The organism is Acinetobacter sp. WC-141, assembly GCF_000313935.1.
Taxonomy (GTDB): domain Bacteria; phylum Pseudomonadota; class Gammaproteobacteria; order Pseudomonadales; family Moraxellaceae; genus Acinetobacter.
Window position 1 is genome coordinate 1 of the sequence record NZ_AMSS01000045.1, and the last position, 57,671, is coordinate 57,671.

Genomic DNA, 57,671 nt, shown 5'->3' on the forward strand with positions numbered 1-57,671 from the left:
CTTCTAGCTCTTTCAGTCGGGCCATTAATGATGTATCCATACCACCATATTTGGCACGCCATTTATAAAAGGTAGCATTACTCATGCCGTGTTCACGGCAAAGGGTCGCTACAGGTGTGCCAGATTCTGCCTGTTTCAAGATGGACATGATCTGACTGTCAGTAAATTTAGATGTTTTCATGCAGAATCTCCTGCTCGTATCTTAAGAGAAAATTCTACTTTTAGATCCTTTTATTTTTAGGGGGGATTACCTCATGATTTCGTAATTCTTCACGAGTATTCACGAATTTATAATTGTGAGCCTGATTTAATTCGACTTCTGAATGTTGAATCAACATTTCAACGACTTCTGAATTTAACTCCATATGGCATTGTAATCCATAAACTAATTTTGAATATTCGATGATTTGTCTTGGGCAACCTGCGCTAAAAGCAATGATTTTTGCGTCGCAAGTTAAACCCGGCATATCATTATGCCAATGTCCAACTTCGGTCATTTTTCCTAAGTGTGAAAACTTAGAATGGGTTATCCCATATTCGGTAAGCATAATTGGAAATTTACCAATTTCTCTTTCAGGGCTATGCTCAAATTTGGCACCTAAAGCTTCACCTATTAATTGAGAACCTAGACATACCCCGATAACGATTTTATTTGCTTCAATCGCTTTTTTAATAATTGCTTGTTCAGCGAATGAATCAAAGTGAGGGCACATGTCCACGGTCGTATCCGGATCTTGAGGACTACCCATTACAATTAAAAAATCTATATCTTCAACAGAAGAGGGCAAGGCTTCATTTAAATATACTCTTGAATATGTAATTTTGAAGTTATTATTTTTGCCCCATGTTTCATACGCACCAGGTGCTTCAAAATCTTCATGAACAATAAAATGTAGCCGCATGACAGTCCTCAAAATTTAAAAGTTAATTGATAGGTCAATCGTTATAAATTGAGAATAGATTAAAAGCAGGGTGGCGTATTTAATACATCCAGTTTCTAAAAGTTATATGGTCCAGATGAGCTTTTACTATTGATGTTATTAGAAAATACTTGCTCATTTTCTTTTTAAAAAAGACTACTTATAAATTAATTGTTAAGTATGACTAAATAGTTCTGGTGTGACAATAGCTGTCCAATTTGTTAAGTTGTATGGTTTTTATAATAGTGGGCGAAATTTATGAAGACATTTTTAGTTATATCTTTATTGGGTTTTGGGCTGATGGGTTGTGCCTCATCTCCATATAATTCTCAAGAAAATTATTTAAATAACGCTCCAACTACTCCTGTGAATAAAGCATTTAATAGTTTTAAATCACCTGAACACGGAATTTTTACTGATCAAGATATTTATAATATGCCAGAGAGTTCAAATATGAATTTTCGCTACGAAGTCCCTTTTTAAAGAAAAATAAAGTATTCAGTTAAACAAAGGTGGAATAAGGGTGGTTCACCACCTTTTTTGACTAGAGATAATTAATGATTAATACCCCCTTCGGGTGGTTTTTTAAATTTTAAACTGTTAAATTTTAATTATTGAAAAAAGGTACTTTAAATGAAAAATTTCACAATTATTGCTTCTTTATTTTTATTAGTTGGGTGTGCTACGGGTCATAAACAAGTCACTCCTGTTCAAGTGACTGATAATAAAATTACTTCAGAGGCCGAAAAATATAAAAAGCAATATCAAAAGAAAATTTATAAAATATGGGATATTCCAAAGTCTTCTGCCGGTATGAGTGCAAGTGTTAAAGTATTTCTAAGCGACAGTGGAGAAATTGAGCAAATCATCTTTTTAGATAAAGAAGAACAAAAATTTAAAACAAGTATTGAAAAAGCGATCTGGCGTGCAAGTCCATTTGCTTTGCCGTCTGATCCAGAAGTTAGAAAGCAAGCCAGAAAATTCAATATGAAATTTTTGGCGAAATAAATGAATTCTTCTTAAACATGAGAGGGCAAATTTAGATTTGTTAAGGTAGATTAAATTTGCTCTCTCTTTACCTGATGTATTGAAAATATTAGGTTTCATTAGAAAAAAGAATTTCTTTACGAGGTAAATTTCGCTTCAAAAAATAAGAAGAAAATGCAATATTTCATTTTAAAGAGCAAATAAGTCAGTTTATTTATAGGCAAAAAAAATATAAAAATTGGTTACATTGCTATCAAAACCTAACATAAACAAAACTTTAAAAAGTGATTAAATTATTATAAAAAATAAGTGAATCCTTAAATATAAAGACATAGCATGAGTGAAGTAAAGAAACTTCATAGTGAAAGTAAGGCAACTTCGGTTGTTGCGTGGTGCGTCATTTTCTTTGGTATTGTTTTGGGCATTGCCTTTATTTTGTCGTATGGGCAAGTCGAAACAAGAAATGATAATTTAGACATTATTCAGGTATGGTCTAAAGAGATGGTGACAGTGGGCCTTTTTATTACATTTAATGGGCTATTGCTTGGTTACTTACTTTTAAAAATTAGTAGTATTTTGAACCATCTTGAAAATAACAAAAGCTAAAATGTATCTGAAAGTGTTAGTTACACAAATGATGTTTGTTTGGTGTTGAATGTATCTGTGAATTATTTAAGCATGGAATGACACCAGTTAAGGAAAGGATAAATCTTATGATAGATGAAGAAAAACCCTTAAATTTTGACGATGATGAAGATCCTCTCGATTTTGCTGATGAAGAATTTATCGATGATAAAAAAGAAGATGAATTATATAACAGCATTACAAAAGATGGCTCGAGTGTAGATCCCGCAGATGATGGGGAGCGTCACATACGCCCTGAAGATGGGGATCCCATCGAAATCGAAGAATAATTTAAAGCCCAATTCAATATTGGGCATTTTATATTTTGGACTCTTTGATTTGTATGGCGTATTAAAACTATTATCGAAAACTACTAGTCGAGTGCACCATAAGAGAAAAAATAAGATGACAGGGCATTAGATGCAAAAAATATTGGACTATCTCCGTAAGCTTTTTATTGCCAAACCTCAAAATAGAGTAACGGATCACCGCATTGCTACGGCAACTGATAATGGCGACGAATTAATAGGTATCGCTGTTGACGAGATGTCTCTTAGTGTGGAAGGTGTAAACCTAATCTGTAATTTTGAAGGGTTAAAACTCAGCGCCTATGATGATGGTACTGGTGTATGGACTATTGGTTATGGAACGACACGATATCCTAATGGTAAGCGTGTAAGTGAAGGAGACCAATGTACGCTTGAACAAGCTAAAACTTATATGCAGCATGATTTAAAGATATTTGAGCGTGCAGTGAATAGTTCTGTAAATGTTCCTTTAAAACAAAATCAATTCGATGCATTAGTCTCTCTAGCCTATAACATTGGGGTAAGTGCCTTTAAAAACTCGACCTTACTCAAAAAGTTAAATTTGGGTGATTATAAAGAGGCTGCAAACCAGTTTGATGTATGGGTCAATGCTGGAGGTAAGCGTTTGCAGGGGTTGGTTAATCGCCGTGTAATCGAAAAGAAATTATTTTTATCGTCATAATAGTGCTTTCAATTTTTATTAAACTTTGTCAAAAACTTATAAAAAAGCCTAACCATTCGAGGCTTTTTCATATAGAAGTTGAATAGACTAACTTTTGTCACCTAGGGTGATTCTGAGCCTATTTAATGCTCCCATGAGTGAAATGCTAGTCGTCAACTCTACAATCTCTCTTTCACTAAAATATTCAGCTAAATGAGCTTTCACAGGTTCAATTTTTTCAGATAGAAAAGTGACTGCCTCTGCCAGTTCAAGTGCAAGAAGCTGCTTCTTTGAAAAGGCATTTGAATGTTTATAGCCCGGAATTTTATCAATCACTTCTTGGCTTACTCCCATGTCTCTTAATTCCTGAGCATGAAAAGCGCAGCAGTAGGCACAGCCGTTAATTTGTGACACATACAACTCAGCTAAAGCCACTATTTGAGGATCAATGCCTGAGGTGCGAATAGATGCATGTGCTGAGTACAAATGATTAATCGTTTTTTTAGCAACTTCTTTATATTCCATAATATGAGCCAGTCTGTTGATAGAAAAAATCATTATTGACTACTAGGTATAGATTGTAAATTAGGCACTATTTTGTTATATAGGTATATTTTTTATACTTAACTAATCAATGAAAGATAATATTTCTGGCTGTTCCGTAGAAGAGGCAATGACCGTATTAGGTGGTCGCTGGAGAATGTTAATTATTTCTTTTCTCATCGAAAGACCGATGCGTTTTAATGAGCTAAGACGGGCAATACCTAATATTTCTCAAAGAATGTTAACTTTAGAATTACGTTTTCTTGAAGAGGAAGGGTTTATTAACAGAGAGGTTTTTGCGGAAGTCCCTGTTAAAGTTGAGTACTCTTTAACGGAAGATGGTAAGAAATTAAACTGTTTAATAGACGTGCTAAAAGAAGTGGGCTCTTGGCTAAAAACAAGATAACAGAGTTTATTTTATAGTCTGATTTACTGTGTTTTAGATCATGCTGACATCGTATCTCATTATTTTGATAAGACCATTTATACGAATTTTAGGCATAAAAAAAGCCTGATGCTACGAATCAGGCTTCAGTATTCATCGACAATAGGAGTTGATGAACACCACCAATCTAACAGACCTGCTCTATAAAGGCAAACCCATGGTCGACCGAACGGTTCAGATAAGTATAAGTTTTCTCAAATTATAGGCATTAAAAAAGCCCCTGCTCGAAAGCGAAGGGCTTAGTCGTTCATTGATCTAGCAATGAACTATATAAGGCTCATCTCATACTAAGTTCAGTATATCTGAAATTGAGGCAACAGAGAAGAAAACCTTCTAAATATCTTCCTCATTCTATTTAGATTCAATTTATTTAGTCCTATAACAAGTTACATCTTTGATAAATCAATACACAAAATTTGCACTTTGCATTTTTGAGGGTGTGGTATTTGTTTGTAGGTTCATGGCTGGATTGTCTTAGGACATCGAAGGATAGCTATTTAGAAAATCTTCAAGAAAGAAGTTCAAATAAATATATCAATGCATCAAGGTGTTAGTGTTTAGCAAGGAAGTAAAGATGAATTTGATTAGATTAAAAGAACTTTCACTAATGAGTAATGCTGTTTTAACCCCCCAATTAAACAATTGGCCTTATGTCCCATCTGGAAATACGGGAGGTGCGTCCTGTAACAAGCAGAGAGACAACTTTTCGGAACAATCTGATAAGAAATTTTATAAAGAATGGCTGAAACAACAAAAGAAAATACTTAAAAGTATTCCGAGTAATGCCGTTTTAGTCAGCATGAAAGACGCTACTTAGACTAAAAATGAGATGAGTTTATAAAGATATAGATTACAAGGATGGGCTTTTAGCTAAATAACTTTACGTAGGTATACTTGTTAGACATAACTTGTTCTGGAGATACTGAAAATATCAATAAATAGCAAATCGAATAAGGTGAAACGGGCTAATACACAATAATAAAAAAGCATGTCTGTAGAGGTAAATTTTTATGGCTAATCTTCATCAAAAAACACTTTTTGATATCTTGACTCAACATCAGGCTTATCTTTATCGAGCATCATCAAGAGCGGTTAATGAACTTCTCAATTTATTTAATTCTGAAACCGTTAATATGCTTGCGAAGTTAAGTAACTTGTTAGATGAGCTAAATGAAAAGGAAAAAGCTGCATTAGCTGGGGGAGTTTATTCAACAGCCAATTTAAGAGAGATACGTACACTTATTTCTCAGTGGTTTAATTTGATTAATGAAGCTCTCACTGACACTTTTACAATATCTGCTGTGGCATTGGCTCTATATGAAGCCCGATATATGTCAAAAATTTTTGGTGGTAGACATAAAGAGTTAAACGGCGAACAGCTCTATAAAGCTGCTAAACGGGTTCCTTTAGCAGGAGGGGCATTAGTGGATGAGTTGTTATCTAAAATTGCTGAGGTAGCTCGTCAAAGAGTTGAATATGCAATTCGGGATGGTCTTAACAATGGCGCAACAACATCGCAAATTGTTCAGCGTATCCATGGAACTAAACGACTTAAATATGAAGATGGACTACTAAATAGTACTAAAACGGATATTGAACGAACTGTACGTACAATTCGGAGTCATATATCAAATCAAGCCTATTTAAATAGCTATAAACAATTAAAGTTTGAATATGTCAGATTTGTAAGTGTTCTTGATGGAAGAACATCAAAAACATGCGCTTCACTTGATGGTACGGTATGGTACCTTAATGACCCAACAAAAAAAGTTCCTCCTTTACATCCTCATTGCCGCAGTATCTTAGTTCCGACTCTTGAAAATGGTCAGCTTATTGGAAGTCGAGCATTCATAATGGATGAAAGAAAATTTAAGAATATTCCTAAAGATGAGCGCGAACAATTAACTGGTCAGCTAGATGCAAATACTTCTTTTAAAGAGTTTTTTAAACTCACAGATGATTTTTTTCAAAAAGAATGGCTAGGTCCTAAAAGATATCAATTATATAAAGAGGGACAATTCGACTTTGATAAGTTTTTTGACCCAGAAGGGCGGTTATATACGCTTGAGGAGCTTAATGAACTTGATGAGCGTGCTTTTAAAGTGTTGGGATTATGAGCTCAGGTAACTACATTTTGAAATACGATTTATATTTTTAATAAAGTTTAGTTTTAACTCAATATACACACTTAAACAATTAGTTGAAAAAAATTTCCATCATCGAATCAAATAGCATGTTAAGTTTTTCTCAATCATAAAAAATTTAGAAAGGATTAAAACATGAAATTTTCCTACCAAGATCTAGCCGGAAATAGTATTGAAGTGGAGTGTGAAAGTTATATTCATATACCCTCAGGAACAGCAACAAAATCTACAGAGGCTGGTAATTATCACCCTACTGAAAACTTCAGTTTTTTTAAGAAAACTGAAGCTGATTCTATACCCATCTATCGATTTGCTATTGACCGAAATTTTAATGTTTTTAATAGTGATGAATTGCCTGCATTAGCTCAAATTGGTACTGACTGGAAACAATTAAGCTAAGTTCTTACTCAAAAATAGAACCCTCGATTGAGGGTTTTAAACTAAAAATTTTAACAACTATTTCTTTTTAAACACGAGCATTAAGCCGAGCAAAATTGCAATCATTCCTATTAAACCTGCCAGCGGTAACTTATTTTTTAAAATTAGAAAATCTAAAAGTGCAGTAACGATAGGAACCAGATAGAACAGGCTTGTCACATTGACAATATTACCCTGATTTAAAAGCCGATAAAGTAAAAGCTGAGCAACTACAGAAATTAAAATTCCAAGAAATAAGACTGAAATAATCAGTTGTAAATTCCATGTTATTTCAAAATGTTCAAAAGGAACTATAAATAAGCAGACTACCAGACTGATTACATATTGTAGGGGTAAGACATCTGTAGGAGCTTGTTGAATGTTCTTTTGCATTATGGCCCCAAAGGTTATACAGATGAGGGCAGTCAAGGCAAATAGTATACCGATTGGAGCAATAAACGACATGGTTAGGCTTTTCCACACTAAAAGAATGAGCCCTGCTAAAGCAATTAATAAACCGAATAGCCTTTCTTTTTGTAAATTCTTTTCTAGAAGGCAAAGCGTTAAAATGGGTTGGATTCCCATAGTTGTGGCCATTAAACCAGGAGTAACTCCGTAAGCCATCGCTTTAAAATAGCAAATTGAGTATCCTGCAATAATCAGCAGCCCTGTAAGCAGAACTTGTTTTCGAGTTCCAGATTTGGGTAAAAGTCTTTTTCTAAAAAGAGCAAGTAATAAAAGCACAAGCAAAGCAGTTGAAAAGCGCAGAATTAATAAGGCTATGGGTGAGGCATTATCAAGTCCCCATCGAGTAAAGATAGCGGCACTACCCCAGAGCAAAACAAAAATGGATGTTGCACTTTGTGAAGCAAGCATCTGTTTATTTAGGCGCATAAAACCTCCTCCTAGTGCGTAATACCTAAGAAATAGCAAGTGATGAAATTGTTAGTAAGTGCAGCTATTAACGTGTTGTTCACTCATTAAACAATTCACGGATAGCTTCTTTAAGAAAAATGAATTGTTTTAACTTTTTCTAAATTCAGTATGGAAGAGAGAATGGATAAAGAAAAGCGCATAATTCTTTTATATACTATTTGAAAATCGAATAGATAAATTGAAAATGAATATAAAAAACTTACAGATTGATTGGCTGAAGTGTTTTGTTACAGTGGTAGATACAGGTTCATTATCGAATGCAGCGCCTGAGTTATATCGTTCCCAATCAGCTGTTAGCATGCAATTGAAAAAACTAGAAGAAGCTTTACATTGCCAACTCTTAATCAGAACTCACCGACAAATTGAATTAACCTCTCAAGGACAATTACTTTTAGGTTATGCACGCCGTATTCTCGATTTACATGCAGAAGCACAAATGGCATTTCATGGAGATGAACTGAAGGGACGTATACGACTTGGAGTGCCTGATGATTATGCTGCTAAATATTTAACGCCCGTACTCAAGCGGTTTGCGCCACGTTATGGAGGGGTGGAAATTGAATTGATCTGTGAGCAGTCGACTTCTTTAATTCCACAAGTAGAAAGTGGTGATATAGATCTGGCATTAATTTCGAGAGATAACGCCCGTCAAGGAACACTCTTATTTCATGAACCTATGGTATGGGTAGGCTCTCCTCAGTTTGAACTCTGGCGAGAAGACCCGCTTCCGATTGCAGTTTACGAAAGTACAAGTCAAGCGAAAAAGAGTGCTATCAATTCTTTAGCGTTACAAGGGCGGCGTTACCGTGTTGTATACAACAGTTCAAGTTTAGCAGGACAAATTGCAGCCGTTGAAAGCGGTTTAGCAATTGCCGTGTTTACTCAGTGTAGTGCACCACAGCATTTAACAATATTAGGTGCTGATCATGGTCTTGGTCCTTTGGAGCCTATGGAAACAGCAGTTTATCGGAGTAGGGCATCTTTAGAGTCGAAAGCTGTTGACCACTTATATGAGCTTTTAATCAAAACACTTAGACATTCAGTTAATGTTTAATGACCAAATTTTAAGTTGATATTTAGAGGTGAAAATAAAGAGATTTACACTTCTTTATTAAATCTACAAAAAAGCCTAGAAACCTATGCTGATCGTAAAACGAATAAAAAGTATTTATTAACTCATCAATCTAAACAATTTATGAGGTGAAATATGAAAAAAATTATGACTACTTTAGGTTTAGCTGCCATTATTTCTTTAAGTGTGAGCGCTTGCCAAGGTGAAAACGATACAAAACAGCAAGATAAAACCACAACCCCTCATTCAATGGATAAAGATTCATAATTTTAGATAAATGAATGCTCAGGCCCATCGTAAGATGGGTTTTTTTATATCTTTTTATTCTATCTTAAAGTGTGATTTGTAACTCAAAATATTTATTTTTAATGGCGCTGTTCAAAATATGTTGACTAGTATACTAGGTTTTAAATATATTTAAATTCAACACGGATCATTTTAAATATAACTCTATATTTAAAATAAATGGTTCAAATGCCATCAGATCAGAAATTTAACCTTTAAATTTGATTATAAAAATATTAATTAATCAAGGAGGTGGGTATGGACGCTAAATTTCATTCTGAAAATGAATATGGTTTTATTCTAGATATTTTGAACACTTACATGGTGGTCAAGAAAACACAAAAAGATGACTATTATCCTTATGATTCATTTGGTTATCTTCTAGCTCTTTATCAACCGCTAAAAGTTTATATACCTCAACTTCCTCATCCAAAAATTTATATTGAGATTGGTGGAATTTCATATGACAGAATGATTGTGGGGCAAACACAAAATGAAGCCGAAGCCATAAATATTTTATTGGATTTAGGACAACTTGTTGTTTGAGCTTTAAGTACAGAATTTAATTTACTTAAGAAAAAGCTTTCTTAAGTAAATTAATTATAAATGTCATGGGCTATAAAGATGGAGGTCAAAAGAGAAAACTCCAAGAAGATAATTGATAGTTTTATTCCTCAATATTAAACAAAGTCTCTAATAAGATACAAAAAATCACAAAAGCTAAATCTATAACTTTAAAAGAATTTGTTTATATAACTAAGAACATTAAAAGTAGGTCATCGTAATGAAAAAAATATTCTTGGCAACCCTAACTGGGTTAGCTTTATTGGGTAGTAATGCGGTATTTGCTAAACCAGATGCTACCTTAATAAAAGAAGCGACAAAAAATGTAGTTACAGTATCTAAAGTAAAAACTTTGGCTGATGAAACTGGTGTAACTTTAACCGGTACAATCGTGAAGCATATTGCTGGTGATCATTTTGAGTTTAAAGATGCTACGGGTTCAATTGTAATTGATGTAGATGATGACTTGTGGAAACCTCTACAGTTAAAAGCGGGCGATAAAGTACGTGTTATGGGAGAGGTAGATACTCATAGAGTTAAGCCTACCGATATTGAAGTTTTTCAAATCGAGCGTGTTAAATAAAAACAGATCATTTATATAAATATCGCTCAGAGCAAACAAAAAAGAAAACTCCTATTTTTAGGAGTTTTCTTTTGAAAGCGGATAATTTTTTATCAATGCGTTGCATTAAATGCTTCAAGACAGCTAGTCAAAATAGAACTAATCTTTTTTAAGTATTTTACCGATCGTTAAATTATAATTTTATATATTCCTGCCATTCATCTGAAAATAATGATAACTATTTCATATAATTACTATTGTAAATGTGATGGAGTTATCCAAATTAATATCGTTTAAAAAATATACTGATTGATAAAAAAGGCAACTCGGCTATATTCCATAAATATATTGCAAAATTGGCAATATATTTCTAGGATGGAATAAAAATGAAAAAAAGAGTAATAAAAATAGCAATAGTGAGTGCATTATCGGTATTAACAAGCATGAGTTATGCGCAGGAATTTAAAAAATTCTCTGTGTCTGCTGGTTGGTTACATGTAATTTTAATATTAATACTGCTGTTAAAAATGGAACCACAGCTAAAGTCGGTACAATTTCAACAACAAGCTTTTTAAACTCAATTGATCCCAATGCTACTATGACTGATATGGGAGGAGGGGTTTGGAATTTAAAAGAATCCCTTACAGAGTTTTTAGCTCAACCCGAAATCCAAGATAAACTTACAGACGGTAATGGGAATATTCTAGCTGATGTTGCTGGTACAGCCCGAATTGAGGGATTGGAAAGCTGGCAGCAGCAAGATGCGGGACTAGAAGTTGATGATGTAGACACATTAGGTTTAACATTTAACTATTATCTGAATGATAATGTGTCTTTACAATTTATTGGCGGTATCCCACCTAAAGTTGATGTAAAAGGTAAAGGAGAAATCCTAGCACCGTTAAGTGGAATAGCAATGTCTCCTAATGACTTGGTGAAATATCTTTTTCCGAATGGGATTACCTTAGGTCAAGCAATCCCAATTACCAACTTAGGAAACAAATCTAAAGCTGCATCTATTCGAGCGTGGACGCCAACCATAGAAGCACAATATCAGTTTGGTAAAAGTGGGGTAAATAAGTTTAGACCTTATATTGGTGCGGGCTTAATGTATGCACATTTTAATGATATTAAACTTAATGATGGAATTCACTCTGATCTAGTCTCTGCAGGTCATATGATTCAAAATGTACTAGATGGTAAAGCAGGCGCTGCTTTAGACCGAAAAGAGTCGAGTGGAAAAATGGTGGTTAATGTCGATACAGATGACGCAATAGCTCCTATTTTTACTGCTGGTTTTACCTATGATTTTAATGACTCATGGTACACGGTTGCTTCTGTATCTTATGCAAAACTAAACAACAAAGCACAAATTGATGTAGTCAATCAAAATACGGGAACTCGCTTAATCCATGCTACAACAAAAGTTGATATCGATCCCCTTATTACCTATTTAGGGGTAGGGTATAGATTCTAATATTTTTATTTTTTAAAAAGGATATCTCAGAGTTACTTAATATTTGAAACTTTGAGATACTTTATTTGTTACTAGTTATAAAAAATAACTACTACTCATCAAACTCATACATAAAGTAAAATTTTATAAAAAATATTTTTAATATAATAATTTAAAATAATTTTGAGGATAGGAAATTGAAAAAAATCATTAAAACTTTATTATTATCTACACTCATTTCAACTATATCTTTCTCTGTTTTAGCTAAAAATACTGAACAAAAAATTAATTTATTACAAGGTTCACCTCATACTACTTTAACTGGAAAATTTCAGGGTTATGAAGATGTGAGATATAGAGTTTATGCAAAGAATGGACAAATATTGAAATTTAATATCAATAGTCTTGGTAATTTAGCCTATGTCAATATTTTTGCACCGGGTAAAAAACCGGGTAAAGATAATGCATTATTGATTGGCTCAACTGTAGGATCGACAGGAGAACTCACTTTACCAGTTGATGGTGATTATATTGTTCAAGTTTATCAAATGCGTAATAGTGCTCGTAAAAATAAAACTGTGAAATATAATTTAGACATCGAATTATTAAATAAATTAAAGAGATAATAGCTAATTAAATTTACTAGCTTTCACATGAGAGCTAGTAAATTTGAAAAAAGATATAAATAATAATTATCCGGCTAAAGAAATTGACTCATGAATAGCGCAACTTTCAACAAAGATTTGATCATGTGAAATGAGTAGGACAGCACCTTCATAGCTTTGAATAGCGGTAGCTAATAATTCTCTAGATTCAATATCTAAATGATTTTCTGGTTCATCCAATAGCAGAAGTTCGGGTGTAGGGTGGATCTGACTTAGCGCCAATAACGCTACTTTTAGTTTTTCCCCACCACTTAGCTGAGACAGAAGATAAGCACCTTTATCACCACGGATTCGAAGTTGACCTAATAAATTTCTCCACTCTAATTCTGAAAGGTCTTTATTCATGTGAGTTAAATTCTCAATAACAGACATCTCATCACGTAAAAAGCTAAAGTTTTGATCGAGATAAAAACACTCTACTAATAAGTGAATGCTGTCAGAGGGCTGATTTTTCTGTCCATTGATTGCTTTAAGCAGTGTTGATTTTCCACTACCATTTTGACCTGTTATGTGAATTTTCTGGCCTGCCTTTACCGCTAAATCTATGGGCGTTTGAGTGCCATATTTCAGTTTGAGTTTTTTAATTCGAAGAATTTCTCCGGATTTTTTATGAAAAGAAGGGAAGACAAATTGTTGTGGTTTGACTGTTTCAAGACGCATTTTTTTGTCTTTTAAATCATTTTGACTATTTGAAATTTGTCGTTGTTGTTGAGACTGTATCGCCGCAATACTTTGGCCCGCTTGTTCCTTTTTAAAGTCGAGCAAAATTTTAGCTTGAGAATTTGATTCGCGTATTTTATTCCCAGCACGTTCACGTTTTTGAGCTTTCATTAATACGTCATGTTGTTTTTGCTTCATCTGCTTAACGTCGCGTTGAGTTTGTTGAACAGAGTGTTCTAAAGCCGCCACATGACATTGATATTGCTCATAGAATTTCTCATAATTTCCGGTTATGTGATGCAAGCCATGCTCATTTAAATGATAAATATGGTTTACTTCATTTAATAACGTTCGATCATGGCTAATGATAAGTGCACCTGATTGGTGTTTCTTCAAATGATCAATTAACCATTTTCTAGATTCCTGATCTAGGTGATTACTGGGTTCATCAAGTAGTAAATAATGATCTGATTTTAAAAATAAACAGCTTAAAGCCAATTTGGTCTTTTGACCTTCGCTTAATTTTTCAACTGGAAATTCTAAATCAGTGGGCAAATGAGCAGACTCTAATAGGTTATTCCATAAGGTGGGCAAATCCCAGTTGCCTTCTAATAAATCATAATCATTGAAGCTAGCAACACCTTGCTCAACTCTCTTAAAAGCTTGATAAAGATCTAAAATATCTAAAGCTTCAGCTATGGTCCGACCTGTTAACCGATGCAATTGAGGTAAATAAGCATGTTTTATATGCCAAGCTATTTGCCCCGATGTAAGAATTGAATCAGATTTAAACGTCTGGTTTAACATTTGCATCAGCAAAGATTTGCCTTGACCATTACGGCCAATTAAAGCAGATACCTGATTTGATTCAAGACTAAAATTTAGTTGTTTAAACATGACTTTAGAGGGGAATTCTAAAGTGAGTTCTGATATTACACATGCCTGCTGAGTCATAAAAAACCTCATAAATACAGGATGTACAAAATAGTAAAAGTAGTTTTAAGCAGAGACGTTAAATCACAAAAAATAGTCTATTTTGCACATCAAAAAAAGAAAAAAATGATGAGAAAAAAGACTTACTTCATTGGCGTGACTCACGAAATTGAAAAGAATAATAAACTATTCTAGCTAGAATTTTGGCTAGTGTAAAATTTATACGTTTGTTTTATTAAAAAACCCAATCTAAAGATTGGGTTTTATGCCTCTAAATAAGGTTTATTCTTTTACAACCAATACCTGAATTTTAGTGCTGTTTAAAACATCTTGAGCAAAACTACCTAAAATAAGCTTTTGGAAGCCTTTACGACCATGAGAACCAATCACAATCAAATCGGAACCTAAGCCCTCTACAGCTTTAAGAATGCCATCTGAAGAAATTTCACCTTGGATAATTTGAGTTTCAGCATCAATACCTTCTTCGGCGCATAAAGTTTTTACTTTTGCGAGGGTTTTTTCTGCATTGGCGCGTGCTTCAACAAAATAATCTTTTACAACAGGTGAGATGTAATAAAAATCTACGCCACTAAAAGGATCTACCGCAACTAAGCTAATAGCGGTCAATTTACTTCCAAATGCCTTTGCAATATGTGCGGCTTGTCTTGCTGCTGCAAAAGAAATTTCAGAACCGTCGACTGGTACAATAATATGTTGGTAATTCATAATGTTATTCCTCTTATTTACAGTTGTTATATGTATGAAGCATTTATTAATTAAAGATTAACATATTTCATTCTTGGTAGACATCTATTCGATCAATGTAACTGAAAATTAAATAAATTTATTTAAAATCAATCGTTTGTTTTGGTTTTTTATTGGCGTTGATTGAGTTTAAGCGTTATTGCTAAACAATCGATAATATTTACATGAAAATTACAAAAAATTACTGTTCATATTTCTGTCATATAGAAAACGTATAACAAAATAGTAAATGAAGGGGGAGAAGAAGATGGCTGATTTAACAGCAAAGAAAGTGAATAAGCTTTTAGAGGAATTCCGTCAAACAGGTAAAGAACCGGAAAAGTTAGTCATTGGTTATAAAACTTATGCCAGATTGATGGCAGAAGATAAATTTGCAGAAAAAGTTGTTCCTTCTCTTGAAGATTCAAAAGAACGATTATATAAAAATTTAAAAATTAAACTTGTGACTGAAAAGCATTACTTTGAAATTAAATAAAAGTTATGTGAAATTCATCACAGCATATTAAACTAAAGTAACACTAAATAGGTTTAATAACATGTTCATTGTATAAAGATACAAATTAATAGTGTAATCAACATTTGAAAACAGCAATCGTTTATAAACTCGATAGAATAAATTGCTTTTATTTTAAGTAGTGGAATAAATTGAAATGCCAACACTCAGTGTAATTATATTTTATGTTTTAGCTATATTAGGCAGTGTAGCGATTATTTGTGGATTAGTCAGTTTAAGTGTTTTTTTAATTTTTATAGGATTAGCATTATTATTTGCAGCATTACTATTAAAGAAAGAGTTTAAATTAGATATTTTATTTTGGAAATAAATATAATATGAATTTGTATTTTTGATTGTCTATAGAATTATTTTAATAGAACTGAAAAGAAAATTTCAGTTCTAAAAAAATTGAATTATTTTTATGATAAGTTTTAGTTTAATAACATTTTTTTAATCAAAATTATTTCAATAAAATATAAAAGAAGAAAATTTAAAATTTAATTAAGTGTTTAAAAATAAAAAAGTTTCATTTAGGATAAAAGTAAAATTGTAAAAGCATTTTTTAGCGATTAAACAATAACAAAGCGAGGTGAGCATGACTTATAAGTATGAGTATGCAGGGTTCTGGTTAAGATTTGGTGCAATGATTATTGATACTCTTATTCTTTTTTTAGCAATTATTCCTGCCGCATGGATTTTTTATCAAGGGGATTATGATTTAGTCTTTGCTACTGGTTTAAGTACGAAGCCACAAAATTATTGGTTTGATTTAATAGTGAACTATGCCTTTCCTTTGTTGTATTCAGTTTTATGTTGGCTGTATTTTGCAGGAACGCCAGGCAAGCGATTGATGCGACTAAAGGTTTTAGATGAAAAAACCGGCGATAAGCTTACACTCATGCAGAGTATTATTCGATATATTGGCTATATACCGTCAATTATAGTATTTGGTATTGGTCTTTTTTGGGTCGCATTTGATGCTAAAAAACAAGGCTGGCATGACAAAATGGCAAAATCAGTGGTAGTAAGAGAGCTATAAAAATAAGATTAAAAAGCGTTCATAGCATTGAAAAAGGGGCTATGAACGCTTTTTTTATTAACTTTTTTTGACTTTAAATTTAAGTACTACAAATACAATAAGACCGACAATGAGTCCCCAAAAGGCTGAACCGATACCAAAAAATTGAATGCCTGAAGCGCTGCATAAAAAGGTAAATAATGCAGCTTCGCGGTCTTCAACCTGAGTAAATGCGATGGCTATGTTGTGGCTGATCGTACCAAATAAAGCAATGCCAGCTAAAGCTACAATAAAGATATGTGGAAAAGACATCAGTAAGCTTGTCAGCGTTGCAGCAAACAAACCCATTAAGATATAGAAAAAGCCACAGCTCATGCCAGCAATATAGCGTTTACTTGGGTCTGGGTGGACTTGATCATCTAAGCTTACCGCAGCACTAATTGCAGCAATATTGACGCTATAACAGCCAAAAGGTGCAAGCACAACTTGGGTTAAACCTGTCCAGCCAATCAGTTGATTAACATGTGGTTTATAGCCATAACTTTTGATCATGGCAATTCCGGGTAAATATTGAGACGCCATGCTAATCACAAAAAGTGGAAGAGCTAATCCTAAAAGTGCTGACCAGCTAAATTCAGGACTAATCCAAACTGGTTTCGCCAAAGACCACTGAAGAGTCGGCATATGAAACTCTAAAAAGACAGGACATAGAGCAATACCTGCAAGAGCAGTAAATACAATGCTATAACGCGGCCATAATTTTTTTGTAATGATATAAATGACAAGTAAGGATAAAACGAATTCCCAATCATTTTGTAAACTGGCGAACAGGGAAATACCAAATTTGAGTAAAACACCTGCAAGCATAGCACTGGTTAAGCTTTGAGGAATATATGAAAGTGCTTTTTGAAATATACCTGAAAAGCCTAAAATAGCAGTCAGTAAACCCCCTATTAAAAAAGCTCCAATGGCTTCATTTAAGCTATAGCCACTGCCTGTTGCCATAATTAAAGCGAGGCCTGCGGTTGACCATGCAGTTGCTACAGGGTATTTAAATTTCCAAGAAAGGATAAGTCCTGATAGACCAATACCTAAGCCTAAGGCCCAAAACCAAGAGGTGATTTGCTCGGGTGAAGCTCCTAAAGCTTGAGCAGCCTGAATGACTAAAACGGCCGAAACACTAATACCTATTAAAAAAGTAATAAAGCCGGCAAATACTGCTGGAATTGAAAAATCTTGAAGAATCTTTTGCATAATAAGTGTTTTAAATCCAAGAAAAGTGAATAGGCTTCTGCCATGGCTTCTAATTGAGGTGAATTTAGCAATTTTTTTAAAGAAGGTGCTTTCTATTTTTAACTTAAATTGGAAATAATATTTTCAAATTATTGAATAATGCTATTATTTATTCCATAGGGAATACTAAATTTGGGATATTATTTTATGGAAGAACAGGCTGAAAATTTGACAGTACTTGAACTCAAAATTATGCGTGCTTTACAAGAGAATGGACGTTTAAGTAATGCTGAGCTGGCCAAACTTGTAGGAATCAGTACTTCATCTTGTTGGAATCACACTCAACGTCTTTTTAAAATTGGGGCAATCTTAGATGTGCGCGCTCGGATCAATCCAAGCATGGTGCAGCGTGATACGGTGGTGCTCGTTGGTGTGGTTTTGGACCGTTCAACTCCAGACAGCTTTCAGGCATTTGAACAGGCCGCAGGTGATTTGGAGAATGTGCTGGAGTGTTATCTGGTTGCTGGGGAAGTCGATTATTTTCTAAAAATCCGAGTCAAAGATTTAGCCGCTTTTAACCGATTCCATAGTGAAAAAATTATTGCTTTACCCGGCGTAAGACAGGTTCGAACGTTTTTTGTTCTAAATGAAGTTAAAACAGATGGTATGTTGGCATTTTAGGAGCTCATCATGTTTTAAATTTATAATGCAAAACGTATAGGTAAAGATGATTAGATCGTTGAAGTTGCTAGTTTTAAACCGAATCCGAAAAATAGAATTCCGACTAAAAAAACACTACTTGCTGCAATTTTATGGTTTTCTTTAAAAAATGCTGAAAGTTTAATTCCAGAGAAGATTAATGCCGTTAAATAGCTAAAACTAATCACCTGTAAAATAACCGCTAAAATTAAAAAGCTTAGAGCGGGGTAGGCATAGTCGGGTTCAACAAATTGAACAAAGAAAGATAGGAAAAATAAAATCGCTTTGGGGTTAAGTAAACTAATACTGAGTGCTGTTTTATAAGGATGAACTTTATCTAAAGCGGGTAAATCAGCCATTTCTGGTTGTGGTTGATTACGTTGTTTCCAACGTTGAATACTGCCTTGTAAGAGTTTAAAGCCTAAATAAGATAGGTAAAGTGCACCTGTTAATTTAAGAATAACAAATACCCATGGAAATGCTTTGAGTAAAGAAGCAGCACCAAGAACTGTACACAGCATTAAAATAAGGTCACCAGTGAAAATACCGAATGCGCCCATATAACCAGTTTTAATGCCGTAACGTGAAGCAATTGACATCACATAAAGAGAATTGGGTCCCGGCAATAACACAATTAGGAATGTACCAATAATATATGTTGTTAAATCTGTTATGCCGAACACGAGAAACCCAATAAAAAAACCGATTTTTGCCATGATAACAAAAATCGGTGATTTTGTATGAAAAGTGCAGTTTTTAAGGTTTAATTTCCCCATCAATTCCAAAGGATTGACGTAATAAAAAACTTAACTGGTCACGAGCTTTAATAAAGCCATCAACACCACCTTGTAAAAGTTGGAATGCCATTAAGTCATGATTAAGTTCGTCTTTAAAACTTTGTTCATCTTGAGCTGGTCTAACAATCGCATCTGCTTGCTTTGACTTGGTCGCATCAAGAGCTGCCTCAACTGTACGTGTATCTTGCTCAAGTTGGGTAAGTAGACCAGGAGAGATTGTTAGTAGATCGCAACCCGCAAGCCCAAGTACTTGATCAATGCTACGGAAGCTCGCACCCATCACTTGAGTTGGAATATTTTGCTGTTTGTAGTAAGTGTAGATTTTTTTAACTGAAACTACGCCTGGGTCTTTTTCGATTGGGTAAGAATCTACACCTTCAGCTTTTTTGTACCAGTCTAAAATACGGCCTACAAATGGTGAAATTAAAGTGACTTTTGCATCTGCACAAGCTTGTGCTTGATGTAAACCGAAAAGGAGGGTGAGGTTACACGCAATTCCTTCCGCTTCAAGTACTTTAGCAGCTTGAATACCTTCCCAAGTTGACGCGATTTTAATCAGAATACGTGACTGGTCAATACCATAACCTTTGTAAAGTTCACATAATTCATGTGCTTTTTGAATGGTTGCTTCGGTGTTGTATGAAAGGGCAGCATCAACTTCTGTAGAAACACGGCCTTCAATGAGTTTTAAAATTTCTACGCCAAATTTTACAGTCAAAATATCAATGGTTCTTTCGATTAACTCATCGTTACTATAGCCTTCTTCTTTGGCTTGATAATAAGCATCTTCAATCAGCTCTTTACTTTCAGGTTGTTCTGCTGCTGCCGTAATTAATGAAGGGTTAGTCGTCGCGTCTAATGGACGGAACTTACGAATTGCATCAAGGTCGCTACTGTCGGCAACAACGGTCGTTAATGTTTTTAATTGGTCAAGTGCTGTATGAGTCATTGATATTCAACATCTTCAGTAATAAATCTTATGTTTTCTTTATAGCACAAAGTCTATTCCTGCTGTCGATATATCAATTGTTATATTTCAAAGAAAAACGTTTAGGTTCTGCATCTAAATTGAAATAATTTTAAGGCGCCTGTTGCATTCGTTGCTTGCGGATATATTCAATCAGAAATCTGGCTGCAGCCCCAAGCTCACTTTCACGACTCCAAACTAAATCGACGTAATATTCGAATCTGGGTGTGAAATCTAGTAAATCCAATACTTTAAGCTTATTTTTTAATTCTGGGTTTTCTTTAAACATTTCTTGAGGAAGAACCCCCCAACCCAAATTACGCAAAATCATTAAGCAAGCAGAGTGATGGTTGTCTGTACGCCAATAATGTTTCGAAAAAAGCAATTCTGGCTTTAAAGTTTCATCTCGGCTTGCAACTACAATTTGTCGTGTAGTAAGGATTTGTTCATAAGAAACCTGATTTTGGCTTGCTAGGGGATGGTTATTTGAAATAACAGGAATTAAAGCCTCACGTTTAAGCTCTACAAATTGTTCTCTGTTATCTAGGTGCTCGCGTTCAAACATCAGTGCTAGTTGGGCAGAGCCGTCTAATAACATTTGAAGAGCATCTTCTTGAGGCGCAGACACAATATTAATTTGTAAGTCAGGGAAACGACTTTCTAAAAGACAAATATAGTCAGTCCAATTGGTGTGTAAAAGTTCAGAGACAATCACAATGGTTAAGTTTGCTTCTAAACCTGTACTTAACGCGTGAGCATGTTGTTTCCATTGGTTCATCTCAATTAAAAGCTGAGATGTCTTTTCGTATAACACCCGTGCTTCATCAGTAGGGACGGGTTCACGGCCTTTACGGTCAAATAAAGTTAAGTCCAGATCAATTTCTAGGTTGGCAATAGACATGCTTACAGCCGAAGGAACTTTGCCAAGTTTACGTGCTGCTGCTGAAAAAGAGCCGGTTTCAATCACGGCCTGAAACATGAGTAGTTGTTCTTGATTAATATTCATCTGTCAAAAAAACTGAAAGAACCTGATTGGATTAATCAATATTATAAAAATAAAATGCACATTATCCAAGTTATTATTGAGTATTTGAAAATGTTGATTTCCAAGAGAAGGCTCATTCATGCAATCAGTTATGAAGGAATTTTATTGGTCATCATTGCGATTGCATTAAGTTTTATTTTTGATATGCCAATGGACGTAACGGGTACACTCGGTGTGTTTATGGCAGTCGTTTCAGTTTTCTGGAATATGATTTTTAACCATTATTTCGAAAAAGTAGAGCATAAATATAATTGGGAAAGAACGATCCCTGTACGGATTTTACACGCGATTGGTTTTGAGGGTGGTTTGCTGATTGCAACAGTACCGATGATTGCATATATGCTTCAGATGAGTGTTATTGATGCACTTATTTTAGATATCGGTTTAACCTTGTGTATTTTGGTTTATACCTTTGTTTTCCAGTGGTGTTATGACCATATCGAAGATAAATTTTTCCCAGATGCTAAAGCTGCATCACTTCATTAATTCACTATATATTGAAATGAAATAAGCACCCAGATGGGTGCTTATTTTGTTAGGTCGATATAGAAATTATTTTTCTACAATTGCAACCACACCTTCACCACCTGCCGTACAGATAGAGATTAATGCGCGGCCTGAACCTTTTTGATTAATCAATTTAGCAGCAGTAGCTAAGATACGACCACCAGTTGCAGCAAATGGATGGCCTGCACCTAAAGATGAACCATTTACGTTCAGTTTAGAGCGATCGATTGAACCCAAAGGTGCATCTAAACCAAGACGTTCTTTACAGAATTTTTCATCTTCCCAAGCTTTCAAAGTAGACAATACTTGAGATGCAAATGCTTCATGAATTTCGTAGAAATCAAAATCTTGAAGTTTAAGGTTAGCGCGCTTAAGCATACGAGGTACTGCATAAGCAGGAGCCATCAATAAGCCTTCTTTAGGGCCATTTTTACCAATGAAGTCAACAGTTGCTGTTTCAGAGAAAGAAAGGTAAGCTAAAACTTCATGACCGTTTTCTTTTGCCCATTCTTCAGAAGCAAGCAATACAACAGATGCACCATCAGTTAACGGAGTTGAGTTACCTGCTGTCATTGTTGCAGTTTCGCCTTTACCGAAAACTGGTTTCAATTTAGCAAGTTTTTCAACTGTGCTGTCTGCACGTAAGTTGTTGTCACGGTTAAGACCTAAGAATGGCGTGATTAAGTCATCAAAGAAACCACGTTCATAAGCAGCAGCAAGTTTTTGATGGCTGCTTGCCGCTAACTCATCTTGTGCTTCGCGAGTGATACCCCATTCTAAAGCAGTGATTGCTTGGTGCTCACCCATTGAAAGGCCAGTACGTGGTTCACCGTTACTTGGTGCATCAAGAAGCTTTTTAAAATCAATTTTTGTTAAAGCTTTCAGGCGGTCTTTACCAGTTTTAGCTACATTGAGCTCAAGTAAAACTTTACGTAAACCATCGCCTACAGCGATCGGAGCATCAGAAGTCGTGTCTACGCCACCTGCAATACCTACGTCGATTTGACCAAGTGCAATTTTATTTGCAACAACAAAAGCTGCTTGTAAACCTGTACCACAAGCAATTTGAATGTCATAAGCAGGAGTTTCAGGAGCAAGATCTGTGCTTAATACAACTTCACGAGTCATGTTGAAGTCACGGCTGTGTTTTAAAACAGCACCCGCAACGACTTCACCAATACGCTTACCTTGTAAATTAAAGCGCTCAACCAAACCGTTTAATGCTGCTGTCAGCATGTCAGAATTAGACGCTTTAAAATAAGCAGTATTTGAACGTGCAAATGGAATACGGTTGCCACCAATAATTGCAACGCGGCGAACAGTGTTTTGGCTCATGGTTTTATCCTGTTGAACAGAAGTTTTGGTTTTTGTTGCTTTTGGTGCTGCAGCTACATTATTAGAAGATGTAGATGGGGGTGCTGTAGCGGCGCTTTTAGTACGAGGGCTACGGGCAGGTGCAGTCGTTGAACGAGTACGTGTCGTTTTTGGAGTATTAGTTGCTGCTTTAGGCGTTGTGCTGTTACGCTTAGTCGTGTTAGAAGCCGACTTTGATGTATTTGACACGGTTTCCTGAGCAGAATTTTCGACTGCTGGATTTTCTTGAGTTGGTTTGCTCATAAGGCTTTTCCAAGCATATTAACGATATTCTTATAAGCTACCTTAACACAATTCAAATAGACCTGTATTGACTAGAATGACATGGTAGATAGCATTCAGGTCAAGACATCAAAAGATGAACTCAAGTATGATTTGGGATGACTCTAATGAACGACTGATTTCATATTGTTCCTCTCCATTTCATAACATAATGAAGCCTGTCGTAGAAAATCATTTTTTTGAGAGATAATAATCATGACTGATCAATACCAAGCATTTACACAATCTCCTATTGGTAAATTCGTTGTTAAAAATTTGGGTTTACCATCGCCTGTTGTATTAGAGCGTTTTGAAAGTGCTCAGCCAGTAGTGAATGGTGCAGTATTGGTTGGCGCAGCGCCGTCAAGTGTATTGTCAGGTGCGATTGCACAAGTACTTAGCAATATTCATGCAGACAGCTATGTAGGCAATAATGTTGCATTACAACAAGAAGCTGCAAAAGTTGGTTTAAATTTACGTCCATTTAATGCAGGCGACAAAGAATCAAAATTTAAAGCAGTAGTATTTGATGCTTCTGGTATTCAAAACTCGGAACAGTTAAACGAACTTTATAAATTCTTTAACCCGATTGCACGTCAAGTTGCAACTTCTGGTCGAGTGATTGTTATTGGTACAACACCTGAAACTGCAAAAACTGTGAAACAAGCGATTGCTCAGCGTGCACTTGAAGGTTTTATCAAATCTGTAGGTAAAGAATTTAAAAAGGGTATTACCGCTCAAGTTGTTTATGTAGACGAAGGTGCTGCTGCAAACCTTGAATCAACATTACGTTTCTTGCTTTCTCCACGTTCAGCTTATGTATCTGGTCAAGTAATTCGTGTATCTAAAGCAGATGTGGTTGATGTTGATTGGGCAAAACCGCTTGCTGGTAAAACTGCATTAGTAACTGGTGCGAGCCGTGGTATTGGTGAGGCAATTGCACATGTGTTGGCACGTGATGGTGCTCATGTTATTTGTCTAGATGTACCACAACAACAAGCTGACCTTGACCGTGTAGCTGCTGACATTGGTGGTTCTACATTGGCAATTGATATTACTGCTGCTGATGCAGGCGAAAAAATTAAAACTGCTGCTGCAAAACAAGGCGGTTTAGATATTATTGTTCATAACGCAGGTATTACTCGTGACAAAACTTTGGCAAACATGAAGCCAGAGCTTTGGGACTTGGTAATTAACATTAACTTGTCTGCTGCTGAACGCGTAAATGACTACTTGTTAGAAAACGATGGTCTAAATGCAAATGGCCGTATTGTTTGCGTATCATCAATTAGCGGTATTGCTGGTAACCTTGGTCAAACGAACTATGCTGCGTCGAAAGCAGGTGTGATTGGTCTAGTGAAATTTACTGCACCTATCTTAAAAAATGGTATTACCATTAACGCAGTTGCACCTGGCTTTATCGAGACTCAAATGACTGCTGCGATTCCATTTGCAATTCGTGAAGCTGGTCGCCGTATGAACTCAATGCAACAAGGTGGTTTACCTGTTGATGTAGCAGAAACGATTGCATGGTTTGCATCAACTGCTTCTACGGGGGTAAATGGCAACGTGGTACGTGTGTGTGGTCAAAGCTTGTTGGGCGCTTAAGCACTCTTCGCTAAAAAGGGGTGCTTGTGCATCCCTTTTTTATTAAAGAATCTATAAATTATAAAAGGTTAGGTATGAATACTCGTCATTTTAGCCAGCTACCAAAAGCGGCCTTGGCTTACCCAAAAGTGGTGCAAGGTTTAATTTTTAAAAAGCCTAAAGGTCCAAAAATCTTGCCACAAATTGAATATGTGGTCGATAGTCTTGAGGTTGATCAAAGTCATCTCAAAGCTTATAACGAAGTATGTGGCTTTAAAAATAATGGTTTTGTTCCCGCAATTTATTTGGCTGTGCTTTCTCAAAGTTTGCAAATGCACATGATGACGGCAGAAGCTTTTCCATTTCCGATTTTAGGTTTAGTGCATATCCGTAACCAGATTAAACAAACTAGACCGATTGGTGTAACTGAAAAACTCACTCTTTCATGTAAATTTGGGGAACTAAAACCGCATGATAAAGGTGTTCAGTTTGACTTTATTACCACGGCAAAAGTTGGCAATGAAGTGGTCATGGAAGGCTTAACGACTTATTTATCTCGCCAAAAAGTCGAGAAAAGAGTGGGTGAGAAAGCCAAAGAAGAACAAGCACCAGCTTATGTTCCAAAGGCAGAGTGGAATATTTTAGAAAACACAGGCCGCCGTTATGCGAAAGTGTCTGGAGATTTTAACTTAATTCACATTCATGCTATTACAGCAAAAGCATTTGGTTTTAAGCAAGCAATTGCGCATGGCATGTGGAGCAAAGCTAAAGCACTAGCGAACCTCGAATTACCAAATGCTTATGAAGCAGATGTGTGGTTTAAGCTACCAATGTTCTTACCGTCAAAAGTTGAATTTTTAACTGCCAATGCAGATAAAAAGACTGATTTCTTGATTCGTAATGCAAAATCACAAAAACCGCATGTTGCAGGAACTGTAAAAGCATTATAAAAATATCAGCAGCCTGAACAGATGTTTGGGCTGCTTTTGAGCAAAATAACAAAAAATGCAAGGAACTTCATGTGATTAAAGAAATTTTACTGGCCGATACCCATAACTATCACGGTATTTTAGATGAACGTTTTATTGATTTAGCCCACCAATTTAGCCGTCTGCAAGATGCAAGAACGGGACAAGGTGGAGCTGCATTAGCGGTTTATTTTAGAGGCCAGAAAGTTGTAGATATCTACACAGGTCTAAAATCACAAAGTGAAGCATGGCAACCTGAAACTTTGGCAGTTTGCTACTCTACAGGTAAAGGTGTGCTTGCAACTTTAGCGCATATTTTAGTAAGTGAAGGTTTTTTAGAATACGACAAACCGATTGCGACTTATTGGCCTGAGTTTGCTCAAAATGGTAAAGAGCAAATGACTTTACGTCATGTGCTAAGTCATCAAAGCGGTATGTTTGATGTTCGAAATATTATCGAAAGTGCAAGAGAAATGCTCGACTGGTCACACATGTTAGATGTAGTCGCGGCGACTAAGCCTAGATTCCTTGCAGGAGAGGGCAATGCTTATCAAGCTTTAACATTTGGCTGGCTTGTCGGTGGAGTACTTGAAAAAGCAACTGGTCAATCTTTAGATCAGCTCATGCAAAAATATCTCGTTGAGCCTTTGCAGTTAGACGGCGCTTATTTTGGTACGCCTGCAAGTGAGCTAGACCGTGTAGCACGTTTAATTATTCAACCCAAACCTGAAAAACCAGCGGCTCCCGAAGTTGAAAAACCTAAAAAGCCTCAAGCACGCAAGAGTTCACTCTCTGAAAAAATGATTACGTGGACGGGGCAAGATCCGCAAGATTTTCAGGATGCCATGATTCCAAAAGGAATGAAGCATTTTAGTTTCTTTAGTGATGAAGGGTTACAAGCAGTCATTCCAGCGGCGAACGGCACGTTTACTGCAAATAGTCTTGCTAAAATTTATGCGATGCTGGCAAATCACGGTGAATGGGATGGACAGCAACTTATTCGCCCAGAAGTATTTAAAGAACTCAGTACCATTCAAAGTTATGCACGTGATCGAGTCATGCCAATTCCGATGAATTGGCGTTTAGGATATCACCGCATTATTACCATGGGTAAACGTGCTAAAAATGGCTTTGGACATATTGGTTACAATGGTTCAGGGGCGTGGTGCGATCCTGAGCGCGACCTGAGTTTTGCCTATACCCATAACTTTCAAATTGGTTCAATCACGGGTGATTACCGTTTGTGGGGACTGACTCAAGAAGCCTTACGTTGCACTGACCAAATTTTAAAAGGCCGTAAAGGCTGGTTCTGATTTTAATGTTTTAAAGCTGGTATTTTAATTAATGCCAGCTTCTATATTTATAATAATTCTAGACGAAGAATAGCCTCGGTATGACGCTTAAAGTCTTCTTCAGCTAAACCGTGTAAACCAAGTTGATAAATACCTTCTAATCCGCACACAAAAGCAATGAGTCGCCAAGCTATGTCTGTTGAATTAGATATATTTTTAAATTCACCTTCTTTTTTACCAGATTCAATGGCTTGCACAATTGTTTGATGCCAATTCTGCATGGCAAGGTTATAAGCCTTTCGTATTTCAACATCTTGTTCAATTAAGAGTTCAGCCTCATTCCATAAGCGTAAGTAGGGCTGAAGTCTATCTATATTTTCTGCGCCTAATAAGATGAATAGCCTTTGAAATTGGCTAGTCGTTTTTAGGGTTTGTTCAATTTCATCAAGCTGTTCCATGAGCTTTAAAAAAGCTTCAGCTTTTAAATGAGATGCCGAAGAAAAGTGGTGGTGAACTTGTCCGGTTGATGTTTGTGCTTCTGTTGCGATTCGGCGTACCGTCATGGCTGTAAAACCTTCAGCCAAAGCAACTTGCATGGCTGCTTGCAGAATCATTTCTCTGCGTTGATCGCGATTAAGATAGGCCATGTTTCTTTCACCTGACTGAATTCGACACAAATTACATTAAAACTAAAAGTTGGACAAGTGTCCAATTGTGTATATAATAACCATGATTTGAACACATGTCCAAGTTTTGGATATTGAAGAGCGTTATGCAAAAAAAATGGTTAATCCTGACAATTATCGTCCTTATTTATTTACCAGTTACGATTGATGCAACGGTGATGCATGTTGCAACACCATCTTTAAGTGCAGCATTGAATTTAACAGCCAATCAGCTTTTATGGGTCATTGATATTTATTCACTGATTATGGCGGGTTTGATTTTGCCGATGGGTGCACTTGGTGATCGTATTGGCTTTAAAAAATTATTATTTATTGGAACTGCAATTTTTGGAGTCGGTTCCTTAGCTGCAGCTTTTTCTCCAACAGCTTATGCCTTAATTGCTTCCCGTGCTGTTTTAGGTCTAGGGGCAGCGATGCTTATTCCGGCCACTTTATCAGGCATCCGTAATGCTTTTACCGAAGAAAAGCAGAGGAATTTTGCACTTGGTCTTTGGTCTACAGTGGGTGGTGGCGGAGCAGCTTTTGGTCCATTGGTTGGTGGATTTGTATTAGAACACTTCCATTGGGGAGCTGTTTTCCTTATTAACATTCCGATTATTTTAGTGGTTCTGGTCATGATCGCGATGATCATTCCTAAACAACAAGAGAAAACTGATCAGCCAATTAACTTAGGGCAAGCTTTAATTTTGGTTGTAGCCATTTTAAGCCTCATCTATTCAATCAAATCGGCGATGTACAACTTCTCGGTACTTACAGTTGTGATGTTTGTGATTGGGGTAAGTACTTTAATTCACTTCATTCGAAGCCAAAAAAGAACGACCACGCCAATGATTGATCTGGAATTGTTTAAACATCCAGTGATTTCTACCAGCATTGTCATGGCTGTGGTTTCTATGATTGCTCTGGTTGGTTTCGAATTACTCTTGTCTCAAGAGTTGCAGTTTGTGCATGGTTTTTCTCCCTTACAGGCAGCCATGTTTATTATTCCTTTCATGATCGCAATTAGTTTAGGTGGCCCATTAGCAGGTATTTGCTTAAATAAATGGGGGCTTAGACTTGTATCTACTGTTGGTATTTTAATAAGTGGATTTAGTCTATGGGGACTTGCTCAGCTTAACTTCTCGACCGATCACTTTTTAGCATGGACGTGTATGGTCTTTTTAGGCTTTAGTATTGAGATTGCTTTGCTGGCCTCAACTGCTGCCATTATGTCATCTGTACCGCCTCAAAAAGCGAGTGCAGCAGGTGCTATTGAAGGTATGGCCTATGAACTTGGCGCTGGTTTGGGTGTTGCTATTTTCGGGTTAATGTTGTCCTGGTTTTATAGTCGTTCAATTATTTTGCCCGAAGGACTTCCGACAAGCTTAATTGAAAAAGCGAGTATTTCGATCGGTGAAACCATGCAATTAGCATCTAGTCTTGAAAATCCTTTAGGAGGACAGTTGGTTGCAGTTGCTCAGCAAGCTTTTAGCTATGCCCATAGTTGGGTGCTTACAATCTCAGCTATTTGTTTTTTCCTTTTAACTGTATTTGTCTGGTTTAGTTTTCCTAAGAAAGTGAATTAAAACGATTTAGGGTATTTAAAGCTTCGGTCAAAATGTTCTTTATCCGAAGCTTTAAAATAACTGATAGTGCAGACAAATGGGGCAGTTCGCAGTTTATCTGTACGGATATGAGCTTTATACGTTCACACTCTTTTAAAAACAAAGTATGCTTATGCCTGTAAAAAGGAGCATACATGTATCAAGTACTTGCTAGAAAATACCGTCCACGTAATTTCAATGAGTTAGTGGGACAAAACCACGTTTCTCGTGCATTAAGTAGTGCATTGGAACGCGGTCGTCTACACCATGCTTATTTATTTACAGGAACGCGTGGTGTGGGTAAAACCACAATTGCACGTATTTTAGCCAAGTGTTTAAACTGCGAAACAGGTGTGACTTCTACGCCATGTGAAGTCTGCGCAACGTGTAAAGCGGTAAATGAAGGTCGTTTTATTGACCTGATTGAAATTGATGCTGCTTCAAGAACAAAAGTAGAAGATACGCGTGAACTTTTAGACAACGTTCCTTATGCGCCAACGCAAGGCCGTTTTAAAGTTTACCTGATTGACGAAGTACATATGTTATCTACGCATTCCTTTAATGCGTTATTAAAAACATTAGAAGAACCACCCGAACATGTTAAGTTTCTGTTTGCAACGACTGACCCACAAAAGTTACCGATTACGGTAATTTCACGTTGTTTGCAATTTACCTTACGACCTCTTGCTGTAGATGAAATTACAAAGCATCTTGGTGCGATTCTTGAAAAAGAACAGATCGTTTCTGATCAAGATGCGATTTGGCAAATTGCCGAATCTGCACAAGGATCATTACGTGATGCATTATCTTTAACCGATCAGGCAATTGCTTATGGTCAAGGTTCGGTACATCACCAAGATGTTAAAGAAATGCTCGGTCTAATTGACCGTACGATTATTTATGATTTGATTTTAGCGATTCATCAAAACCAACGTGAAAAGGTGAGTCAGCTTTTATTACAATTTAGACATCAAGCACTAGATGTTTCGCTTGTACTTGATCAGTTGATTTCGACATTGCATGAATTGGCAATTTTGCAATATCTGCCTGATTTAAGTTTGAAATATAGCGATGAAATTAATCGCAAAATCATGCAGCTGTCTAAGCTAATTTCTGCTCAAGATTTGCAGCTTTATTATCAGATCGCATGTAAAGGACGTTCAGACTTACAACTTGCTGTAACGCAAGAACAAGGTTTTGAAATGTGCGTTTTACGCTTATTGGCATTCCGTCCTTTAGCGCCAAATGAAATTGTAGTGTCAGAGCCAGTTCAGCAAAATGAGCAAGCGGTGGTAGCTTTGAGTCAACAGACTCAACCCACAGCTCAGGAGATTACTCCAGTAAATACTGTTCAGCCTGTTGAAGTGATTAGCCAACCCGCTATGATTGAACCTGAACCTGAACCTGAACCTGAACCTGAACCTGAACCTGAACCTGAACCTGAACCTGAACCTGAACCTGAACCTGAACCTGAACCTGAACCTGAACCTGAACCTGAACCTAGGTCTAATCAGGATTTAATGGTATTTGATCCAAATCATCATGAGCTGATTGGACTTGAGTCATCAGTTGTTCAAGAGACCGTTAGTGTTCTGGAAGAAGATTTCATTCCAGTACCAGAACAAAAGTTAGTACAAGTTCAGGCAGAAACCCAAGCCAAACAAATTGAATCTGAACCAGCTTTCACTGCTGAACCTATGGGTTTATTTGAAACGCCTAACGCTGAATTTTCACTTGCCCAAGATACGCCTGATCTTGCTTCTGAACCTGTTATTGAACAACAGTCATTTGTGCAAGCTGAAGAGGTCGTAGAAACGGTTGTTGTTGAAAAGCAATCGAGTACAAATAATGCTGGGCAGCTTATGCCTCAGGATATTTTAAAGCTCACTACACAAACCTTAGAAGGCGAGTGGACACTTGAAAAATGGGAGTATTGGTTTAGAAATAGTCAGCTTTCTCCAGCTGTTCAAGAACTTGCTCAGCATGGGGTGATGACTGGAGAAATTGGTGGCAATACTGTTTTCCATATTCCTCAAGAATATGAAAATATGCTGACCCAATTACAGCAAGGTCTTATTGATGCATTAAATGAGCAATGGCCAAATACTCAATTTACAGTTGAATATGGGGTATTAAATACATCTACACCCTATACCATTCAAAGTGCACGTAAAGAAAAAGCCTTTCAAAGAGCAGCCGAGCTGTTACAGCAACAGCCAGTTATTAAGAGCCTCATAGAGACTTTTGATGGCGAATTACAAAATATTCAATTAAAGCCTTAACTTTTTTAGTCCTGTGAAGAGCTTGGAAATTATAAAATTCCACGCTTTTTCACGGGATTGAAACATTCAAGTCACGTCACTGTCATTGTACTTTTCTATGTTAGCCATTTTAGATTTTAAATGGATTGTACATAGCGATGAAAAGGCAATACACAGGAATAACTTCTTTTAAATATTCCTATTTTTTATTGATTGGCGCGATTCTGCTGAGTGGTTGTAACGACTCATCAAATGATAATTCAAATGCCCCAGACACAGGTAAAAAGCCTGTAATGCGCTGTGCTCCATAACTTAAATAATAAAAAGAACCTGATCATGATTACACGCCGTAAATTTTTAAATTATTCTTTAAATATGGGCTTTGGTGCTGCGGCATTGGCAACTTTCCCATCTAGTATCCAAAAAGCTTTAGCTATTCCTGCAAACAATAAAACTGGCACTATTCAAGATGTCGAACACGTTATTATTTTAATGCAGGAAAACCGATCCTTTGACCATTACTTTGGAACACTAAAAGGTGTTCGAGGTTTTGCTGATCGTTTTACGATTCCTCTGCCAAGTGGCCGACGTGTTTGGGAGCAACTTAGAAGTAATGGGCAAGTTCTAACGCCTTTTCATTTAGATGGTACAGCCAATAATGCACAGCGTGCAGATGGTACGCCACATACATGGAATGACAGTCAGCTGGCTTGGGACAATGGACGGATGGCGAATTGGCCAGCACACAAAACTGATATATCCATGGGTTATTTTAAAGAAAAAGAAATTCCATATCAGTTTGCCCTTGCGAATGCCTTTACGATCTGTGATGCCTACCATTGTTCTATGCACACGGGAACAGATGCAAACCGATCTTTTCATTTAACGGGGACAAATGGTGCAACACCGATTAAGCGCTCATTTGTAAACAATGAGTGGGACTGGATTGATGGTAACCCCGCTACGGCAGATCGTGGTTATACATGGAAGACTTATGCCGAACGTTTGGAAGAAGCAGGGGTAAACTGGATTTGTTATCAAAATATGCCCGATGAATGGGGCGATAACATGCTTGGTGCATTCCGTTCTTTTAGAAAGGCGAACATTGCATCTGGTTATCCAGTTTCAAGCGGTGGCGAACCGAATAAACCGTATGCCGATACGGGTCAAAAGCTACCGTATAAAGCCTATGATGCTACGACTGATAATGCTAAAAATCCATTATATAAAGGCATTGCAAATACGCTGCCGGGCAATAAGCCAGAAGAGTATCTCGATGCTTTTAAACGAGACATTCGTGAAGGTAAATTACCTCAAGTGTCTTGGATTAATGCGCCATCGATTTACTGCGAACATCCAGATCCTTCAAGCCCTGTTCAAGGTGCATGGTTTATTCAAGAAATTATTGATGCATTAACTGCTGTACCAGAGGTTTGGAGCAAAACAGCACTGATTATCAATTTCGATGAAAATGATGGCTATTTTGATCACGTACCATCACCATCTGCGCCATCTCGTCTCAAAAATGGCCAGTACGCAGGTAAATCGACATTAAGTAGTGCCGATATGCAGTATGAATATTTTGACCATGCTGCGCCTGAAGGAAGCCATTCTCAGCCTACACCTGATGGACGAGTTTATGGTCCAGGTCCACGTGTTCCGTTATATGTGATTTCCCCATGGAGCCGTGGTGGTTGGGTGAACTCACAAGTTTTTGACCATACTTCTGTGCTCATGTTTTTAGAAAAGCGTTTTGGTGTAAAAGAGCCAAATATCAGCCCATACCGCCGTGCAGTATGTGGTGATTTAACCAGTGCATTTAACTTTAAAACACCAAATGCAGATGTTTTACCGCAGCTGAATGGTAGACAAACACGTGTGCAGGCAGATGAGTTAAGAGAAAATCAAGAATCTTTGCCAGCTGTTCCTGTACCCACGGATATTAAATTGCCGATTCAGCAAAGTGGCATACGCTTGTCACGTGCATTGCCTTACGAGTTGCACACCAGCGCGCGCTGTAAAGTGGATGGAAAATTGCAATTAATATTTTCTAACACAGGCAAACAGGCTGCGGTTTTCCATGTTTATGACAAGCTCAACTTAGACCGAATTCCTAAGCGTTATATTGTCGAGCCGAATAAAACCTTAGACGATGAATGGAACGCTTTAAAAGATAATCTAGGCCGTTATGACTTATGGGTACTTGGTCCAAATGGCTACCATCGTCATTTCAAAGGGGATACTCAACGTATTACCGATAGTGGCGTTAAACCTGAAATTCGAGTGTGCTATGACATCGCGAATGGTGATGTTTATGTCGAACTTATGAATGAAGGAACCAAGGATACTATATTGACGGTAAAACCTTGTGCATACCGACAAGATGGGCCGTTACAACTGACCGTAAAAGCAGGACAAGTGGTTAAGCAACATTGGGCTTTGGCTGATGTCGGGCATTGGTATGATTTTGAAGTTACGAGTCAGAGTGATCCATATTATTACCGACGTTTTGCTGGTCGAGTTGAAACGGGTGAAGACTCCTTTAGTGATCCTGCTATGATGTAAGTTTGAACGAGGCAAAAAGAATAAATCATTTTCTTTTTGCCTCATTTTCTATAATAAATAACTTTTTAAAGCTTCACGAACTGACTCAGAAATTGGCACAGTCTTACGCGTTTCACGATCTACAAACACATGCACAAAATGTCCCTGAGCAGAGGCTTGCTCTTGGTCTTGTTTAAAGATTGCCAATTCATAACGTAGTGAAGTCGTACCGATTTTTCCAATCGCAACACCTACTTGAATAATTTCGGGAAATGACAACTCTTGGAAAAAACTACACGCAGAATCTACCACTAATCCAATGGATGGTGCTTTATGAATATCAAAACCTGTTTTTTGAATGAGCAAAGCATTGGCTGCTGTATCGAAGTAGCTATAGTAAGTCACATTATTCACATGACCATAAATATCGTTATCTGCCCAGCGAGTTTGAATATCTAAAAAAAACTTAAATTGATCTCGGGTTTTTAAAGCGGGTTTAGTCATTAATGAATCGCCTGATAAATTGCCAAAGCAGCGGCTTCTGTCATGTCACGTGGATTATTTTGTAGTAAGCGAGTTTGCAACATGGCATCTTGAGCAAGTCTAGGTAGACTAGACTCTTCAATACCCAAATCTCTAAGTTTTAAAGTCAAACCACTACGATCTAAATGGTTTTGCATATGATCAATAAACAGATCACACAAACCATCGGTGCTGCCATTACTATATGGATCTAGCCATTGCATAAGTTCTGCATAATATTGTTTAGCATTTGGTGTATTAAATTTTAATACTTCAACTAACACTAGCGCATTGGTATGTCCATGCGACAAATGAAAATGTCCGCCAAGTGGATAAGCTAGAGCATGTACCGCAGCAACGGGCGAGTTTGCAAATGCTTGACCTGCGAGCATCGAACCGAACAACATATTTTGTCGTGCTTCTAAGTCATTTCCATTTTTAAGAACTTTCGGCAGGTTATGGTTTAGCAACTTCAATGCATGTTTGGCTAAAATATCGGTATAAATATTCTTTTTATGTTTGGAGGTATATGCCTCAATCGCATGCACCATCGCATCAATACCAGTTGCAGCAGTAATATGTGCTGGAAGGTTTTGAGTAAAAGTAGCATCAAGAATTGCTGTATCTGCATAGAGTACGGGAGAGACAATCCCCATTTTTGTTGTCTCGCCTGTGGTCACAATTGAAATAGGCGTTACTTCTGAACCAGTACCAGCCGTAGTAGGAATTAAAATAAGTGGTAGGCGAGCTGTGGTGACTTGGTTTACACCATACATGTCTTGAAGACTTTGTGTTTGGTTAGGGTGTGCGAGTAAGGCAATTACTTTCGCAACATCTAAAGAACTACCGCCACCAAAACCAATAATGGCATCTACATTTTGCTGTTTTGCATAATTGGCTGCATCTAATACCACTTGTTCTGGCGGATCGGCCTGCACATCAGCATAAATGACATATTCAAGATTAAGCGTATTTAAAATTTGAAGAATGGGAAGATGTAAGTGATTTTTGATCATGCCTGCATCGGTCACCAGTAACAACTTACGGTAAGCTTTTGATGACAAAACATTCTGTAATTCTTGTATAGAGCCTAAGCCTGAGATGATATTGGGAACAGTTTGAAATTGAAAATGGCTCATATACGTTATTTCCTTATTTTTGAAAATTATTGCTGAACAGTTCTATAAAATTCAATCTTCAAATAACTTAGCATAAGAAACTTTAAAATAAAGTAGTTCTGAGGCGATTATGTTGAGTGTTGGATGAGCTAACTGACATTTTTACGTCGTTAGAGGAGAATGCTAGAGATAGAGGTTATGCAAGTTATTCAAGCCTATTGAAAGGTGGGCTTTTTGTTATTTGTATGGCTCTATAGATTTTCCAAAAAGCGACTAATTCATATAATGTTCTAACAATTTATAATTTTATTCGGTTCTTAAAAATGAAAATTTCTAAAAATTTACTAAGCCTCATTGGATGCACCTGTTTAATGCTGAGCTCCACAGCAATGGCGAAAACCAGCTCTAGCGTCTATTCACCTAAAAAGGGCGTAATTTGTGACAAATATATTTGTGCTGACAAGAAAGGCGTATCTAAAAAACTTACAGCTAAATACTTAGGAACTTACAAAGCGAACAAAGCATTCTCTCAAGGTGATTTTGATACCTCAGCATTTACGCTCTCAAATGGTGTGTTCTGTGATACCAAGACGAAATTATGTCATGTCGATCGATACTTTGAGAATGGGCATCGTAGCAAAATTGATAGAAAAATGACGGATAAACTTTTTAAATAAATGATTTTTTCTAGACTTAGCTAAAAGCCCAAAATAGTTGGGCTTTTTTTACAGCTAAATAAAAAGTTATTCCTTATTTCTGCGATGAGTGAGTTTCAGCTCTAAGTTTTTGAAATCTATAACTTGATTAGATGAGTCAACAAGTTTTAATCTAAGTTCGTCGTCTGTATTCTTATTAAAAACTTTCACAACATCTTTACCAGCTTCAATAAAATTACCTCCAGACTCAAGCATGGCAAGTAAAACAATATTTAGACTTTTGCCTTTTTTAGTGAGTAAGTATTCTTTACGTTCTCGAACTCCAACTTCTTTATAAATTGATAGTTCAAATATTTCTAATTGGATGAGGTGCTTTAGACGATTAGATAAAATTTGCTTTGAGATACCGGTATTTTCTAGAAAATCATTAAATTTTGTTACGCCATAAAAAGCTTCCCTCAACAATAGGATCGTCCAATTATCATTTAATATTTCAGCAATTTTGAAAATTCCACATACATCTACTGAAAATTTATGATCTGGCGTAATGAGTTTTGACATTAGAGGCAGCTCCAATTAATATGAGTCTTTAATTTAGACCTAGACTTAATTCAGGTAGCATTATGCCATTTATAAATATACAAACCATAGAAGGTTTACTAGATAAAGATAGTAAAGCTGAGCTTTTCAAACGGATAACGGATTTATTTATAGAAATAGAAGGAAAGGGAAATCCAGCTTTTCAAGAGCATGTCTGGATAAGAATTGATGAATATCCACCTGAACAGTGGCAATTAGGCAGCTTAAGGCCAACGAAAGAAATGATTGAGTTAATGACTACAGCTAAGTGACGATTTCAGTTATTTCATATTCCTTGGATAACTGTATAAGTTACAAGTTAAGTGTTACACCAACCTGTTTTTAGAATATCCAGCTCATATGATTCATAATGTGAGCATAGGTATTGATGTGAAAGCTCTCTGAGGAGGGCTTTATTATTTTCTTAAAAATTAGAAGATCAGATACTGTGGCGACTGATTTATCAACTTTTAATCTATTGATAAACATTATTTTCCTTTTCAAGCCATGTGAGTTTTGACAAAATGCAACACGTCACAATGGTCAATTCAATTCTGACAATAATTTGTAGTTTAGTCGGGATTTTGCATGCACCATATTTATTTCTATTTAATTCAAATGTTTGGAAGTAATTTCTAATGGAAACACAATATAAGGTGTTATGTGTCTGTTTAGGAAATATTTGCCGTTCTCCCACGGCTGAAGTGGTTTTTAGACATTATTGTGATACGCATCAACTCAACGTACTAGTCGATTCTGCTGGAACGAGTAATTATCATCCAAACAAAGCACCAGATCAGCGTAGTCAGCTACACGCTAAAAAAAGAGGTTATGACTTATCGTCATTACGTGCAAGACAGCTTTCAACTCAAGACTTCTTAGAGTTTGATTTGATTTTGGCCATGGATCATCAAAACTTTGATGATATTCATGAGTTGCTACAAAGCGCAGTTGCTCAGTTTGGTACTCATCAAATTCGTGCGAAGGTAGCTTTAATGAGCGAGCATGATCCTGAATATCCACAACAAGCCTTGCCTGATCCTTATTATGGTGGTGCTGAAGGTTTTGAACGTGTACTCAACCAATGCGAGTCCAGCAGTTTGGCGTGGATTAATATTTTAAAAAAACAATTGAATGTTTAAGAATAGGTTTTTCAAGACAATGCAAATTCAAAATCTGGTACAGCTTAAGCCATTCAATACTTTAAGTTTAGACGCAACAGCTTCTCACTACACAAAAGTCCAAACTATTCAGGATATTGAGGAAGCTTTGGATTTTGCCGAGCAGCATAATCTAAATGTACTTGTGTTATCGGGCGGTAGTAACATGTTGCTGCCGCAGCAAATCAATGCTTTAGTCATTCATCTTGATATTCAAGGAATTGAAGTTTTATCGAACGATGATGATTTTGTTCGAGTTAAAGTTGGTGCGGGTCAAGTCTGGCATGAGTTCGTTTTATATAGCACTCAGCAAAACTGGTTTGGCTTGCAAAATCTCGCTCTTATTCCAGGGTTAGTCGGCGCTTCACCCGTACAAAACATTGGTGCTTATGGGGTAGAAGTGGGTGAGTTTATTGAGTCAGTACAGGTCTATGACCGTAAATTAAAACAAACTCAGACAATTTTAGCGGCAGACTGCCATTTCGCCTACCGCCATAGTATTTTTAAAGATGATCCCAACCGTTACATTATCACGCATGTCACTTTTAAATTACTTAAACAGCCAAATTTAAAACTTAACTATGGTGATTTGAAGCAAGCTGTTGGAGACAACCAGACTGCCGAGAACTTACAAAATCAAGTTATCCATATTCGCCAAAGTAAACTTCCTGATCCAAAAGAATATCCGAATTTGGGTAGTTTCTTTAAAAATCCGATTGTTAACCCTCAAGAATTTGAACGTTTAGTCACACAATTCTCAACAATTCCACATTATCCTCAAACCAGTGGAAACGTTAAAATTGCAGCAGGTTGGTTAATTGATCAGGTGGGGTGGAAAGGTAAAAAACTTGATATGGTAGGGATGTTCCATAAACAGGCATTGGTTTTGGTGAATTATGCCAATGCATCTCTTACTGATGTAAAGAAAACTTATCAGGCTGTACAACATGATGTTGATCAGCGTTTCCATATTATGTTAGAACCAGAGCCTGTGCTTTATAACAGTTTAGGTTTAATTGAAAATCATACGGAATAGTTTTATGCCAAAAGTACACTTAATGGTACGTTTAGTACAAATAGTCACTGTGCTATTTTTACTATTAGGCTGTTTCGTGGTTTTTTTATATTCGCCTTTTTATTCAAAATTAATTGTAGCTGGACTTAATTATTTTGTACCTGTTGATGTTAATCAGGTCGCTGCTGAAAGCCAGAGACAGGCAGCATTAAGCGAGCATGATAATTTAGAGCCCGGTTCAAATCTATGGATTGCTCGTCAAGCCTATTTAAAGCTGACTGAAAAAGCATTACGTGAAAAAAAGACAACAGATCTGACCTATCTTCAAGAAAACTATAAGGCTTTGCAGCAAATTATTCTCTTAGAAGAAAAGGAACAGGATTCAGAAGCAGCTGCTTCAGTAACGGTTCCTTTAGTCGTTAAAAAATCAGAAATTGATGCTGCTGATGAAGCAAGTGGTCCTATTGATGAGGCTCTCTTTATTAATAGTTCAGAAAACAAAGCACTTACAGAGCAATATACTGAGTTTTTAGCAAGAAAACCTGTACAGCCAGAACATCGACAAGCTGTGAGTGAACCTGAACAGAAGATTGAGTATGTTCGTAAAAATCCCTTACCAGTTCCCTCTAAAAAGTTGTCAGAACCTTATGCAATTGTTGTATTGGGTGGTGGTTTGACACTCGATAAAAATGGAAAAGATATTGTAGTTAATGGCTATACACGCTTGAGACTGGAAAAAACCTTAGAAGTTGAAAAACAGAATCAGCTTCCTATTGTACTTAGCGGTGTTGAAGCACCATATATGCAAACTTGGTTAAAAAAGCGGGGTGTTGATGCAAAATTACTAGAAAATCGGAGTATGAACACCTGTGAAAATACACGATTTAGTTCTTTATTACTTCAGAAAAAAGGTGGAGCGCCGACGGTCATGTTGGTTACAGATGAATACCATATGCCGCGTACACGCCGACTATTTGCTTTAAATGGTATAGAAACAATTCCTGTTGTGGCTCCAATGCCAACACCACTGACACGCTGGCAACCAAGTGTGCAAAATTACGATCATAGCCGTCGTGCGAATTATGAATTACTTGCGACAATTCGCGACATGTTGTTTGGCTCAAGTGATTGTCGAGAGGTACCTTAATGTCAGATATCCCGTTTCTCAATCCTGCCGTATTAAAACAATTAGATTTACCGGTTCCTAACCGTGATCTTACGCCACAGGTTTTAAGCCCACTTAATTTGAATACATTAGAAGAGCCATCGCGAGATTTGTTGGCCTACCGCAAATTGTATGGTTTGCATTTACTTGAATGTGACCATTGGCAAGGCTATGTTCAAATGCCTTTGTTTCGCTTACATGTGCAAGTTTTCAAACCTAAAATAGAAAAAATACAAGGTACTGTCTGTTTATTACATGGCTATCTTGAGCATAGCGGTATTTATCAGCCCATCATTCGTGAAATTCTTGAACAAGGCTTTAGTGTTATTACCTACGACTTGCCAGGACATGGTTTAAGCAATGGTTCACCAGCAAGCATTCAAAATTTTGATCACTATCAACAAGTTTTGATGGCTGTTTATCAATATGTGAAACATGCGGATCAGTTGCCTAAACCTTGGGTGGGAATTGGGCAAAGTACGGGTGGCGCAATCTGGATGCATCACTTATTGGAATATGCTGAAAAACGCCAAGATCCGATTGTAGATAGAGTCTTGTTACTTTCACCTTTAATTCGCCCTGCAAAAACAGCATGGTGGCATAATCCAGTTGGATTGGGCATTATTCGCCGTATTAAGCGTCAAGTTCCACGACACTTTAGACGTAATAATCATAATCCTGAATTTTTACGTTTCATTCGTTTAAAAGATCCATTGCAGCCTCGAATGATGGGTATGGACTGGATTTTGGCAATGTCAAAGTGGATGCAAGAAATGGAAGAGCGGCCCGCTTGCCGTATCCCTGTCTGGCTTGCACAAGGTGCTCTCGATCAGACGGTTGATTGGCGTTACAACATTGAATTTATTCGTCGTAAATTTAGGCTTCAAACATTATTAATGCTTGAAGAAGGTTCTCATCAATTAATTAATGAACGTGCAGATATACGTGCAGCTTTAACAGGGTTGATTCCAGCATTTTTACATGCGAAACCAAAACATTTTTATTATTAAAGTTACAGATGTTCATGTTAATTACTTAGTTTGTTTAAGAGAAAATTAGCTTAATAAATTAAATAATTATATTTTTAATTATTGTTAATGGAGCTCCCTTATGGGTAGCTCCAATTTTAACTATTTAAAAATGGTTGGCATCCGCCATATTCCACATTCGATAATAGAAATTATCATCATCACTATTCAGTTCCGCTTGTAAAAGCTCGCCTTCTTTTAAGAAAAAATGCAATTGAGCATAGTTCTTAATTTCACGGTCATTTACTCGCTGAGCCAAATGGTGAGCCTTAATATCAGAAGGGTGACGTAAACCAGCGGCAGCAATCATTTCAGACAAAGCATGCAAAGTATTTTTATGAAAATTAAATACGCGTTCAGCTTTGGTTGGTACATCAATTGCTTTTTGACGGTCTTTATCTTGGGTTGCAACACCTACAGGGCACTGGTTAGTGTGACAGCTTTGTGCCTGAATACATCCAACCGCAAACATGAAACCACGTGCTGAGTTAACCCAATCTGCACCTAACGCAAAAGTACTGGCAATATCAAATGCACTAATGATTTTACCACTCGCACCAATTTTAACTTGATCTCTTAGTCCCGCACCGACAAGTGTGTTATGGACAAAGCGTAAGCCTTCACGTAATGGTGTACCAATATTGTCGCTAAACTCAATTGGCGCTGCGCCTGTACCACCTTCAGAACCATCAACCACAATAAAGTCAGGAACAATTTTTGTTTCTAGCATTGCTTTAACAATACTCATAAATTGCCAAGGCTGACCAATACACAGTTTAAAACCAACAGGTTTTCCACCCGATAATGTGCGCAATTTCTGCAAAAAATGCATCATTTCAATTGGGGTAGAAAAACTAGAATGCTTTGCGGGAGAAATACAGTCATGATCGCGAGAAACACCACGTATTTGAGCAATTTCTTCGGTAATTTTATGTTTAGGTAAAATACCGCCATGACCAGGTTTTGCACCTTGTGAAAGCTTCAGTTCAATCATCTTGATCTGTGGTAATTGAGATTGCTTGGCAAACTTTTGCTCGTCAAACTTCCCATCTAGGGTACGGCAGCCAAAATAACCACTGGCAATTTGCCAAACAATATCACCGCCATTTTCTAGATGGTAAGGGCTTAAACTACCTTCGCCAGTATCATGATAAAACCCGCCTAATTGTGCGCCTTTATTTAATGCTCGAATTGCATTCGCGCTCAAACTACCAAAGCTCATGGCAGAAATGTTCATAATAGAGGCACTATAGGGTTGAAGGCATTGTGCATTACCCACCTGAATACGGAAACTCTTCGGGTCTGCTGGTGGGCAAGGGCTTATTGAGTGGACAATGAAGCGATAATTTTCTTGGTAAACGTCAATGATCGAACCAAAAGGCTTATCTGCATTTTCATTTTTAGCGCGTTGATAAACTAGACTTCTTTGCATACGCGAAAAAGGTAGTGCATCCTGATCCGCTTCAATAAAGTATTGGCGAATTTCTGGACGTATATCTTCAAACAAAAAACGAAAATGTCCCATAATTGGGTAATTTCTTAAAATTGAATGTTTATTCTGCAAAACATCATAAAGGCCTAATAAACTTAGTGCACCCGTAAGTACCCATAAACCGTTAAGTAGAGTATCTGAAACAAAATAATAGATACTATGAGGGGTATATACGGTGCGAAACCATGTAATGCTAAGTGCAGTAAAAATACATAAAAACCAGAGAGAATGGCGTGAAAAGAATGTATTGAGAAATTTATGTCGAATGATTTGTGCTGGACTCGCCATATTGGAACAAATTCCTAATGTTTTACTGGTACATACCTTGCCAAGAAGCTAGTAAAACTACAAGTATGGAATTGTTAGTTTTAGGGGGAGTAAAGGCATGCACGATTTAGAATTATTTTTAAATAGTTTATATTTTGACTGAAAAATAATATTTAATCTAAAGCTTTTAGGATTGAGATGAGTCGTGAAATTAATAGATTGTATAAATAAGTAGCTATAATAAAAATTATATTTTATTAAAGTAATTTATAAAATATATATAGAAGTTAAATATGTATTTAGTTTTGGTTAATAATAAAAAAAATATTTGAGTATTATTTGTACATTATTGATAGTAATGAATACTGTGCTATTTAATCGTTTTTTGCTAATATAGATAAATTGAAATAATATTTTCAATAGACATTATTACAACTATATAAGATTCTAAAAATTATTTAAGGACTGAAATGAATTGGAAACTATTAATATGCTCTATTTTTCTAACAGGAATCTTTTTCTTAACTCTAATGTTTTACCTAGGTTTTGATCTAGATACTTTTAAAAGGGTCGCCTTCATACAAAGTTTGTTGGTTGCTATGGCTATAATATTTGATTATAGGGAGCGAAAAAATACTCCTATTTTTCCGGGATGTATCGTTTATCCATTACTTGGTATTTTATTTGTTTTAGGGTTTACACCTATTTTAGATTTTTTTGCTGAAAGACCTAAAGGATTTCATAGTTGGGATATTCGGAATATGTGGATGATCAACTCTAACAGTGCAGACTATCAATTTAGGAAACTAGCTTGGTATGGCAAAGCATATATACAGCTAGGTTTCGCTATGGTGGGTGGATTTCTCGGCTTGTTTTTTCATTTAATTTTTAGAAATAATTAAGCTTACGTCGCTTTCTTCTGGTAGGTAGAACCTTGTGTCTTTAGGATAAATTCTTTAGATTTCTTATTTATAAAATATTATTTTCTTATTCATTTAAAATATATAGAATAATCAGTAGCTTAATTTTTGAACTTAATTTTTTAACCAAATGTTAAAAAATTATAAAATATTAAAAATGATGGTAAATATTAACTAATGAAAAACTATCGTTTTTTTAGTAAAACTAATAAAAGATTAATGGAAGTATCGAAAATTAATATAAAAAGTATGGCAAACCATAAAAAATTTTATAATTGAGAAATCCATCAAAATTTAAATTATTAATTGATATTTAAAATGAAACTTATGTTAGTGTTTTTGTTGTTTTTTTGTATTATGCGCGCTTAGTAGAGTAAAAAAATAACACTTTGAAAAAACAATCAGAAATGCGAGTGATTGTGATGGGGAAGGCTAGTTTTTACATCTATTAATTTTATTGGCGTAATGTAAAAAAAAGGTTTTTAACCATGAAAAAGTCTCTCATTTGCTTATCAGTAATTACTATGGGTTTAATGTCTATCAATGCCGCAAACGCTGCTACAGCAACAGGCACATTGACTGTTAAAGCAACAATTACAAATAGTTGTGTATTGAATACTTCTGCTACAGGTACAACTGCGAATGCAGTCTTGGACTTTGGTACTTTAAGTTCTCTTGCGAGCAACGTCGATGCAGATACCACTACGACAGGCGGTACTGCGATCAAAGTTTTATGTAACAACACTGTGCCATGGACTTTGGCTTTTGATGCCGGAAAAAATGCTCAAACGACTCAACGTCGTATGATTGGTGGTGCAACAAGCAACGAATATATTCCTTACAACCTTTTCTCTGACACTAACCGTGCAACAGCAATTGGCATTGCCACCTCTGCATATAGCGGTACTGGTACTGGTGCAGCACAAACAGTTAACGTCTACGGTCGTATCCCTGCTGGCTCAACTTTGCCAAGCGCTGGTAGCTATGTTGACACTGTAACCGTAACAGTGACTTATTAATTTTTAATAAGTTTTATGTGTCATTGCTAGCTCTTATTTTAGAGAGCTAGCCTAATTTGAGAAAAGTAGTTCTGGGCAAATCATGAGAAAAGATATCTTTGTTACTACAAGTTTATTGTTATTTTTGCCTAGTATGCTGAACGCTGCCTCAATTCGTCTTTCGCCTGTAAGTGTTGAAATATTGAACGATCAAGCGGCATCCTCAATTAGTTTATATAACCAGTCAAATGAAAGTACTGATTTACAGGTACGTGTATTTGAATGGCGCCAAAATGCTGGGCAAGATCAATTAATACCTACAGATGAGATCGCGATTAGCCCACCATTTTTAAAATTACAACCCAATGATTCTTATAACTTGCGTATAGTTAGAATTAATCCCGGACCCGTTTCTGGTGAGCAAACATACCGTATTATTATTGATGAATTACCAAAGCCTGTAGATAGCCGTAAAGTGGATCAAGGGGTTAACGTATTACTGCGTTCGTCATTGCCTGTATTTGTAGTAAATAAAGATGCAATGACTAAACTTACTTGGTCAATACAACAAGAACAAACTAATTCTTATCTTACAATTCATAATGTTGGCAACCGACATGCACTTTTAAGTAATTTAACACTTGTTGATACAACAGCAAATAAAAGCTATTCCATCAAAGTAAATACCGTGAATGGTTATATTCTTGCTGGGAAATCAAGAAATTTTAATATTAGCCATGATTTTAAATTTCAAACTGATCATAAATATAATATTTCATTAAATATTAACGGTAAGCAAACATCTCTTTAAAGAGGCACATATGAAATATCTCGTAAGTGCCTTATGTGTTATGTACTTGCCGATTCATGCGTTTGCTGAATCATTGCAAGATAACACCAATGCTGCTTTACCAAGTATTCCGGAAGTTACCAGCTCTTCTCATCAGTTACTCATTTCTGATAAGGCGTACACACAGCTTTTTTTAAAGATTTCTATTAACTCGAATATTTCAACAGATTTAATCTCGGTACGCCAAGATCAAGATAGAAAGTTATATATCCGCACTCGTGACTTGAAAGCTTTAAGAGTGAAAATGGATGAGTATATGGCTGATAGCCAATGGGTGTGTATTAATGAGCTAAAAGGAATCCAGTTTAAATATCTAGAGAAGGAACAGTCTCTAAACTTACAAGTTCCTTCGAACATGCTGACGGATTATTCGGTTGACTTAAATGGCCAGCAGATTACCAGCCCTCATTTACTCAAAATGAAACCCTTAAACGCGGCTATTCTGAACTACAGCCTGTATAACACTACAACCAATGACGAGAATGTTTTCTCGGGTTCAGCAGAAGGAATTTTTAATAGCGCAATCGGTAACTTTTCGTCGGGCGTTTTATATAACGGCAGTAATGAAAATAGTTATAGCCATGAAAAGTGGGTGCGCTTAGAGAGTAAATGGCAGTATGTAGACCCTGAAAAGATCAGGATCTATACCTTAGGGGACTTTATTTCTAATAGTTCGGATTGGGGCAGTAGTGTGCGTCTGGCAGGTTTGCAGTGGTCGAGTGCTTACACCCAACGAGGCGATATTGTCACCTCGGCATTACCACAATTTTCCGGCTCAGCTGCACTCCCTTCAACTTTAGATTTATACGTTAACCAGCAAAAGATTTATTCAGGGCTTGTGCCATCAGGTCCGTTTGACATTAAGCAGTTACCGTTTATTTCAGGCAATGAAGTCACACTTGTGACTACCGATGCAACGGGACAGCAGAGCATTACCAAACAGGCTTACTATTTTTCATCTAAGATTTTAGCCAAAGGCATTAATGAGTTTTCAGTAGACGTTGGGGTTCCCCGTTATAACTATGGGCTGTACTCAAACGATTATGATGACGCGACTTTTGCTTCAGGTGCGATTAGATACGGCTATAGCAATTCACTGACTTTAAGTGGTGGTGCAGAGGCTTCAACAGACGGCCTATCAAATCTGGGCACTGGTTTTGCCAAGAACCTGTTTGGTTTTGGGGTGATCAATGCTGACTTTGCCGCAAGCCAGTATAAAGATGAAAACGGCTATTCTGCTTTGCTTGGCTTAGAAGGGCGGATTAGCAAGAATATTTCGTTTAATACCAGTTACCGTAAGATATTTGATAACTACTTTGACCTTGCCCGTGTGTCTCAAGTTCGATATTTAAAAGATAACAATGATTGACCAAATATTAAGCTACAGTGCGCTGGCAGATGAGATTTTTAGGGCGGGAATTAACTATAATTTTTATGAGGGGTATGGTGCGTATCTGGGCTATAACCAGATTAAATTTAGCGACAACTCTTATAAATTACTATCTGCCAATTTAAGCGGAAGTATTAACAAGAACTGGGGATTTTATAGCTCAGCGTATAAAGATTATGAAAACCAAAAAGACTATGGCATTTACTTTGCGCTGCGTTATACACCGTCTACCCGAGTCAATGCGATTACAAGTATTTCTAATGAAAGTGGTAAAACAACATATAGACAAGAAATAAATGGATTTAGCGATCCACAAATTGGTTCATTTGGCTGGGGAGGTTATGTTGAGCGTGACCAAGATGCGAATGACAACAATGCCTCGGTCTATGCTTCTTATCGTGCTCGGGCAGCTTACCTAACAGGTCGATATAACCATTTTGGGGATAACGACCAAGTTGCACTTTCGGCGACAGGATCGTTGGTTGCGGCAGCAGGGCGAATCTTTGCGGCCAATGAAATTGGAGACGGATACGCGATCGTGACCAATGCCGGACCACAAAGCCAAATTTTAAATGGTGGAGTCAATTTAGGAGCAACTGATCGAACTGGTCGATTCTTAATTGCAAATTTAAGACCTTACCAACTTCATCATATCTATCTTGATCCCTCATATTTACCTTTAGAGTGGGATGTTAAATCCACTAACCAAACAGCATTCGTAGGTTATCGCCAAGGAACCTTGGTGGACTTTGGTGCTCATCAGGTCATTTCAGGATTAGTGAAACTTGTCGATGCGAATAATTCACCCTTATTACCGGGTTATACGGTTCGAATTAATGGGCAACAAGATGGAGTCGTTGGCTACGACGGTGAAGTATTTATTCCAAACCTATTAAAGCAAAACAAGCTTGAAGTCGATCTTCTGGATCATGGCTCATGCCAAGTTAGTTTTGCGTATGAAAATAAGCAATACAGCGCTAAAAAATTGGGGCCTTATGTATGTCGATAACTACTGCGAGTCATAGTTTTTGGATGAAGAGTAAAAAGTTTTCATTGGCCATAAAGTATATTTTAGCAATTGTACTGTTTTTTATATTATATGCATTTTTTAGCTCCGCACATGCGGCTTGTACAGTAACTGGAACCACTAATAGTACGTATACCTATACGGCTGCCACCATTAATAGTGATGCAAATATTAACTTTTCCGGCACGATTAGCTGTTTAGGGGGGCGTACTACTCCTGAAATTTCAGCTTATATGTGTATGAAAACGGTATTTACGGGAACCACAAACGCCATTAATAGTGTGTCATTACCTTATACCGTCACAGCAACTGTAGGTGGGGCTGGGTCTTCTACCACGAATCAGTCCTCAAACGTCTGGTATGGTCCCGTAAGAACGGTTGCTTCAAATAATATTATTAGTTACTCAGTCAATGTAAAAGTCCCAGCCCGTACAGGTTCGCTTATTGCATACCCTAAAGGAACATATACAGGTACGGTTCAGCTTTTTTGGGACATGCAAGCAAGCTCTAGCACAGTCTGTGAGGGCGATAGCGGAGGCGGTTGGGATTCGGGTAATACCACTATAACTGCTAACTATGTTGTACCGAGTTTGTGCCAATTAGATTCAACATCAAATGTCGACTTTGGCAATATTAATGATATTGGCACCGCCACTCGTGATTACACCGCTCAAGGGGCAGTGAGTACAACTTGTAATAATGGAACGCTATACAGTATTTACTTAGGTGATGGTAATAACCGTATTGCTGGCGGTTTTCGGCGTATGACAAATGGTAGTAGTCAATATATTCCTTATCAGCTATATCAGAACTCGACTTATAGTACGGTATGGGACACTACAGGAGGGATAACTTCGATTGGAGGCTCTGGTGGCGTTTCTAAAACAGGCTCGGGCAATGCTCAAAGTACAAATGTCTATGGAAAAATTCCGCAGGGTACAGCTATTTCCATGACTTCTGGTAACTACTCAGATACGATAGTTGTTACAGTAACTTATTAAGAATCTTTTTGAATTTTATATTGAGTGTTTCTGGAGGGCAATTTGAATAGCCGTGAGTTTTAGATTTGATATTTATTTCTAAACAGTGCTATCTATAAATTTGATTTTTAATTGTTCTAATTTGAGATACGTAGAAAAGCTTTTACAGAAAAGCTAGATGTAAAAAATGATTAACGGTAATGTTGTTTTAGAATAAGCAAAAACAGAAAAAGACAAATTAAAAAAATAAGAAAAAACATCTGATGAATAAATACCTTATGAATATTAAATGTATTTTTACACAAGTTAACAGATTGTACAAATTAAATTACAGTTCTCTTGTCTTTATTTATTCTTTCTTATCAATAAAAAATGCTTTTAGAGCCAATGCTTTTTATTAATAAATTAATCATTTGTATTGGAAAACAAAGTGTTAAAATTGTAGGGTTGGGATGTTTTGATATATGCAACTATCTCGAATTTTAACCTATTGAAAATACTAAGGTTTATAACTTGTTCCAACCACTTACAATCCAAACTAGACTCGGCGGATTCTACTTCTTTTACTATTCTATTGTTGGCACATTCATGCCTTATTGGAATTTATATCTTCAAGATCAAGGATTTAACTATCAAGAAATTGGCATCTTATCATCAATTGCCATTGTAACGCGTTTTTTTGCACCTTTGGTATGGGGATGGATTGCTGACAAATCTGGTAAGCGAATGCTACTTGTCCGGTTGGCGACTTGGATGGAATCATGTATATGGTTGGCTATTTTTATAGTTCCCAATACATTTCAATCGATTGCTTTACTCATGCTTATTTTTAGCTTCTTCCAAAATGCTATTTTAGCTCAATTTGAAGGGGTCACTTTATTTTGGTTGGGTGATCAAAAAGCTAAACTTTACGGCAAAATCCGTAAATGGGGATCTGTTGGATTCATTGTGGGTGTTTTTGTTATTGGTGCACTTCTAGAAATAGTGCCTATTTCGATGCTTCCGATTTTATTATTAATTATTGCTTCATTGGCATTTATTTGGTCTTTCACTATCCGAGAACCAGATGGTGCACCTGCGTCGCAAAAGCAGTTAGAATCTTTACTTCCGGTGCTTAAACGGCCGGCAGTAGCTGCATTTTTCACAATTGAATTTATTTTACTTTTTTCACATGCGCCTTTTTATAGTTTTTATAGTAATTTTCTGAAATCTTTGAATTTTAGTACGACTGAAATTGGATTTTTATGGGCTATGGGTGTTTTTGCAGAAATTTTTATGTTTTCAATTGCTTCAAAGATTTTTCAACGTTTTTCGTGGCGTAGTTTAGTGATTGTGTGTTTGCTAGTGACGAGCATACGTTGGATGTTAGTTGCACTATTTTCACATTACTTTGTTGGTCAACTTTTTGCACAATGCTTGCATGCTTTCAGTTTTGGTCTATTTCACTTAATTGCGATGCGAGTTATTTTTCAAAACTTCTCGGCTGGACAACAAGGACGTGGGCAAGCTCTTTACAGCACCATGTGGGGGTTGGGGGTGGCTTCTGGTAGTGTTCTGGCCGGACATTTTTGGAAAATTCTTTCTGGTGAGCTCATCTTCATGTGTGCCAGCTTGGTTGTACTTTTAGGCTTATGCTTTGTAATGTGGCTGCCGAAACAAATTGATTCTTCAACTGCATAAGCTTGAGATAATGTAAAAAAGTCATTTATATTGAAAAAAGCAAGTAAATATGAAATTGTTTGATGACTTGTTGTAGCACGTTACAGTTGAAAAATATTGTTTTTATATGGTTATGAACCAGTGAATTTGTCAAAAAATATGCTAACTTAACTTCATGCGTTTAATGATTAATAAATCTATGAAAAATATTTATATTATTGGATTATTGTGGGCTTGTTCCGGTTTAGCTGTGGCAGAAACGGCGACTCAGCAGCCAGCTGAACAACCCGTTCGGACTGCCAGTAATCCTAATGCTATACGTATTGTTACGCGCCCTGAAATTATGGGATTATGGGGAATGGAAATTCCAAATAATAAGAAATGTGTGGAATATTATAACTTCCGTAGTAGTAATGATGTAGTGATCAAAAGTGGTCAAGAATGGTCATATGGTCTATATGAATATCAACCATCCGATGATCCTAAAGAGCAATTAGCTGCTTTAGTGATGCAAATTAAATTTGATAATAATAAAGTGGATTGTTCTGGTCAGAAACAAGATCAAACAGGTGATGTTTCTCAATATTTTGTTCAATGGAAAAATGATCATACTATCAACTTCTGTTCAACCGCTAAGGGTGAGAAGTGTTTTGCGACTTTACGTAGAGTTCTTCCGTAAAATAGTAGATATAAAAAAAAGCCTCTTATTTACAAGAGGCTTTTTTATTATGCAGTTTCAGCTTTTTTCTTTTCTTCCAATTGCTTTAACAAGTGCTTTTCAAGGTAATGGATGTCCATTGCTTGAGAACAGAAGCTCTTATCTTGCAAAATAAGATCTTTATGCAGAGGAATATTAGTTTTAATTCCTGTAAGGATCATTTCGTCTAACGCTTGACGCATACGAGCAAGTGAAGTTTCACGGTCTTTACCATGAGAAATCAGTTTAGCAATCATAGAGTCATAGTAAGGTGGAATGCTGTATCCTGGATAGATATGAGAGTCTAAACGAATACCAGCACCGCCTGGTGCATAGAAACTTTCGATTTTACCTGGTGAAGGTAAGAACGTTGTGGGATCTTCAGCATTGATACGACATTCGATTGCATGACCATTAACTTTAATGTCTTCTTGTTGAAGTTCTAGTCCTAGGCCGCCTGCAATACGTAACTGTTGTTCAATAATATCAACACCAGTAACCATTTCAGTAACAGGGTGCTCTACCTGAACACGAGTGTTCATTTCGATAAAGAAGAATTCACCGTCTTCAAATAAAAATTCAAACGTACCAGCACCACGATATTGCATTAACTGACATGCATGAACACATGCTTCTAAAATATCAGCTCGTGCTTGCTCTGGTAGATTTGGTGCGGGCGCTTCTTCTAGTACTTTTTGGTGACGACGTTGTAATGAACAGTCGCGATCATATAAATGAATCGCATGACCATTACCGTCACCAAGAATTTGAACTTCGACATGGCGAGGTTTTTGTAAAAAGCGTTCCATGTAAACGGTATCATCACCGAACCACATTTCTGCATCGCGCTGTGCTGCTTGAACTGATTCAAGTAGGGTATCTACACGCTCAACAATACGCATACCACGTCCACCACCGCCAGATGCCGCTTTAACAATAAGCGGGAAGCCGATTTCTTTCGCTTCTGCCAAGGCATTGTGGATGGTCACTGCATGGTCGCAACCCGGTACAGTAGGTACGCCAGCTTTTTTCATGGCAACAATCGCAGAAACTTTGTTCCCCATAAGGCGAATATGTTCTGGACGAGGGCCAATAAAAGTGAAACCTGAACTTTCTACAATTTCAGCAAATTCAGCATTTTCTGAAAGAAAACCGTAGCCGGGATGGATAGCATCGGCACCGGTAATTTCTGCAGCAGTAATAATTGCCGGGATATTTAAATAGCTATCACTACTTGCACCCGGACCAATACATACTGCTTCATCAACAAAACGTAAATGCATCAAATCCTTATCGGCATCTGAATAGATACCCACAGTCTTGATTCCTAATGTTTTGCAAGCCCGGGTAATTCGTAAAGCGATTTCACCACGGTTTGCAATTAAAACTTTTTGCAACATAGACGTCCCCGAGGTAATTACGCGCGATAACGGAATAAAGGTTGACCGAATTGGATAACATCACCATTTTTCACTAAAATTTCTTCAATCACGCCACTTTGAGTTGCTTCAATTGGGTTCATGATTTTCATAGCTTCAATAATACCCAAAGTTTCACCAGCAGATACAGTTTGACCTACTTTAACAAATGGTGCTTCGCCTGGGCTTGGCGCAGCGTAGAACACGCCAACCATTGGAGAAGGTTCAACTGCTCCACGTGGTGTTTTTGCAACCGGTGCTTCTGCAACAGCAGCTGCCGGAAGTGCTACACCAGCCGCAGCAACGACTGGATTACGACGAGTTAAAGCGATTGATTGATCACCTTCTTTAACTTCAATCGCTTGCAAGTCAGACTCAATCATTAAATCGATGAGTTTCTTAATTTTGCGGATATCCATGGGCGACTATTCCTAAACTAGTTTGGGTTAGATGGTTGAATTTTTTCAATAGCGTAATCGAGTGCAAAGCTATAGCCTTTTGCACCAAGACCACAAATCACGCCAATTGCTTTATCGGATAAATATGAATGATGTCTGAATGCCTCTCTTGCATGGACATTCGACAAATGTACTTCAATAAATGGAATGGCAACGCCAAGTAGGGCATCACGTAGAGCAACTGAAGTATGGGTGAGGGCGGCAGGATTAATAATAATAAGTTTTATGCCTTCGGTTTGTGCCTGATGAATACGGTCAACAATGGCACCTTCCCAATTGCTTTGAAAAGTATCTAATGTAATTGAAGCGTTTTGAGCTTGGGTAACAAGTTGTTGGTTAATATCACCTAAGGTAAGATGACCATATACTTCTGGTTCGCGTTTTCCCAGCAAATTCAAATTCGGTCCATGAATCACCAAAATGGTCGAACTCATTCAGATTGCTCCAGCTCTAAAGTTGCAAATATTCTTTGCAAGATGTCTGCAAAGTTTGCTTATTATGGCATATGTTTCTACAATTTTTTTATAATTTGTTTTAATTGTCGCAGAAAGGGTACGCCAAATTCGGCTTATATATTGTAAATTTTGCGATGATTTAGCAATGTTAAAAAATGACAAAATTTCAAGTAATTTAATGAAGCTTATTTTAAACTGAATTGACAAAAACAGTTCATGTATTTTGTGTAACGGCTGCAGAATTCTCTCCAATCACGAGTAGCTCATTCCACCTCGTTAGATAGTTTTTTGAGCGGTGACATTGTTTCATATGCCAAGATGGACTACGAGAATGATAGCCAACTTGTAAATAGTGGCTACCGAATCGATTACGAACTGTACTTAGGGTTTTCATGAGTTGTTGTCTTTGTTGAATCAGCTCAAGAGGTTGCCACAAATCATCAATGTGATGTTGACGGGCGTGTAAACCACAAAATAAAACTCCAATCTTAATATATTTTTTATTTTCTTTATATAAAACATCAATTTGTTGCATTGCTGCTTTTGTTAATATACATAGATCATCTGTTGCATAATTTAAGCCTATTGCTTGAGATGACGCTTTTTTATAAGGTGGTTTATCTGTTTTTTCATAAAGCATGACTTGAATGCAGGCACACAGCTGTTCTTGTTTCATTAAGCGTCGGTGAGCACGATTGAGATGAAAGATAAGCGCTTGTTTAATAATCTCAATGCTGGATAAAGCTTGAGCGAAACTTCGTGATGCTAAAATTCGTTTTGTTAAGATGGCAGGATCGTCGAGTTGAATACAGGATTGGCCTTTTAGCTCACGAATGGTACGTGCCATAACCACAGAAAAAGCTTTTGCTAGATGATGCTCATTGGCAAAAGTTAAGTCTAAGCATGAATAAATTTCATAGCTTCGTAATTGTTTGACCAATTGATAGCCAATTCCCCATACTTCTTTGACTGAAGTTTGTTGCATAAGGTCTTCAAGCAGTAGCGGATCTAAACTAGTGAAATTACAAATTCCCTTAAAGCTTTTAATTTTTTTAGCATAGTGATTGGCTAATTTGGCCTGAGTTTTTGAATATCCGATGCCAATACAGCAAGGTAAGCTCAACCATTCTTCTAAGGTTTCTACGACATTGTCACAATATGAATGGATATCTAGAGATTGAAGGTAAGGGGTAAGGCGAATAAAGCATTCATCAATAGAGTAAGCTTCTAAATCATCAGGCGAGAAGAATTCCCCTAAAACTGAAAAAAAACGACGCGACATTTCGGCATATAAAGTGTAGTTACTTGAATAGACGTGTACACCCGCTTGGAGAGCTTCTTCTTCAATTTGGTACCATGGGATACCCATTTTTATACCCAATTTCTTTGCTTCTTCACTGCGCGATACAACACATCCATCGTTATTAGAAAGTACCACGACTGGCAGGCCAATAAGTTTAGGGTTAAATAGTCGCTCACAACTGACATAACAGTTATTAATATCTACAAGCGCGTAAATTTCGCGGTGTGAGATGTCCATTCTGACTTGCCCCATTGAAAATATTGGTAAAAATACATATTGATATTGTTTTCATGAACATACTGATGTCGAGTGTGAGCTGAAAAAATTGCATTTTGAATATGTAACAAAATCAAGTTAACAAAGTTTTTGGAAGAATACTAGGGTAGTTCTGTGGATTTATCTCAAGTTAACGATGGAAAAAATAGATAATGCTTTAATATTTTTTAAGAAAAAAGGAGAGCAATATAATCTCCTTTTTGGTGAAACTTTCTAAGTTAGTTTTGCTTACCACTTATGGCTGTAAGTCACTTTCAGCGTTGCACCATTCGCCACTAAATGGCTTGTGTTATTACCAGATCTTAATAATTGACTATAGAGAGGATAGTACTTGCGGTTAAACATGTTTTCTAAACCAATCGTGACAGTGTCTTTTTTGTTAAGCGCAAAGCTACTGATTAAATCTGCTGTTGTATAAGTTTTTACATCGGCACGACCAGAGATAGTGGCATCATTTAAGCGATAGTCTTCTGAACCGAAGTAAGTTGCTTGTAGGCGGTTTGTCCAAGTTTCAGTTGGGCTATAAGAAACGTAAGCTGTGAGTTTTAATGGTGGAATACGGAAACCTGGCATGTCTTGTTCAGCACCGTTTTCAGGTGTTTCACGGCCTTTCATCCACGTAACGCTACCACCAGTTCCCCAAACATTTGCATCATCAAGATAGTCAAAAGTTGCTTCAACACCAGTAACTTTTTCTTTGGTTCTAGTAAGTGCCAGACCATTGCTGAAAGACTGCACAGCGCCTAGATCAGAAGTAGAGTGGAAGACTGCTAAGCTTGATGAAAAGTTATTGAAGTTCCCTTTCCAACCCAATTCATAGTTATCAACTTTTACAGGTTCTAAAAATGAAGATGATAATTCATAATTTTTTTCCTTATCTGTGTTATTTGCATTACGAATAATTACACCAACATCAGGTAATTGAAAACCTTGGTTAATGATGCATAAATTGAGTGTTGGTCATTCGGTGAGAAAGTCACGTTAGCATTGTATAACCATGCATCAGCTTTTACTTTTCCACCTTGATATACATAAGGGTTAGGCTTATATGATTGTGTGTTAGGATCAAGTTGTGATAGTGGAATAAAGCTATCAATTTGCGCGTAGCTGTCTTCATAACGCGTACCAGCTTCAGCCGACCATTGGTCATTAAAACGGTGTTTTAACTGTATAAAACCACCCACACTTTGTGTGGTAAGTTCTGGTAAATAAGTAAGCTTGCCGGTTTTTACAAACTCTAGGCCACCAGATTGCTCATAAATGTCACGATCAAAAATATCTAAAGGCATTTCGCTTTTTTCGCGGCTGAAATCACCACCCCAAACTAGGGATGTATCACCTAAAAACTCAAGTGGTGTGGTTACAGTTAAGCGGCTACCGAGTACGTTATTCTCTTGATAAACTTGGTCTACCTGTCCACCTCGATTCGGATTGTTTTTTGCATCAAATGGTGAAAAACGGGTAAAGAAGTCGCGGTAATAAATTTGAGCATCAACCTTATTACCTAATAAGTCTTTATTGGTATAGGTTAAATTGTAGATCTGGTTTTCATTTTTATTTTGATCTTTAAGTTTTAAGCCTTTAATCGCTTTGGCTGGTACAGTTCCAGCAGGAGCATTCTTCACACTTGGGTCAGATGCATAATCTGAGTCTTGCTCGGCATTATAGTAGTTTGCAGCGAATTGTAGATATTGATTGTCATCAATATGGTAACCCAGCTTACCGCCTACGCTGTAGCCATCGGAATCATAAAGGTCACCCTGACTTGGTTCCGGTGCAACACGGTCACCACTTGCATCGTACGGACTACCAATATGTTGATAACCAAAGTCGAATGCATAATCAAAGGCGTTAAAGCTGCCTGTGAAATATTGGTGAATGTCTCCGCCCAAAGCATCAGAGCGGAAATTTGTTAAAGGCGTTTGTAGCCCAATGACGGTTTTTGCGGTAGGTTCACCACCCGCAGCTTTCGT

Annotated in this window: 57 protein-coding genes and 4 pseudogenes (1 of these 61 running past the window's edge); 40 read left to right on the plus strand and 21 right to left on the minus strand. The window is 36.8% G+C overall.

Going from position 1 to position 57,671, the window contains the following annotated elements; genetic code table 11:
- A partial coding sequence (locus tag ACINWC141_RS08135; protein ID WP_009390084.1) for a transposase occupies positions 1-181 on the minus strand: 181 nt, incomplete at its 3' end.
- A 40-nt stretch (positions 182-221) separates the two neighbouring features.
- Positions 222-902, minus strand: a complete 681-nt coding sequence (locus tag ACINWC141_RS08140) for a glutamine amidotransferase-related protein (RefSeq protein ID WP_009390297.1) — start codon at positions 900-902, stop codon at positions 222-224.
- Positions 903-1,178: 276 nt separating this feature from the next.
- Here ACINWC141_RS08140 and ACINWC141_RS08145 point away from each other — a divergent pair, with 276 nt between their 5' ends.
- From ACINWC141_RS08145 to ACINWC141_RS08165, 5 genes are all read left to right on the plus strand, one after another.
- Entirely contained in the window at positions 1,179-1,403 is a 225-nt protein-coding gene (locus tag ACINWC141_RS08145; RefSeq protein WP_034678029.1) for a hypothetical protein, read from the plus strand.
- A 150-nt stretch (positions 1,404-1,553) separates the two neighbouring features.
- Positions 1,554-1,928 (plus strand): TonB C-terminal domain-containing protein, encoded by a 375-nt coding sequence (locus ACINWC141_RS08150; RefSeq protein ID WP_009390101.1) that lies wholly within the window; start codon positions 1,554-1,556, stop codon positions 1,926-1,928.
- A 315-nt stretch (positions 1,929-2,243) separates the two neighbouring features.
- Positions 2,244-2,513 (plus strand): hypothetical protein, encoded by a 270-nt coding sequence (locus ACINWC141_RS08155; RefSeq protein WP_009390153.1) that lies wholly within the window; start codon positions 2,244-2,246, stop codon positions 2,511-2,513.
- A 107-nt stretch (positions 2,514-2,620) separates the two neighbouring features.
- Positions 2,621-2,821 carry a hypothetical protein gene (locus ACINWC141_RS08160; RefSeq protein WP_009390079.1) on the plus strand — a complete coding sequence of 67 codons (201 nt, stop codon included), beginning with the start codon at positions 2,621-2,623 and terminating at the stop codon, positions 2,819-2,821.
- Between the two features lie 130 nt (positions 2,822-2,951).
- Positions 2,952-3,521, plus strand: coding sequence for a lysozyme (locus ACINWC141_RS08165; RefSeq protein WP_009390310.1), 570 nt, complete (start codon positions 2,952-2,954; stop codon positions 3,519-3,521).
- 87 nt (positions 3,522-3,608) lie between these two features.
- On the opposite strand, the gene ACINWC141_RS08170 is transcribed toward ACINWC141_RS08165, so the two are convergent.
- On the minus strand, positions 3,609-4,025 hold the full coding sequence (locus ACINWC141_RS08170; protein ID WP_009390303.1) for a carboxymuconolactone decarboxylase family protein: 417 nt from the start codon (positions 4,023-4,025) through the stop codon (positions 3,609-3,611).
- A gap of 109 nt (positions 4,026-4,134) precedes the next feature.
- On the opposite strand from ACINWC141_RS08170, the gene ACINWC141_RS08175 reads away from it, so the two are divergent.
- The 4 genes from ACINWC141_RS08175 to ACINWC141_RS08190 all read left to right on the plus strand — a co-directional run bounded on the left by ACINWC141_RS08175 (position 4,135) and on the right by ACINWC141_RS08190 (position 7,031).
- A complete protein-coding gene (locus ACINWC141_RS08175; RefSeq protein WP_034678032.1) occupies positions 4,135-4,449 on the plus strand; it encodes a winged helix-turn-helix transcriptional regulator in 315 nt (104 codons plus the stop codon).
- 613 nt (positions 4,450-5,062) lie between these two features.
- The gene (locus tag ACINWC141_RS08180) at positions 5,063-5,305 is read left to right on the plus strand and encodes a hypothetical protein (protein ID WP_009390184.1); all 243 of its coding nucleotides are present in this window, start codon (positions 5,063-5,065) and stop codon (positions 5,303-5,305) included.
- A 193-nt stretch (positions 5,306-5,498) separates the two neighbouring features.
- Positions 5,499-6,605, plus strand: coding sequence for a minor capsid protein (locus tag ACINWC141_RS08185; protein WP_009390286.1), 1,107 nt, complete (start codon positions 5,499-5,501; stop codon positions 6,603-6,605).
- A gap of 162 nt (positions 6,606-6,767) precedes the next feature.
- Complete coding sequence (locus ACINWC141_RS08190) at positions 6,768-7,031, plus strand: hypothetical protein (RefSeq protein ID WP_009390188.1); 264 nt, start codon at positions 6,768-6,770, stop codon at positions 7,029-7,031.
- A gap of 57 nt (positions 7,032-7,088) precedes the next feature.
- On the opposite strand, the gene ACINWC141_RS08195 is transcribed toward ACINWC141_RS08190, so the two are convergent.
- The gene (locus ACINWC141_RS08195; RefSeq protein WP_009390255.1) at positions 7,089-7,943 is read right to left on the minus strand and encodes a DMT family transporter; all 855 of its coding nucleotides are present in this window, start codon (positions 7,941-7,943) and stop codon (positions 7,089-7,091) included.
- A gap of 226 nt (positions 7,944-8,169) precedes the next feature.
- Here ACINWC141_RS08195 and ACINWC141_RS08200 point away from each other — a divergent pair, with 226 nt between their 5' ends.
- The 7 genes and pseudogenes from ACINWC141_RS08200 to ACINWC141_RS08220 all read left to right on the plus strand — a co-directional run bounded on the left by ACINWC141_RS08200 (position 8,170) and on the right by ACINWC141_RS08220 (position 12,550).
- A complete protein-coding gene (locus tag ACINWC141_RS08200; protein ID WP_034678034.1) occupies positions 8,170-9,039 on the plus strand; it encodes a LysR family transcriptional regulator in 870 nt (289 codons plus the stop codon).
- Positions 9,040-9,192: 153 nt separating this feature from the next.
- The gene (locus ACINWC141_RS19510) at positions 9,193-9,324 is read left to right on the plus strand and encodes a hypothetical protein (RefSeq protein ID WP_009390132.1); all 132 of its coding nucleotides are present in this window, start codon (positions 9,193-9,195) and stop codon (positions 9,322-9,324) included.
- 276 nt (positions 9,325-9,600) lie between these two features.
- Entirely contained in the window at positions 9,601-9,888 is a 288-nt protein-coding gene (locus tag ACINWC141_RS08205; protein ID WP_009390141.1) for a hypothetical protein, read from the plus strand.
- Between the two features lie 238 nt (positions 9,889-10,126).
- Positions 10,127-10,489 carry a NirD/YgiW/YdeI family stress tolerance protein gene (locus ACINWC141_RS08210; protein WP_009390213.1) on the plus strand — a complete coding sequence of 121 codons (363 nt, stop codon included), beginning with the start codon at positions 10,127-10,129 and terminating at the stop codon, positions 10,487-10,489.
- A gap of 365 nt (positions 10,490-10,854) precedes the next feature.
- A pseudogene (locus ACINWC141_RS08215) lies at positions 10,855-11,945 on the plus strand (OmpW/AlkL family protein).
- A gap of 55 nt (positions 11,946-12,000) precedes the next feature.
- Positions 12,001-12,087: pseudogene (locus ACINWC141_RS20070) on the plus strand (hypothetical protein); the annotation flags it as partial.
- Positions 12,088-12,121: 34 nt separating this feature from the next.
- Entirely contained in the window at positions 12,122-12,550 is a 429-nt protein-coding gene (locus tag ACINWC141_RS08220; RefSeq protein WP_009390116.1) for a PPC domain-containing protein, read from the plus strand.
- Positions 12,551-12,616: 66 nt separating this feature from the next.
- Here the strand turns inward: ACINWC141_RS08220 and ACINWC141_RS08225 are convergent, their stop codons facing one another.
- Both ACINWC141_RS08225 and ACINWC141_RS08230 read right to left on the minus strand, forming a co-directional pair.
- Positions 12,617-14,203 carry an ATP-binding cassette domain-containing protein gene (locus ACINWC141_RS08225; protein WP_009390077.1) on the minus strand — a complete coding sequence of 529 codons (1,587 nt, stop codon included), beginning with the start codon at positions 14,201-14,203 and terminating at the stop codon, positions 12,617-12,619.
- A 261-nt stretch (positions 14,204-14,464) separates the two neighbouring features.
- Positions 14,465-14,908 (minus strand): universal stress protein, encoded by a 444-nt coding sequence (locus ACINWC141_RS08230; protein ID WP_009390098.1) that lies wholly within the window; start codon positions 14,906-14,908, stop codon positions 14,465-14,467.
- A gap of 286 nt (positions 14,909-15,194) precedes the next feature.
- Between ACINWC141_RS08230 and ACINWC141_RS08235 the strand changes: the two genes are divergently transcribed.
- The 3 genes from ACINWC141_RS08235 (at position 15,195) to ACINWC141_RS08245 (ending at position 16,482) form a co-directional block, all read left to right on the plus strand.
- The gene (locus ACINWC141_RS08235; RefSeq protein WP_009390128.1) at positions 15,195-15,422 is read left to right on the plus strand and encodes a hypothetical protein; all 228 of its coding nucleotides are present in this window, start codon (positions 15,195-15,197) and stop codon (positions 15,420-15,422) included.
- Between the two features lie 175 nt (positions 15,423-15,597).
- Positions 15,598-15,771 carry a hypothetical protein gene (locus tag ACINWC141_RS19515; RefSeq protein WP_009390142.1) on the plus strand — a complete coding sequence of 58 codons (174 nt, stop codon included), beginning with the start codon at positions 15,598-15,600 and terminating at the stop codon, positions 15,769-15,771.
- A 267-nt stretch (positions 15,772-16,038) separates the two neighbouring features.
- The gene (locus ACINWC141_RS08245; RefSeq protein ID WP_009390068.1) at positions 16,039-16,482 is read left to right on the plus strand and encodes an RDD family protein; all 444 of its coding nucleotides are present in this window, start codon (positions 16,039-16,041) and stop codon (positions 16,480-16,482) included.
- Positions 16,483-16,539: 57 nt separating this feature from the next.
- Here ACINWC141_RS08245 and ACINWC141_RS08250 read toward each other — a convergent pair whose 3' ends face one another.
- Positions 16,540-17,715, minus strand: coding sequence for a benzoate/H(+) symporter BenE family transporter (locus tag ACINWC141_RS08250; protein ID WP_009390097.1), 1,176 nt, complete (start codon positions 17,713-17,715; stop codon positions 16,540-16,542).
- A gap of 186 nt (positions 17,716-17,901) precedes the next feature.
- On the opposite strand from ACINWC141_RS08250, the gene ACINWC141_RS08255 reads away from it, so the two are divergent.
- A complete protein-coding gene (locus tag ACINWC141_RS08255; protein WP_009390122.1) occupies positions 17,902-18,375 on the plus strand; it encodes an Lrp/AsnC family transcriptional regulator in 474 nt (157 codons plus the stop codon).
- A gap of 50 nt (positions 18,376-18,425) precedes the next feature.
- Here the strand turns inward: ACINWC141_RS08255 and leuE are convergent, their stop codons facing one another.
- The 3 genes from leuE to aceR form a co-directional block, all read right to left on the minus strand.
- Positions 18,426-19,076, minus strand: coding sequence for a leucine efflux protein LeuE (gene leuE / locus ACINWC141_RS08260; RefSeq protein WP_034678067.1), 651 nt, complete (start codon positions 19,074-19,076; stop codon positions 18,426-18,428).
- A gap of 73 nt (positions 19,077-19,149) precedes the next feature.
- Positions 19,150-20,139 (minus strand): transaldolase, encoded by a 990-nt coding sequence (tal, locus tag ACINWC141_RS08265; protein WP_009390280.1) that lies wholly within the window; start codon positions 20,137-20,139, stop codon positions 19,150-19,152.
- A 130-nt stretch (positions 20,140-20,269) separates the two neighbouring features.
- Positions 20,270-21,163, minus strand: a complete 894-nt coding sequence (gene aceR / locus ACINWC141_RS08270; RefSeq protein ID WP_009390304.1) for an HTH-type transcriptional regulator AceR — start codon at positions 21,161-21,163, stop codon at positions 20,270-20,272.
- Between the two features lie 90 nt (positions 21,164-21,253).
- Here aceR and aceI point away from each other — a divergent pair, with 90 nt between their 5' ends.
- Positions 21,254-21,688: a chlorhexidine efflux PACE transporter AceI gene (aceI, locus tag ACINWC141_RS08275; RefSeq protein WP_155757888.1), complete on the plus strand. Its 435-nt coding sequence runs from the start codon at positions 21,254-21,256 to the stop codon at positions 21,686-21,688.
- A gap of 66 nt (positions 21,689-21,754) precedes the next feature.
- On the opposite strand, the gene ACINWC141_RS08280 is transcribed toward aceI, so the two are convergent.
- Positions 21,755-23,326, minus strand: coding sequence for an acetyl-CoA C-acetyltransferase (locus ACINWC141_RS08280; protein ID WP_009390145.1), 1,572 nt, complete (start codon positions 23,324-23,326; stop codon positions 21,755-21,757).
- A 234-nt stretch (positions 23,327-23,560) separates the two neighbouring features.
- On the opposite strand from ACINWC141_RS08280, the gene ACINWC141_RS08285 reads away from it, so the two are divergent.
- The 3 genes from ACINWC141_RS08285 to ACINWC141_RS08295 all read left to right on the plus strand — a co-directional run bounded on the left by ACINWC141_RS08285 (position 23,561) and on the right by ACINWC141_RS08295 (position 27,212).
- Positions 23,561-24,952: a 3-oxoacyl-ACP reductase gene (locus ACINWC141_RS08285; RefSeq protein WP_009390198.1), complete on the plus strand. Its 1,392-nt coding sequence runs from the start codon at positions 23,561-23,563 to the stop codon at positions 24,950-24,952.
- Positions 24,953-25,026: 74 nt separating this feature from the next.
- On the plus strand, positions 25,027-25,881 hold the full coding sequence (locus ACINWC141_RS08290) for a MaoC family dehydratase (RefSeq protein ID WP_009390099.1): 855 nt from the start codon (positions 25,027-25,029) through the stop codon (positions 25,879-25,881).
- A 71-nt stretch (positions 25,882-25,952) separates the two neighbouring features.
- Positions 25,953-27,212, plus strand: coding sequence for an EstA family serine hydrolase (locus tag ACINWC141_RS08295; protein WP_009390134.1), 1,260 nt, complete (start codon positions 25,953-25,955; stop codon positions 27,210-27,212).
- Between the two features lie 47 nt (positions 27,213-27,259).
- Here ACINWC141_RS08295 and ACINWC141_RS08300 read toward each other — a convergent pair whose 3' ends face one another.
- Positions 27,260-27,838: a TetR family transcriptional regulator gene (locus ACINWC141_RS08300; RefSeq protein WP_009390237.1), complete on the minus strand. Its 579-nt coding sequence runs from the start codon at positions 27,836-27,838 to the stop codon at positions 27,260-27,262.
- 125 nt (positions 27,839-27,963) lie between these two features.
- Here ACINWC141_RS08300 and amvA point away from each other — a divergent pair, with 125 nt between their 5' ends.
- From amvA to ACINWC141_RS08315, 3 genes are all read left to right on the plus strand, one after another.
- A complete protein-coding gene (gene amvA / locus ACINWC141_RS08305; RefSeq protein WP_009390121.1) occupies positions 27,964-29,442 on the plus strand; it encodes a multidrug efflux MFS transporter AmvA in 1,479 nt (492 codons plus the stop codon).
- 173 nt (positions 29,443-29,615) lie between these two features.
- Positions 29,616-31,742: a DNA polymerase III subunit gamma/tau gene (locus tag ACINWC141_RS08310; RefSeq protein ID WP_009390120.1), complete on the plus strand. Its 2,127-nt coding sequence runs from the start codon at positions 29,616-29,618 to the stop codon at positions 31,740-31,742.
- Positions 31,743-32,057: 315 nt separating this feature from the next.
- Entirely contained in the window at positions 32,058-34,286 is a 2,229-nt protein-coding gene (locus ACINWC141_RS08315) for a phosphocholine-specific phospholipase C (protein WP_009390112.1), read from the plus strand.
- 48 nt (positions 34,287-34,334) lie between these two features.
- On the opposite strand, the gene ACINWC141_RS08320 is transcribed toward ACINWC141_RS08315, so the two are convergent.
- Together ACINWC141_RS08320 and ACINWC141_RS08325 are read right to left on the minus strand one after the other, a co-directional pair.
- Positions 34,335-34,769, minus strand: a complete 435-nt coding sequence (locus ACINWC141_RS08320; RefSeq protein WP_009390130.1) for an acyl-CoA thioesterase — start codon at positions 34,767-34,769, stop codon at positions 34,335-34,337.
- Positions 34,769-35,926, minus strand: coding sequence for an iron-containing alcohol dehydrogenase (locus tag ACINWC141_RS08325; protein ID WP_009390136.1), 1,158 nt, complete (start codon positions 35,924-35,926; stop codon positions 34,769-34,771). The genes ACINWC141_RS08320 and ACINWC141_RS08325 overlap by 1 nt, the downstream gene beginning before the upstream one ends.
- Before the next feature lie 350 nt (positions 35,927-36,276).
- Here ACINWC141_RS08325 and ACINWC141_RS08330 point away from each other — a divergent pair, with 350 nt between their 5' ends.
- Entirely contained in the window at positions 36,277-36,582 is a 306-nt protein-coding gene (locus ACINWC141_RS08330) for a YcgJ family protein (protein ID WP_009390235.1), read from the plus strand.
- Positions 36,583-36,648: 66 nt separating this feature from the next.
- On the opposite strand, the gene ACINWC141_RS08335 is transcribed toward ACINWC141_RS08330, so the two are convergent.
- A complete protein-coding gene (locus ACINWC141_RS08335; protein ID WP_009390294.1) occupies positions 36,649-37,122 on the minus strand; it encodes a winged helix-turn-helix transcriptional regulator in 474 nt (157 codons plus the stop codon).
- 62 nt (positions 37,123-37,184) lie between these two features.
- Here ACINWC141_RS08335 and ACINWC141_RS08340 point away from each other — a divergent pair, with 62 nt between their 5' ends.
- The 5 genes from ACINWC141_RS08340 to ACINWC141_RS08360 all read left to right on the plus strand — a co-directional run bounded on the left by ACINWC141_RS08340 (position 37,185) and on the right by ACINWC141_RS08360 (position 41,490).
- Complete coding sequence (locus tag ACINWC141_RS08340) at positions 37,185-37,412, plus strand: tautomerase family protein (RefSeq protein WP_009390071.1); 228 nt, start codon at positions 37,185-37,187, stop codon at positions 37,410-37,412.
- A gap of 366 nt (positions 37,413-37,778) precedes the next feature.
- Complete coding sequence (locus tag ACINWC141_RS08345; RefSeq protein WP_009390118.1) at positions 37,779-38,282, plus strand: low molecular weight protein-tyrosine-phosphatase; 504 nt, start codon at positions 37,779-37,781, stop codon at positions 38,280-38,282.
- Between the two features lie 19 nt (positions 38,283-38,301).
- A complete protein-coding gene (gene murB / locus ACINWC141_RS08350) occupies positions 38,302-39,336 on the plus strand; it encodes a UDP-N-acetylmuramate dehydrogenase (RefSeq protein WP_009390302.1) in 1,035 nt (344 codons plus the stop codon).
- Positions 39,337-39,340: 4 nt separating this feature from the next.
- Positions 39,341-40,462 (plus strand): YdcF family protein, encoded by a 1,122-nt coding sequence (locus tag ACINWC141_RS08355; protein ID WP_009390123.1) that lies wholly within the window; start codon positions 39,341-39,343, stop codon positions 40,460-40,462.
- On the plus strand, positions 40,462-41,490 hold the full coding sequence (locus tag ACINWC141_RS08360) for an alpha/beta hydrolase (protein WP_005306414.1): 1,029 nt from the start codon (positions 40,462-40,464) through the stop codon (positions 41,488-41,490). Before ACINWC141_RS08355 ends, ACINWC141_RS08360 begins: the two co-directional genes overlap by 1 nt.
- Before the next feature lie 124 nt (positions 41,491-41,614).
- Here the strand turns inward: ACINWC141_RS08360 and ACINWC141_RS08365 are convergent, their stop codons facing one another.
- Positions 41,615-43,288 carry an FMN-binding glutamate synthase family protein gene (locus ACINWC141_RS08365; RefSeq protein ID WP_009390194.1) on the minus strand — a complete coding sequence of 558 codons (1,674 nt, stop codon included), beginning with the start codon at positions 43,286-43,288 and terminating at the stop codon, positions 41,615-41,617.
- 449 nt (positions 43,289-43,737) lie between these two features.
- Between ACINWC141_RS08365 and ACINWC141_RS08370 the strand changes: the two genes are divergently transcribed.
- The 7 genes and pseudogenes from ACINWC141_RS08370 (at position 43,738) to ACINWC141_RS08400 (ending at position 51,770) form a co-directional block, all read left to right on the plus strand.
- Entirely contained in the window at positions 43,738-44,169 is a 432-nt protein-coding gene (locus ACINWC141_RS08370) for a hypothetical protein (protein WP_034678041.1), read from the plus strand.
- A 506-nt stretch (positions 44,170-44,675) separates the two neighbouring features.
- The gene (locus ACINWC141_RS08375; RefSeq protein ID WP_009390147.1) at positions 44,676-45,206 is read left to right on the plus strand and encodes a Csu type fimbrial protein; all 531 of its coding nucleotides are present in this window, start codon (positions 44,676-44,678) and stop codon (positions 45,204-45,206) included.
- 82 nt (positions 45,207-45,288) lie between these two features.
- Entirely contained in the window at positions 45,289-45,996 is a 708-nt protein-coding gene (locus ACINWC141_RS08380) for a fimbrial biogenesis chaperone (protein WP_034678043.1), read from the plus strand.
- A 40-nt stretch (positions 45,997-46,036) separates the two neighbouring features.
- Positions 46,037-48,434: pseudogene (locus tag ACINWC141_RS20675) on the plus strand (fimbria/pilus outer membrane usher protein).
- A complete protein-coding gene (locus ACINWC141_RS08390; protein ID WP_034678045.1) occupies positions 48,425-49,453 on the plus strand; it encodes a Csu type fimbrial protein in 1,029 nt (342 codons plus the stop codon). Before ACINWC141_RS20675 ends, ACINWC141_RS08390 begins: the two are co-directional and overlap by 10 nt.
- Before the next feature lie 492 nt (positions 49,454-49,945).
- Complete coding sequence (locus ACINWC141_RS08395) at positions 49,946-51,112, plus strand: MFS transporter (protein WP_204389195.1); 1,167 nt, start codon at positions 49,946-49,948, stop codon at positions 51,110-51,112.
- 154 nt (positions 51,113-51,266) lie between these two features.
- Positions 51,267-51,770, plus strand: coding sequence for a hypothetical protein (locus tag ACINWC141_RS08400; protein ID WP_034678047.1), 504 nt, complete (start codon positions 51,267-51,269; stop codon positions 51,768-51,770).
- Positions 51,771-51,817: 47 nt separating this feature from the next.
- Here the strand turns inward: ACINWC141_RS08400 and accC are convergent, their stop codons facing one another.
- The 5 genes and pseudogenes from accC to ACINWC141_RS08425 form a co-directional block, all read right to left on the minus strand.
- Positions 51,818-53,188, minus strand: a complete 1,371-nt coding sequence (gene accC, locus ACINWC141_RS08405) for an acetyl-CoA carboxylase biotin carboxylase subunit (protein ID WP_009390091.1) — start codon at positions 53,186-53,188, stop codon at positions 51,818-51,820.
- A gap of 17 nt (positions 53,189-53,205) precedes the next feature.
- Complete coding sequence (locus tag ACINWC141_RS08410) at positions 53,206-53,625, minus strand: acetyl-CoA carboxylase biotin carboxyl carrier protein (RefSeq protein ID WP_009390171.1); 420 nt, start codon at positions 53,623-53,625, stop codon at positions 53,206-53,208.
- Positions 53,626-53,642: 17 nt separating this feature from the next.
- The gene (aroQ, locus tag ACINWC141_RS08415; protein ID WP_009390157.1) at positions 53,643-54,098 is read right to left on the minus strand and encodes a type II 3-dehydroquinate dehydratase; all 456 of its coding nucleotides are present in this window, start codon (positions 54,096-54,098) and stop codon (positions 53,643-53,645) included.
- Positions 54,099-54,333: 235 nt separating this feature from the next.
- Entirely contained in the window at positions 54,334-55,659 is a 1,326-nt protein-coding gene (locus ACINWC141_RS08420; protein ID WP_009390292.1) for a Y-family DNA polymerase, read from the minus strand.
- 267 nt (positions 55,660-55,926) lie between these two features.
- A pseudogene (locus ACINWC141_RS08425) lies at positions 55,927-57,671 on the minus strand (TonB-dependent receptor) (it continues 522 nt past the right edge of the window).

Coding starts and splice junctions, on each gene's coding strand:
- ACINWC141_RS08195 (WP_009390255.1), bottom strand. CDS start 7,943: ATGCGCCTAAATAAACAGATGCTTGCTTCACAAAGTGCAACATCCATT.
- ACINWC141_RS08375 (WP_009390147.1), top strand. CDS start 44,676: ATGAAAAAGTCTCTCATTTGCTTATCAGTAATTACTATGGGTTTAATG.
- ACINWC141_RS08190 (WP_009390188.1), top strand. CDS start 6,768: ATGAAATTTTCCTACCAAGATCTAGCCGGAAATAGTATTGAAGTGGAG.
- amvA (WP_009390121.1), top strand. CDS start 27,964: ATGCAAAAAAAATGGTTAATCCTGACAATTATCGTCCTTATTTATTTA.
- ACINWC141_RS19515 (WP_009390142.1), top strand. CDS start 15,598: ATGCCAACACTCAGTGTAATTATATTTTATGTTTTAGCTATATTAGGC.
- ACINWC141_RS08365 (WP_009390194.1), bottom strand. CDS start 43,288: ATGGCGAGTCCAGCACAAATCATTCGACATAAATTTCTCAATACATTC.
- aceR (WP_009390304.1), bottom strand. CDS start 21,163: ATGAATATTAATCAAGAACAACTACTCATGTTTCAGGCCGTGATTGAA.
- ACINWC141_RS08390 (WP_034678045.1), top strand. CDS start 48,425: ATGTCGATAACTACTGCGAGTCATAGTTTTTGGATGAAGAGTAAAAAG.
- ACINWC141_RS19510 (WP_009390132.1), top strand. CDS start 9,193: ATGAAAAAAATTATGACTACTTTAGGTTTAGCTGCCATTATTTCTTTA.
- ACINWC141_RS08150 (WP_009390101.1), top strand. CDS start 1,554: ATGAAAAATTTCACAATTATTGCTTCTTTATTTTTATTAGTTGGGTGT.
- ACINWC141_RS08325 (WP_009390136.1), bottom strand. CDS start 35,926: ATGAGCCATTTTCAATTTCAAACTGTTCCCAATATCATCTCAGGCTTA.
- ACINWC141_RS08420 (WP_009390292.1), bottom strand. CDS start 55,659: ATGGACATCTCACACCGCGAAATTTACGCGCTTGTAGATATTAATAAC.
- ACINWC141_RS08335 (WP_009390294.1), bottom strand. CDS start 37,122: ATGTCAAAACTCATTACGCCAGATCATAAATTTTCAGTAGATGTATGT.
- ACINWC141_RS08170 (WP_009390303.1), bottom strand. CDS start 4,025: ATGGAATATAAAGAAGTTGCTAAAAAAACGATTAATCATTTGTACTCA.
- ACINWC141_RS08380 (WP_034678043.1), top strand. CDS start 45,289: ATGAGAAAAGATATCTTTGTTACTACAAGTTTATTGTTATTTTTGCCT.
- ACINWC141_RS08175 (WP_034678032.1), top strand. CDS start 4,135: ATGAAAGATAATATTTCTGGCTGTTCCGTAGAAGAGGCAATGACCGTA.
- ACINWC141_RS08360 (WP_005306414.1), top strand. CDS start 40,462: ATGTCAGATATCCCGTTTCTCAATCCTGCCGTATTAAAACAATTAGAT.
- aceI (WP_155757888.1), top strand. CDS start 21,254: ATGTTGATTTCCAAGAGAAGGCTCATTCATGCAATCAGTTATGAAGGA.
- ACINWC141_RS08210 (WP_009390213.1), top strand. CDS start 10,127: ATGAAAAAAATATTCTTGGCAACCCTAACTGGGTTAGCTTTATTGGGT.
- ACINWC141_RS08400 (WP_034678047.1), top strand. CDS start 51,267: ATGCGTTTAATGATTAATAAATCTATGAAAAATATTTATATTATTGGA.
- ACINWC141_RS08165 (WP_009390310.1), top strand. CDS start 2,952: ATGCAAAAAATATTGGACTATCTCCGTAAGCTTTTTATTGCCAAACCT.
- ACINWC141_RS08200 (WP_034678034.1), top strand. CDS start 8,170: ATGAATATAAAAAACTTACAGATTGATTGGCTGAAGTGTTTTGTTACA.
- ACINWC141_RS08300 (WP_009390237.1), bottom strand. CDS start 27,838: ATGGCCTATCTTAATCGCGATCAACGCAGAGAAATGATTCTGCAAGCA.
- ACINWC141_RS08410 (WP_009390171.1), bottom strand. CDS start 53,625: ATGGATATCCGCAAAATTAAGAAACTCATCGATTTAATGATTGAGTCT.
- aroQ (WP_009390157.1), bottom strand. CDS start 54,098: ATGAGTTCGACCATTTTGGTGATTCATGGACCGAATTTGAATTTGCTG.
- ACINWC141_RS08345 (WP_009390118.1), top strand. CDS start 37,779: ATGGAAACACAATATAAGGTGTTATGTGTCTGTTTAGGAAATATTTGC.
- accC (WP_009390091.1), bottom strand. CDS start 53,188: ATGTTGCAAAAAGTTTTAATTGCAAACCGTGGTGAAATCGCTTTACGA.
- ACINWC141_RS08155 (WP_009390153.1), top strand. CDS start 2,244: ATGAGTGAAGTAAAGAAACTTCATAGTGAAAGTAAGGCAACTTCGGTT.
- ACINWC141_RS08250 (WP_009390097.1), bottom strand. CDS start 17,715: ATGCAAAAGATTCTTCAAGATTTTTCAATTCCAGCAGTATTTGCCGGC.
- ACINWC141_RS08140 (WP_009390297.1), bottom strand. CDS start 902: ATGCGGCTACATTTTATTGTTCATGAAGATTTTGAAGCACCTGGTGCG.
- ACINWC141_RS08285 (WP_009390198.1), top strand. CDS start 23,561: ATGACTGATCAATACCAAGCATTTACACAATCTCCTATTGGTAAATTC.
- ACINWC141_RS08340 (WP_009390071.1), top strand. CDS start 37,185: ATGCCATTTATAAATATACAAACCATAGAAGGTTTACTAGATAAAGAT.
- ACINWC141_RS08370 (WP_034678041.1), top strand. CDS start 43,738: ATGAATTGGAAACTATTAATATGCTCTATTTTTCTAACAGGAATCTTT.
- ACINWC141_RS08230 (WP_009390098.1), bottom strand. CDS start 14,908: ATGAATTACCAACATATTATTGTACCAGTCGACGGTTCTGAAATTTCT.
- ACINWC141_RS08160 (WP_009390079.1), top strand. CDS start 2,621: ATGATAGATGAAGAAAAACCCTTAAATTTTGACGATGATGAAGATCCT.
- ACINWC141_RS08180 (WP_009390184.1), top strand. CDS start 5,063: ATGAATTTGATTAGATTAAAAGAACTTTCACTAATGAGTAATGCTGTT.
- tal (WP_009390280.1), bottom strand. CDS start 20,139: ATGACTCATACAGCACTTGACCAATTAAAAACATTAACGACCGTTGTT.
- ACINWC141_RS08310 (WP_009390120.1), top strand. CDS start 29,616: ATGTATCAAGTACTTGCTAGAAAATACCGTCCACGTAATTTCAATGAG.
- ACINWC141_RS08315 (WP_009390112.1), top strand. CDS start 32,058: ATGATTACACGCCGTAAATTTTTAAATTATTCTTTAAATATGGGCTTT.
- ACINWC141_RS08280 (WP_009390145.1), bottom strand. CDS start 23,326: ATGAGCAAACCAACTCAAGAAAATCCAGCAGTCGAAAATTCTGCTCAG.
- ACINWC141_RS08255 (WP_009390122.1), top strand. CDS start 17,902: ATGGAAGAACAGGCTGAAAATTTGACAGTACTTGAACTCAAAATTATG.
- ACINWC141_RS08290 (WP_009390099.1), top strand. CDS start 25,027: ATGAATACTCGTCATTTTAGCCAGCTACCAAAAGCGGCCTTGGCTTAC.
- ACINWC141_RS08145 (WP_034678029.1), top strand. CDS start 1,179: ATGAAGACATTTTTAGTTATATCTTTATTGGGTTTTGGGCTGATGGGT.
- ACINWC141_RS08185 (WP_009390286.1), top strand. CDS start 5,499: ATGGCTAATCTTCATCAAAAAACACTTTTTGATATCTTGACTCAACAT.
- ACINWC141_RS08320 (WP_009390130.1), bottom strand. CDS start 34,769: ATGACTAAACCCGCTTTAAAAACCCGAGATCAATTTAAGTTTTTTTTA.
- murB (WP_009390302.1), top strand. CDS start 38,302: ATGCAAATTCAAAATCTGGTACAGCTTAAGCCATTCAATACTTTAAGT.
- ACINWC141_RS08225 (WP_009390077.1), bottom strand. CDS start 14,203: ATGACTCAGCAGGCATGTGTAATATCAGAACTCACTTTAGAATTCCCC.
- ACINWC141_RS08355 (WP_009390123.1), top strand. CDS start 39,341: ATGCCAAAAGTACACTTAATGGTACGTTTAGTACAAATAGTCACTGTG.
- ACINWC141_RS08235 (WP_009390128.1), top strand. CDS start 15,195: ATGGCTGATTTAACAGCAAAGAAAGTGAATAAGCTTTTAGAGGAATTC.
- ACINWC141_RS08330 (WP_009390235.1), top strand. CDS start 36,277: ATGCTGAGCTCCACAGCAATGGCGAAAACCAGCTCTAGCGTCTATTCA.
- ACINWC141_RS08245 (WP_009390068.1), top strand. CDS start 16,039: ATGACTTATAAGTATGAGTATGCAGGGTTCTGGTTAAGATTTGGTGCA.
- ACINWC141_RS08205 (WP_009390141.1), top strand. CDS start 9,601: ATGGACGCTAAATTTCATTCTGAAAATGAATATGGTTTTATTCTAGAT.